The 57,671-nt window shown below is 71.1% G+C and carries 41 protein-coding genes and 1 tRNA gene (2 of these 42 running past the window's edge); 30 read left to right on the top strand and 12 right to left on the bottom strand.

The annotated features are described in order from the left end of the window. Both H343_RS0112060 and H343_RS35575 read left to right on the top strand, forming a co-directional pair. Positions 1 to 576 carry the final stretch of an alpha/beta hydrolase gene (locus H343_RS0112060; protein WP_028431353.1) on the top strand. It extends 1,101 nt beyond the left edge of the window, so 576 of the gene's 1,677 nt are visible here — the last part of the coding sequence; its start codon lies off the left edge, out of view; its stop codon occupies positions 574 to 576. Positions 577 to 798: 222 nt separating this feature from the next. After that, positions 799 to 3,867, top strand: coding sequence for a DEAD/DEAH box helicase family protein (locus H343_RS35575; RefSeq protein ID WP_051265040.1), 3,069 nt, complete (start codon positions 799 to 801; stop codon positions 3,865 to 3,867). A 49-nt stretch (positions 3,868 to 3,916) separates the two neighbouring features. On the opposite strand, the gene H343_RS30245 is transcribed toward H343_RS35575, so the two are convergent. Together H343_RS30245 and H343_RS0112045 are read right to left on the bottom strand one after the other, a co-directional pair. Further along, positions 3,917 to 5,182, bottom strand: coding sequence for an SWIM zinc finger family protein (locus H343_RS30245; RefSeq protein WP_486586879.1), 1,266 nt, complete (start codon positions 5,180 to 5,182; stop codon positions 3,917 to 3,919). 299 nt (positions 5,183 to 5,481) lie between these two features. After that, positions 5,482 to 8,400 (bottom strand): DEAD/DEAH box helicase, encoded by a 2,919-nt coding sequence (locus tag H343_RS0112045; protein ID WP_028431352.1) that lies wholly within the window; start codon positions 8,398 to 8,400, stop codon positions 5,482 to 5,484. A gap of 277 nt (positions 8,401 to 8,677) precedes the next feature. Here H343_RS0112045 and H343_RS0112040 point away from each other — a divergent pair, with 277 nt between their 5' ends. Then, the gene (locus H343_RS0112040; RefSeq protein ID WP_028431351.1) at positions 8,678 to 9,223 is read left to right on the top strand and encodes a hypothetical protein; all 546 of its coding nucleotides are present in this window, start codon (positions 8,678 to 8,680) and stop codon (positions 9,221 to 9,223) included. 305 nt (positions 9,224 to 9,528) lie between these two features. Here H343_RS0112040 and H343_RS30240 read toward each other — a convergent pair whose 3' ends face one another. The 4 genes from H343_RS30240 to H343_RS0112020 all read right to left on the bottom strand — a co-directional run bounded on the left by H343_RS30240 (position 9,529) and on the right by H343_RS0112020 (position 12,747). Further along, positions 9,529 to 10,347 (bottom strand): DUF4253 domain-containing protein, encoded by an 819-nt coding sequence (locus H343_RS30240; protein ID WP_486586887.1) that lies wholly within the window; start codon positions 10,345 to 10,347, stop codon positions 9,529 to 9,531. A gap of 224 nt (positions 10,348 to 10,571) precedes the next feature. After that, positions 10,572 to 10,949: a tetratricopeptide repeat protein gene (locus H343_RS0112030; protein ID WP_028431350.1), complete on the bottom strand. Its 378-nt coding sequence runs from the start codon at positions 10,947 to 10,949 to the stop codon at positions 10,572 to 10,574. Positions 10,950 to 11,118: 169 nt separating this feature from the next. Then, positions 11,119 to 11,736, bottom strand: coding sequence for a dephospho-CoA kinase (coaE, locus tag H343_RS0112025; RefSeq protein ID WP_028431349.1), 618 nt, complete (start codon positions 11,734 to 11,736; stop codon positions 11,119 to 11,121). A gap of 57 nt (positions 11,737 to 11,793) precedes the next feature. Continuing rightward, entirely contained in the window at positions 11,794 to 12,747 is a 954-nt protein-coding gene (locus H343_RS0112020) for a proteasome assembly chaperone family protein (protein ID WP_486586878.1), read from the bottom strand. Between the two features lie 324 nt (positions 12,748 to 13,071). Here H343_RS0112020 and H343_RS0112015 point away from each other — a divergent pair, with 324 nt between their 5' ends. The 9 genes from H343_RS0112015 (at position 13,072) to H343_RS0111955 (ending at position 25,168) form a co-directional block, all read left to right on the top strand. Next, positions 13,072 to 13,986 (top strand): ATP-binding cassette domain-containing protein, encoded by a 915-nt coding sequence (locus H343_RS0112015; RefSeq protein ID WP_028431347.1) that lies wholly within the window; start codon positions 13,072 to 13,074, stop codon positions 13,984 to 13,986. A gap of 2 nt (positions 13,987 to 13,988) precedes the next feature. Beyond that, complete coding sequence (locus H343_RS0112010; protein ID WP_028431346.1) at positions 13,989 to 14,762, top strand: ABC transporter permease; 774 nt, start codon at positions 13,989 to 13,991, stop codon at positions 14,760 to 14,762. A 665-nt stretch (positions 14,763 to 15,427) separates the two neighbouring features. Then, complete coding sequence (locus H343_RS35895; RefSeq protein ID WP_309238006.1) at positions 15,428 to 15,592, top strand: plantaricin C family lantibiotic; 165 nt, start codon at positions 15,428 to 15,430, stop codon at positions 15,590 to 15,592. A 29-nt stretch (positions 15,593 to 15,621) separates the two neighbouring features. Next, positions 15,622 to 15,774, top strand: coding sequence for a class II lanthipeptide, LchA2/BrtA2 family (locus H343_RS35570; protein ID WP_199778914.1), 153 nt, complete (start codon positions 15,622 to 15,624; stop codon positions 15,772 to 15,774). A gap of 132 nt (positions 15,775 to 15,906) precedes the next feature. Beyond that, on the top strand, positions 15,907 to 18,957 hold the full coding sequence (gene lanM / locus H343_RS0111995; RefSeq protein ID WP_028431343.1) for a type 2 lanthipeptide synthetase LanM: 3,051 nt from the start codon (positions 15,907 to 15,909) through the stop codon (positions 18,955 to 18,957). A 41-nt stretch (positions 18,958 to 18,998) separates the two neighbouring features. After that, entirely contained in the window at positions 18,999 to 21,146 is a 2,148-nt protein-coding gene (locus H343_RS30235) for a peptidase domain-containing ABC transporter (RefSeq protein WP_037903465.1), read from the top strand. Beyond that, a complete protein-coding gene (gene lanM / locus H343_RS33580) occupies positions 21,143 to 23,983 on the top strand; it encodes a type 2 lanthipeptide synthetase LanM (RefSeq protein ID WP_051265034.1) in 2,841 nt (946 codons plus the stop codon). Before H343_RS30235 ends, lanM (H343_RS33580) begins: the two co-directional genes overlap by 4 nt. Beyond that, positions 23,980 to 24,144, top strand: a complete 165-nt coding sequence (locus H343_RS35275; protein ID WP_158679553.1) for a hypothetical protein — start codon at positions 23,980 to 23,982, stop codon at positions 24,142 to 24,144. Before lanM (H343_RS33580) ends, H343_RS35275 begins: the two co-directional genes overlap by 4 nt. Positions 24,145 to 24,208: 64 nt before the next feature. Continuing rightward, complete coding sequence (locus tag H343_RS0111955) at positions 24,209 to 25,168, top strand: LLM class flavin-dependent oxidoreductase (RefSeq protein ID WP_028431338.1); 960 nt, start codon at positions 24,209 to 24,211, stop codon at positions 25,166 to 25,168. A 281-nt stretch (positions 25,169 to 25,449) separates the two neighbouring features. On the opposite strand, the gene rpsA is transcribed toward H343_RS0111955, so the two are convergent. Next, on the bottom strand, positions 25,450 to 26,988 hold the full coding sequence (gene rpsA, locus H343_RS0111950) for a 30S ribosomal protein S1 (RefSeq protein WP_028431337.1): 1,539 nt from the start codon (positions 26,986 to 26,988) through the stop codon (positions 25,450 to 25,452). 325 nt (positions 26,989 to 27,313) lie between these two features. Between rpsA and H343_RS30230 the strand changes: the two genes are divergently transcribed. Both H343_RS30230 and hrpB read left to right on the top strand, forming a co-directional pair. Beyond that, positions 27,314 to 28,282, top strand: coding sequence for a class I SAM-dependent methyltransferase (locus H343_RS30230; RefSeq protein WP_486586877.1), 969 nt, complete (start codon positions 27,314 to 27,316; stop codon positions 28,280 to 28,282). Next, a complete protein-coding gene (gene hrpB, locus H343_RS0111940) occupies positions 28,279 to 30,861 on the top strand; it encodes an ATP-dependent helicase HrpB (protein ID WP_028431336.1) in 2,583 nt (860 codons plus the stop codon). The genes H343_RS30230 and hrpB overlap by 4 nt, the downstream gene beginning before the upstream one ends. 36 nt (positions 30,862 to 30,897) lie before the next feature. On the opposite strand, the gene H343_RS0111935 is transcribed toward hrpB, so the two are convergent. After that, positions 30,898 to 32,649, bottom strand: a complete 1,752-nt coding sequence (locus H343_RS0111935) for a lytic transglycosylase domain-containing protein (protein WP_028431335.1) — start codon at positions 32,647 to 32,649, stop codon at positions 30,898 to 30,900. A gap of 262 nt (positions 32,650 to 32,911) precedes the next feature. Continuing rightward, positions 32,912 to 35,569, bottom strand: a complete 2,658-nt coding sequence (polA, locus tag H343_RS0111930; protein ID WP_078505453.1) for a DNA polymerase I — start codon at positions 35,567 to 35,569, stop codon at positions 32,912 to 32,914. A gap of 135 nt (positions 35,570 to 35,704) precedes the next feature. Between polA and H343_RS0111925 the strand changes: the two genes are divergently transcribed. From H343_RS0111925 to H343_RS0111895, 7 genes are all read left to right on the top strand, one after another. Continuing rightward, positions 35,705 to 37,975, top strand: coding sequence for an FdhF/YdeP family oxidoreductase (locus H343_RS0111925; RefSeq protein ID WP_106958829.1), 2,271 nt, complete (start codon positions 35,705 to 35,707; stop codon positions 37,973 to 37,975). A 72-nt stretch (positions 37,976 to 38,047) separates the two neighbouring features. Next, complete coding sequence (locus H343_RS0111920; protein WP_037903542.1) at positions 38,048 to 38,512, top strand: PaaI family thioesterase; 465 nt, start codon at positions 38,048 to 38,050, stop codon at positions 38,510 to 38,512. Between the two features lie 633 nt (positions 38,513 to 39,145). Then, complete coding sequence (locus tag H343_RS0111915; RefSeq protein WP_028431331.1) at positions 39,146 to 40,387, top strand: branched-chain amino acid ABC transporter substrate-binding protein; 1,242 nt, start codon at positions 39,146 to 39,148, stop codon at positions 40,385 to 40,387. Positions 40,388 to 40,488: 101 nt separating this feature from the next. After that, entirely contained in the window at positions 40,489 to 41,418 is a 930-nt protein-coding gene (locus H343_RS0111910) for a branched-chain amino acid ABC transporter permease (RefSeq protein WP_028431330.1), read from the top strand. A 5-nt stretch (positions 41,419 to 41,423) separates the two neighbouring features. After that, entirely contained in the window at positions 41,424 to 43,256 is a 1,833-nt protein-coding gene (locus tag H343_RS0111905; RefSeq protein WP_037903462.1) for an ABC transporter permease subunit, read from the top strand. Positions 43,257 to 43,261: 5 nt separating this feature from the next. After that, the gene (locus H343_RS0111900; RefSeq protein ID WP_028431328.1) at positions 43,262 to 44,170 is read left to right on the top strand and encodes an ABC transporter ATP-binding protein; all 909 of its coding nucleotides are present in this window, start codon (positions 43,262 to 43,264) and stop codon (positions 44,168 to 44,170) included. Beyond that, positions 44,167 to 44,883, top strand: a complete 717-nt coding sequence (locus tag H343_RS0111895) for an ABC transporter ATP-binding protein (protein WP_106958828.1) — start codon at positions 44,167 to 44,169, stop codon at positions 44,881 to 44,883. Before H343_RS0111900 ends, H343_RS0111895 begins: the two co-directional genes overlap by 4 nt. Positions 44,884 to 44,999: 116 nt before the next feature. Here H343_RS0111895 and H343_RS0111890 read toward each other — a convergent pair whose 3' ends face one another. Then, a complete protein-coding gene (locus H343_RS0111890) occupies positions 45,000 to 45,599 on the bottom strand; it encodes a response regulator (protein WP_078505521.1) in 600 nt (199 codons plus the stop codon). A 181-nt stretch (positions 45,600 to 45,780) separates the two neighbouring features. On the opposite strand from H343_RS0111890, the gene H343_RS0111885 reads away from it, so the two are divergent. The 8 genes from H343_RS0111885 (at position 45,781) to pyk (ending at position 55,811) form a co-directional block, all read left to right on the top strand. Next, positions 45,781 to 45,853, top strand: a tRNA-Leu gene (locus tag H343_RS0111885). Between the two features lie 110 nt (positions 45,854 to 45,963). Then, the gene (locus tag H343_RS0111880; protein ID WP_028431325.1) at positions 45,964 to 46,734 is read left to right on the top strand and encodes a helix-turn-helix domain-containing protein; all 771 of its coding nucleotides are present in this window, start codon (positions 45,964 to 45,966) and stop codon (positions 46,732 to 46,734) included. A 73-nt stretch (positions 46,735 to 46,807) separates the two neighbouring features. Further along, positions 46,808 to 49,351: an aminopeptidase N gene (pepN, locus tag H343_RS0111875; RefSeq protein WP_028431324.1), complete on the top strand. Its 2,544-nt coding sequence runs from the start codon at positions 46,808 to 46,810 to the stop codon at positions 49,349 to 49,351. Positions 49,352 to 49,587: 236 nt separating this feature from the next. Then, complete coding sequence (locus H343_RS0111870; RefSeq protein ID WP_028431323.1) at positions 49,588 to 51,117, top strand: pyridoxal-dependent decarboxylase; 1,530 nt, start codon at positions 49,588 to 49,590, stop codon at positions 51,115 to 51,117. Positions 51,118 to 51,207: 90 nt separating this feature from the next. Continuing rightward, complete coding sequence (locus H343_RS30225; RefSeq protein WP_486586876.1) at positions 51,208 to 52,893, top strand: lysine N(6)-hydroxylase/L-ornithine N(5)-oxygenase family protein; 1,686 nt, start codon at positions 51,208 to 51,210, stop codon at positions 52,891 to 52,893. Between the two features lie 189 nt (positions 52,894 to 53,082). After that, entirely contained in the window at positions 53,083 to 53,451 is a 369-nt protein-coding gene (locus tag H343_RS0111860; protein WP_028431322.1) for a VOC family protein, read from the top strand. 45 nt (positions 53,452 to 53,496) lie between these two features. Then, entirely contained in the window at positions 53,497 to 54,216 is a 720-nt protein-coding gene (locus H343_RS0111855; protein WP_028431321.1) for an SIMPL domain-containing protein, read from the top strand. Between the two features lie 158 nt (positions 54,217 to 54,374). Further along, positions 54,375 to 55,811, top strand: coding sequence for a pyruvate kinase (pyk, locus tag H343_RS0111850; RefSeq protein WP_028431320.1), 1,437 nt, complete (start codon positions 54,375 to 54,377; stop codon positions 55,809 to 55,811). 74 nt (positions 55,812 to 55,885) lie between these two features. On the opposite strand, the gene H343_RS0111845 is transcribed toward pyk, so the two are convergent. Beyond that, complete coding sequence (locus H343_RS0111845) at positions 55,886 to 56,269, bottom strand: chorismate mutase (RefSeq protein ID WP_486586875.1); 384 nt, start codon at positions 56,267 to 56,269, stop codon at positions 55,886 to 55,888. 147 nt (positions 56,270 to 56,416) lie between these two features. On the opposite strand from H343_RS0111845, the gene H343_RS0111840 reads away from it, so the two are divergent. Continuing rightward, positions 56,417 to 57,337: a hypothetical protein gene (locus H343_RS0111840; protein ID WP_028431318.1), complete on the top strand. Its 921-nt coding sequence runs from the start codon at positions 56,417 to 56,419 to the stop codon at positions 57,335 to 57,337. 43 nt (positions 57,338 to 57,380) lie between these two features. On the opposite strand, the gene H343_RS0111835 is transcribed toward H343_RS0111840, so the two are convergent. Continuing rightward, on the bottom strand, positions 57,381 to 57,671 hold the 3' portion of the coding sequence (locus H343_RS0111835) for a response regulator transcription factor (protein WP_037903460.1). Its footprint extends 363 nt past the window's final position; only the last 291 of its 654 coding nucleotides appear in the window; its start codon lies off the right edge, out of view; the stop codon is at positions 57,381 to 57,383.

Below are 57,671 nucleotides of genomic sequence, written 5' to 3'. Positions count from 1 at the left end.
GGCGACAACGGGTACTCCGTCTACACCGCGGTCGAGTGCCGCGACGCGTCCTGGCCGCGCGACTGGGGCACCTGGCACCGCGACATGTCGAAGGTGCACGCGAAGGCGCCGTTCATGACCTGGAACAACGCCTGGTACAACGCGCCTTGTGCGTTCTGGCCGGTCAAGTCCCAGAAGGCGCCGGACGTTTCGAACAAGAAGCTCCCGCCCGTGCTGCTCTTCCAGGCCACCGAGGACGCGGCCACACCGTACGAGGGCGCCGTGTCCGTCCACCGCAAGCTGCGCGGCTCCAGCCTGGTCGTCGAGGAGGGCGGGGGCAACCACGGCATCTCGCTCAGCGGCAACGAGTGCCTCGACGGCTATCTGGCCGACTACCTGGCCACGGGCGAGGTACCACGCGGCAAGTCGGCCGGCGAAGCGGACGCGGTCTGTGACGCGCTGCCGGACCCGGAGCCGCTGAGCCCGGAGACGGCACGGTCCGCGGTCCCCTCGCCGTTCGGTCCGGACAGCTCCGCCGACGGGCGCTCCGGTGACCGCGGTGCCGCCCTGCACGAACTGGTCCGCTTCCGCGAATAGTTCGCGAACAGCCGGCGCGAGGGGCAGGGTGCATCCGCCCGTCGAGGAGCGTCGTCCGGTGCGTGCGATCGCAAGGCGGCCGGAGTCCTGGTGGCGAAAGCGACCAGGACTCCGGCCTGCGCCGCGACGGGCGGGCCCCTCCCCGGGCGGGCACCGGCTCCCGGACGGTCCCGGGCCGGACCGGATGCCCGGGGCCGCCACCGCGCGGCCTACGGTACGCAGATGCCCTCATCCACCGAGGCGATGGAACGCCTCCGCCCGCCGTACCCGCTGCGCACTCACCAGCGGGACGCGCTGACGCGCCTCGCGCGGGCGGTCGCTCCCGGCGGCGACGCCCCGCCGGAGCGGAAGGAGCAACTGGAGCCGCGGGAGCAACGGCGTGGCCGGGCCTGGGTGGTGCTGCCACCGGGCACGGGCAAGACGCTGGTCGGTCTGGAAGCGGCGCGCCGCCTGGGTGACCCCGTCGTCGTACTCACGCCGAACACCGCCATTCAGGGCCAATGGCTGCGGGAATGGGGAGCGTTCACCTCCCGCGCGCCCTCCGGGTCCGGTGCGCTGCCGCGCCCGGACGTGCGCACGCCGGCACCGGACGTCCCCGCCGGCACGCGCCGCGATCTCAGCACCCCCGTCACCGTGCTCACCTACCAGTCCCTTGCCTCCTTCGACCCGGACGCCGAGGTCGACGAGGACGGAGCGCAGACGGCCCGTCCCGCGACCCGGCATCTGCACCGGCTACGGGCGCAGGGCCTGGAACTGGTCGAAGCACTGCGCCGTACCGGCAAGTTCACCCTCCTGCTGGACGAGTGCCATCATCTCCTCGACACCTGGGGCGAGTTGGTGGCCGAGTTGCTGCGTGAGCTTCCCCTGGCCACAGTCATCGGCCTGACCGCCACGCCCCCCGACCGCCTCACGCCGCCCCAGGCCGAACTGGTCGGGGAGCTGTTCGGGCCCGCGGTGCAGGGCCCGTCGATCCCCGCCGCCGTGCGGGAGGGGCACCTGGCCCCGTACGCGGAGCTGTGCTGGCTGACCACCCCGACGCCCGGGGAGACCGACTGGCTGGCGGGTGAGGCCGAACGCTTCACCGAGCTGACGACCGGCCTCCTCGACCCGGAGTTCGCCTCCCGGCCCTTCCTGTCCTGGCTGGACGAGCGCTTCGTCGTCCGCGAAGGCCCCGACGGCGCGCGGGTGCCGTGGACGCGTCTCGCACGTGACCGCCCCGAACTCGCCGACGCCGCCCTGCGGTTCCACCACGCGGAGCTGCTCGCGCTGCCCGAGGGGGCCCGTCCCCGCGAGGAGCACCGCCGCGCTCCCGGCGTCGAGGACTGGGTACGGCTGCTCGACGACTGGGTACGGCACTGTCTGCGCCGGAGCGGGTCCGATCGCGACGCCGGGGTGCTGGAGGCACTCAGGTCCGCGCTGCCGTCCGTCGGGCACCAGTTGACGGCCCGCGGCATTCGCGGCGGCCGCTCCCCGGTCGACCGGGTACTGGCCCGCAGCGCGGCGAAGCCGCACGCCGTGCGGGAGATACTCGCGGCGGAGGACGCGGCGCTCGGCGACGGGCTGCGCGCGGTGATCGTCTGCGACCACGAGCGGGCGACGGCGACGCTGCCCGCGCGGCTGACGGGCGTGCTGGAGGCACAGGCGGGCTCGGCGCGGCTGGTCCTGGAGGAGCTGGCGGCGGACGCCCGTACCGCGGCTCTCGATCCGCTGCTGGTGACGGGACGTACCGTGGCGGCGGCGCCGGGAACGGCGCGGCGCCTGATCGCCTACTGCGGGGAGGCAGCGCCCGAACTGGCTCTGGGAACCGAGCCGTTGAACGGTTGCACCCCGGCGGTCCCCGCGCAGGACGGGGAGGACGCGCAGGACGCGGAGGACGGGGAGGGGGACGGGAAGAAAGCGGTGACCGGCACGGAGACCGCCGAGACCACCCAGCCCCCCGAGACCCTCCAGACCTCCGCGGGTTCCCAAGTCGGACAGCGGCTCGTCGCGGTGACCGGCGGCCCGGGCTGGACCAGCAGGCGCTGGGTGGCGCTGGTCACGCGCTTCTTCGAAGAGGGCGGCACCCGGGCTCTGATCGGTACCCGCGGAATGCTCGGGGAGGGCTGGGACGCCCGCCGCGTCAACACCCTGGTCGACCTCACGGAAGCCACGACGGCCACCGCCGTCGTACAGACGCGCGGCCGGGCGCTGCGGCTGGACCCGGACCGTCCGCACAAGGTCGCCAACACCTGGTCGGTGGTGTGCGTCGCGGACGCGCACCCGCGCGGCGACGGCGACTGGAACCGCTTCGTACGCAAACACGACGGCTATCTCGGCCTCACGGACGCGGGCGAGGTCATGGTCGGTGTCTCCCACGTCCACCCCGAGCTGTCGCCCTACGCCCCGCCGCCCACCGCCGCCTTCGGCCGGCTCAACGCCACGATGCTCCAGCGGGCCGCCTCCCGCGACGAGGTGCGCGCGAGGTGGCGCATCGGCCTGCCCTACGAGGACGATCTGGTACACACCCTGCGCGTCACCCTCCCCCGCGGCCCGCACACCGCCGCCGGGGCGGCAGCGGCCCTCTCCGAGGACGACGGCCGGGAGCTGGAGGCCGTACCCGCCCCGCACGGAGTGCATCCCGCACGCCTTCCCTCCGGGCCCGTCATCTCCTCTGCGGCCGTCACAGGACTCCTCGCCACGGCCGCGGCGCCGCTCACAACACTCCCGTGGCCGCTCGCTGTCGCGTCGGGCGGCCTCGCCACGTGCGCGGCATGGGCCGCGACCCGCACCGGCGCGGCCCTGGGGCACCTGCGGCGCACGGAGCGGGCCCCGGTCCTCGTCCTCATCGCGCGGGCGACAGCGGACGCCCTGCACAGAGCGGGACTGGTTCCCCGCGGTGCTGCGGCAGTCTCCTTCGCACCGGACGAAACAGGCGCCTACCGCGTCGAGTTGGAGGGTGTGCCCGCTGAGGCGTCGGCGCTCTTCGCCGCCGCCGTCGACGAGGCGGTCTCACCGCTCGGCTCGCCGCGCTATGTGATTCCCCGCCATGTGCTGGCCCGGCCGACCGTGGGCGGGGCTTTCCGAGCGCTGTGCCGCAGACCCGCGCCGAACACCGTCGTCCACCACGCGGTGCCCTCGGCGCTGGCGGAGAACCGCCGCCTGGCCGGCATCTTCGCCAGCGCCTGGAACGCCCGAGTGAGCACCGGCGCCCCGCTGTACACACGCAGCCCGGAGGGCGCCGGCGTCCTCGCGGCGCAGGCGGGCGGCTCGCCGATGGAGGCCACGACGGCGATGCGCGTGACCTGGCGGTGAGGGAGGCCACGGACGGCGGGCGGTGAAGAAGCCGCCGGGCGCCCGCCCCTCACCACCCGTCCATCAGCGCCGTCAGCACCTGGACGGGGTCGGTGTCCGAGGGGCCCTCCGGCCACCAGTCGTCCGTGACGCCGCCTTCGCCGCCGCTCCTCGCGCCGCCCGTGCGCGCCTCGTTGCGGTACGGGTACCAGCGGCCGTCCCTGCCGTAGCGGAGCTGGTACGTGCGGGCGGGATCGGTGAGATGACTGCGGCTGACGGACATGCGGGGGAGACCGGCGGCGGCCAGCGCACCGCGTGCGCGGTCGAAGTGGCCGGCGGGCGGATCCCATGGCGCGTCCAGGACGGACAGCCCCTCCCCGCCCTGCCGCCGGGCGGCGGCGGCCCGTGCCAGTTCCACCGCCGTGTGGCCGCTGCCGCGTGCGAGCCGGGCGAAGCGCGCCGAGAGAGTGCCGCGGCCGGTGAGCCGGGGGTGGCCGGCCGCCAGACGGATCGCGTCGTGCCAAGCGCTGGTGGGCGTGAGGTCGGTGAGGCCGTCAGGATCGGTGAGGGCCTCGTGCGCACGGTTCGCGGTGTCGGTGATCAGGAAGGCGAGGTCCGAGGGGTCGGGGGCGCCGGGGAGTTCGGGCAGCAGCGGCGGTTCGCCCGGTGCGTCGGGCGGCGCGAGGGGGTCGGGCAGCGGCGGACGTACGGACGTGGCCAGCGCGTCCCGGGCCAGGACACCGGCCGCCCCACACCCGGTGTCCTGGCCCGGGACGACGGCGGAGTCCTGCCGGGCGGAGGCGTCCGCCGGGGCGGCGTCCCTGGAGAAGGCGCCCGTCCCGTGTGCGGCGGACGCGGCGTTGCGGCGTGCCAGTCCGTCGAGGATCTCCTCCTCGTCGCGCCCGCGCAGAAGCAGCAGTACGAAGGGGTCGGCGTCCAGGAACCGTGCCGTCCGGTAGCACAGGGCGGCGGCGTGCTTGCAGGGACGGCCGTCGTCCGGGCAGGAGCAGCCCGGGTCGATCTCGTCGGCGCCGGGCAGCAGTCGGACGCCCGCCGCACGGGCGGCCCCGACGAGGTCGTGCGGCATGTGCTTGTCCAGCAGGGCGGCGATATGGGCGGGCCGGTCCGCGACCGCGTCCAGGAAGGACGTCCACTCCCCGTCGGTGAGGACCCGCAGCCGGATCACCGTGCGGTACGGGCGGGGCCTGCTTCCCCGCACGGACGCAGCGATGCGGCCGGGACCGACCGTGATCGTCCCGACATGGCCGCCGCGCGCGTAGGTACGGCCGCGCGAGAGCCGTCCAGCGTCCAGGGACGACTCCTCCAGGGCCCCCACCCATGCCTGACCCCACCAGGATTCCGCGAGGGGCCCGCGGGTCCCCGGACGCGGGGGTACCGGCGGGAGGCTTCGTGCCGGCGTCCCGCCACGGGGCGATCCCCTGAGGCCCGACGCGGCCGGTCCGGTGCCGCCGGACCGCGCGCCGACGGGCCCCGCCTCATCGGGCACAGGCGCATCGGGCACAGGCGCATCGGGCACAGGCGCATCGGGCACAGTCCCATCGCGCACAGGCACATCGGGCCCCCCACCCCCTGCCCTTCTCCCGCGAGCGCTGCCGGCGTCACCGGCCCGTGGGCTCATTCCGTCCTCCTCAGCCGCACGAGGTCGGCCAGCGCCGTGTCGCTCATCTCCGTCAGGGCCGCCGCCTCGCCGCCGCCCAGCACCGCGTCCGCCAACTCCCGCTTGGAGTCGAGCAGAAGGGCGATGCGTTCCTCGACGGTGCCCTCGGTGATGATGCGGTGGACCTGCACGGGCTGTGTCTGCCCGATGCGGTAGGCGCGGTCGGTGGCCTGCTCCTCGACGGCGGGGTTCCACCAGCGGTCGTAGTGGACGACGTGTGCGGCGCGGGTCAGATTCAGGCCCGTGCCGGCCGCCTTCAGCGACAGCAGGAACACCGGTGACCGCCCGTCCTGGAAGTCGCGCACCATCTCCTCCCGCCGCGTGACCGGGGTGCCCCCGTGCAGCAACTGCGCCGGGACGCCGCGTTGCCGCAGGTGGCGTTCGATGATGCGGGCCATCGCCACGTACTGCGTGAAGACCAGCACGGCGCTGTCCTCCGCGAGGATCGTCTCCAGCAGTTCGTCCAGCAGCTCCAGCTTGCCCGAGCGGACCGGGCCCGCCGCGGCGACGGTGGCCGCGGCCTCGTTCAGATACTGCGCCGGATGGTTGCAGATCTGCTTGAGCGCGGTCAGGAGCTTCATCACCAGACCGCGGCGGGCGATGCCCTCGGACGCCTCGATCCGGGCGAGCGTCTCGCGTACGACGGCCGCGTACAGCCCGGCCTGTTCGCGGGTGAGCGCGACGGGATGGTCGGTCTCCGTCTTGGGCGGCAGCTCGGGGGCGATGCCCGGGTCGGACTTCCTGCGCCGCAGCAGGAACGGGCTCACCAGACGCGCCAGCCGCGCCGTCGCCTCCGGGTCCTCGCCGCCCTCGACGGCGCGGGCGTGCCTGGAGCGGAAGGCGGCGAGCGGGCCGAGCAGGCCGGGGGTCGTCCAGTCCAGGAGGGCCCACAGTTCGGAGAGGTTGTTCTCGACGGGGGTGCCGGTGAGGGCGATCCGCGCGGGGGCGGGCAGGGTGCGCAGGGCCTTCGCCGTGGCGGAGTGCGGGTTCTTCACGTGCTGCGCCTCGTCGGCGACGACCAGCCCCCAGCTCTGCGCGGCCAGTTCGGCGGCGCTGGAGCGCATCGTGCCGTAGGTGGTGAGGACGAAGCCGCCGCTCTCCGCGGGAGCGGTGAGGCTGCGGCCGGTGCCGTGGAAGCGGCGTACGTGCACGCCGGGCGCGAAGCGTTCGATCTCCCGCTGCCAGTTGCCCAGGAGCGAGGCGGGGCAGATGACGAGCGTGGGCGATGCGTGCGCGCGGTGCAGATGGAGGGCGATCAGCGTGACCGTCTTACCGAGTCCCATGTCGTCGGCGAGGCAGCCGCCCAGGCCGAGTGAGGTCATCCGGTCCAGCCAGGCGAGACCGCGCAGCTGGTAGTTCCGCAGGGTGGCGTCCAGCCCGTCGGGCTGGACGGGCAGCGGGAGTCGGGCGCCGAGGCGGTCGCGCAGGGCCTTCAGCGCACCGACCGGTACGGCCTCGACCTCTTCCCCCTCCACCCTGGCTGTTCCGGTGAGGGCCGCCGAGAGTGCGTCTCCCGCGTCCAGGAGGCCGAGATGGCGTTTGCGGGCCTTGCGCACGAGGGCGGGATCGACCAGCACCCACTGGCCGCGGAGCCGCACGACGGGCCGGTGCGTCTCGGCCAGCGCGTCCATCTCGGCCTCGGTCAGCGGCTCGCTGCCGAGGGCCAACTGCCAGCGGAACTCCAGAAGTCCGTCCGCGTCGAAGAAGCTGGAACCGTCCGTGGCGGAGCCCGGCGCCGGGCGGACGACGGCGGTGGCGGTCAGCTCCCGCGCCACCTCCCGCGGCCAGTGCACGGCGACACCCGCCGCTGCCAGCCGGCTCGCCGCCCGGCCGAGCAGGTCGCTCACCTCGTCATCCGCCAGGGGCAGTACGTCCGGCTCGGGCCGCTCCAGCAGCCGCCCGAGCGGCTCCCACACGCGGGCGGCGCGGCGCACCGCGAGCAGCGTGTCGATGCGGGCACGCGGGCCGAAGTGCTCGGCCCCGTGCCACAGTTGGACGGCGTCGGTGACGAGGGCCGGGTCGGCGAGGCTGTGCACCTGCACGACGGCGGCGGCGCCGCGGCCCCCCGGCTCACCGCCCGGCGCACCCGGATCGTCCGGACCGCCGGCGGCGCCCGCGTCGAAGACGTCGCAGGCCGCCAGGTCGAGCCGGAGCGAGATCCGTACGCCCGCGTCCATGCCCGCGGCGACCTCGGCGGACCACTCCCGCGCGCCCGGCAGCCGCTGGGGGGTGCGAGCGGCGAAGGGCTCGCCCGCCGCGTGCGGGGCGGCCGGGGTACGGGGAAGGGTGTCGGCCACCGCGTCGGTGAACGAGCGCAGCAGTCGCTCGGGGGCGGGAAGCCGCAGCGGCAGGCTCCCCGGCAGGGGCACTGCGTGGGCTTCGGCGGGCATGGCCGCGGCGATCGCGCGTAGCTGTGCGGCGTCCGCCTCGTCCAGAGGTCCGGCCCGCCACGCGTCGACGTCGCCGCTGCCGAGGCCCGGCAGCAGCCGGCCGCGGGCGAGCAGATGGAGAGCGTGCAGCGCCGCCGCTCCCCAGCAGCGCGCGGCCGGATGGGCGGCGGGATCATGCCGGGCGCGTATCAGCACCGGCAGCGCGCCGGCGACGGGCAGAAACAGCGCGGGAACCGTACGGGCGCGGGCGCCCCTGCCGTGCCGCCGGGCTACCGTCAGCGGACGCGGGCCCTCCTCCGCGGGGGGCGGAGCTGCCGCACCGGAGAAACCTGCCGCACCGGAGGGGGCGTGCGAGCCACCCGGGGCGTGCGCGGGCAGCGGCCCGCCGTCCGGGCGCCAGAAGGCGAGCCTGCCCTCCCGAGGCGGTTCCCCCGGCACGAACACCACCGCGCAGCGCGCGAGCCCGACCTCCGCAGGCCCTCCCATCCGCGCCACCGTCTTCCGCTCCTCGTGCTGCGCGCGGACCACGCCCGCAGCGGGCATACGGTCCGAATCCGGACCCGGCCGAGTCTAGGACGCACCGCTGACACCGCCCCGTCCACCTCCGCCGGCGTGCGGGACGCCGTCCGGCCGGCGGTCGGCTCCACCGCGCGGGGACGCCGTCCGTCGCCCGTCCCGCGGAGCGCGACGGCGGCCCCGCGCCGGTTGACGCCCCGGGCCGTCCCTCTCGTAACGGGCGGGAGCAGGAGGCATGATGAGGGCGATGCAGTCAACATCGCCCCTCCTCCTGCTCGATGTCGACGGTCCGCTGAATCCCTTCGCCGCGCGGTTGCGGCTGCGGCCGCGCGGCTTCACCACCCATCGCATCAAGCCCGCCGACTGGATCGCCCGGCACGCTCCCCTGCCGGAGGAGCAAGTGGCGCCCCTCCGGGTGTGGCTCAGGCCCGGGCACGGCCCGCAACTGGCCGCGCTGCCTTATGACTTGGTATGGGCGACCACGTGGATGCACGGCGCCAACAAGCACATCGGACCGGTACTGGGCCTGCCCGAACTGCCCGTCATCGAGTGGCGGGAACTGTTCACCCCCGGCCCCGACGGCGTGCACTGGAAGCTGCCGCAGATCGTCGAGTGGGCCCGGGGGCGGCCGTTCGCCTGGGTGGACGACGGCATCACGGACAGCGACCACCGGTACGTCTCCGTGCACCACGACGGACCGGCGCTGCTGCACTGGGTCAGCCCCCGGCGCGGACTGCGCGCCCGGGACTTCGCCGTGCTGCGGGACTGGGAGGCCGGAGTGCGCGCCGGGTAGTCGGTGCCCGGCCGGAGTCCGGCCCGCCAGGTTGTTTCGTTCGGATCATCTGAGCGCCGGTCCGGATGTGCCGTCAACTGACGTGCAGTGGGCGCGGATTGAGCCGTTGTGATCCCGTCCCGGCGGACCGGCTCCCGGCGGACCGGACCGGCAGGGCCACGGCTGCGCAGGGGCAGCCGTGCCGGAAGACCACACGGCGGCGCGGAATCGCCACCCGCCCCGGGAAGACCGCAACCGTCCACCGGGCCGGACCGCACCTCGCAAGCACTTTCGTGCGGCCGGCCCGGTGGTCCGAACGAAACGCGCTAGTCCCACCAGAAGGACCAGGTCTCCTCGCCCACGATGGAGTCGGCGTAACCCTCCAGGGTCTCCACCTCGGCCGTGCCCTGCCAGACGGCGTCGGGGCACAGGGAGAAGTGCTCGACGGCCACCCTCAGTGCCTGCTCCCGGTCGACGGGTACGCCGGCGACGCTCAGCGTCAGGGTGTCGCCGGAGATCCCCAACACCCGCGTGCCGAAACGGCGTTCCCAGTCGGCGAGGACCGCGGGGACCTCCTGGGCGCCGAAGCCGTGGTCCACCGGGGCGTTCCAGCCGAGGGCGTCCAGAGCCCGCGGGCCGGAGCCGGCCCGCACCAGGCCGAGACGGACCGACGGCGAACCCTCAAGCTCCCGGGCACAGCGGTCAGCCGTCGCGTCGGGGTCCCGGCCGGACACGGCAGCCGGGGCGAGGCCGGGCCAGACGGCTCCGTACGGCGCGGTCACGGCCAGTCGCTCCTCCGGGGGGAGGTGGTCGTCCGGCCCGGCATCGGTGCTCTGCCGCCAGCAGCGGGCCAGCAACGCCTCCACCTCGTGGACCGCGGGTGGTGCACCCCCCTGCACCGGCAGGTACGAACCCGCTTCCTCCCAGCGGCTGGGTCCGCCGACCTCGTGGTCCGGCATGGAGAGCAGCAGCGGCCACCAGCCGGTGTCGCGGTGCGCGGCACGGGCGAGCGCCCAGGTACCGGCCGGGGCCGCGCACCGCGCGACCCAGAGCACCGGCTCCCCGTCCTGGCCCGGGGCAGGCTGCCCGTCGAGTCCCCGGGCGTAGCCGCCCGGCGGGAGGTCGAAGGGCATCTCGGGCGGCATCTCCACGGTGTACTCCACGATTCGCGCCGGGCGGGGCCCGGTAAGCGGCTACGCGGAACCTGGGCCGTGTCGTTCGGATCTCCGCAGGCCCGCGACGCCGGCTCCGGCACCTCGCTGCGTTTTCGGAGTCATCCGGGTACGCCCAGTACGAGGACGATCCTCCGCCCTGCGACGCACCGCGTCCGACGCCTCGGGCCGATCAACGAAGATCCGGACGACACACCTTAGGTCGGCGGCCTGGGAGGGTCGAAATCCGCCGCCTCGACGAACTCCGGCCGCGGGTCCAGGGCGGCGGCCAGCCGGAAGTGACGCCGCGCCTCGTCCTTGCGGTTCGCGCGCTGCAGCGTACGGCCGAGCGCGAAGTGGGCGAAGGCGTTGTCGGGCTCGCGCTCCAGAACCGTCTGGAACTCCATCTCCGCCGGACGCAGTTGGGCGCCGAGGAAGAACGCGCGGGCACGCAGCAGCCGTGCCGCGGTGTTCTCCGGGTGCGCCGCGACGACCGTGTCGAGCAGCTTCAGCGCGCCACGCGGGTCGCGTGCGTCGAGAAGCTGCTCGGCAGCGCGGAACTCGATGACCAGGGTCTCCGGGGTGGCCTCGGACACGGTGGCTGCCTCCTCACCGGTGCCGGTGTGACAGTTACGGTGCTCGGGCGCGGGAACGCCCCGTACCCCCTACCTATTCCCAGACGCAACCGTGCGCACTCTGCTCCCACCGGAGCGGGCTACGGACACGGCCCGGGAGACGGGCCCGCGAAACAGCCCGGCAAAGGGGCTACGCCCGCCCGCGCAGCTCTTCCCACACCTCACGTACCCGTGCCTCCAGGTCCTCCAGCGGGCCGTCGTTCCCGATCACGATGTCGGCCACCGCGAGCCGCTGCGCACGTGTCGCCTGTGCCGCCATGCGGGAGGCGGCCTCGTTCTCCGCCATGCCGCGAAGGCGCACCAGACGGTCCAGACGGACCTCCGGTGAGGCGTCGACGACGACCACGAGGTCGTAGAGCGGCGCGAGCCCGTTCTCCGCCAGCAGGGGGACATCGTGGACGATCACCGCGCCGCCGGCCCCTCCGCCCGCCGCCTCCTCCTCCGCCCGGCGCTCCAGTTCGGCGGAGCGTTCACCGACGAGAGGGTGGACGATGGCGTTCAACGCGGCCAGACGCCCCGCGTCGGAGAAGACCAAGGAGCCGAGCCCGGCCCGGTCCAGGGTGCCGTCGGGGGCGAGGATCTCCTCCCCGAACTCGGCCACGACGGCGGCGAGCCCCGGCGTTCCGGGCTCCACGACCTCTCGGGCGATCTTGTCCGCGTCGACGATCACTGCCCCGTACGACTCGAGCAGCCGGGAGACCTCGCTCTTGCCCGATCCGATCCCGCCCGTCAGTCCGACCTTCAGCATGGCCGCAACGCTATACGCCGCGCCCCGGCGTTCCGGGCACAGGTCACCGCAGGCCCGTCACAGCGCGCCGCCGCCCCCGGCAGCGTCGCCGCCCTCGCCCTCCCGCTCGGCGAGGAAGCGCTCGAAGACCTCTCCGATCTCCTCTGCCGAGGGCAGTTCCGCCGGTTCGGCCACGAGGCTGCCGCGTGTCTCGGCGCCGGCGAGCGCGTCGTACTGCTGCTCCAGGCCGCGTACGACGGCGACGAGGTCCTCGTCGCCCTCGGCGAGCTGGCGCTCGATCTCGTCCTGCGTCTTGAGCGCCTCCGTGCGCAGCGACTGCGCCACGTCGGGCAGGACGAGGCCCGTCGCGGAGGTGATCGCCTCGACGATGACCAGCGCCGCGTCCGGGTAGGTGGAGCGCGCGATGTAGTGCGGTACGTGGGCGACCACGCCGAGCACGTCGTGACCGGACTCGGCGAGCCGCAGCTCGACCAGCCCGGCGGCGCTGCCCGGGACCTCGGCCTCCTCGAAGAGGGGGCGGTGTCCCGGCAGCAGGTCCGTGCGGGTGCCGTGCGGGGTGAGTCCGACGGGGCGGGTGTGCGGAACGCCCATCGGGATGCCGTGGAAGTTGACGGCGAGGCGCACCCCGAGGCGTTCGGTGATCTCGCCGACGGCCGCGGTGAACCTCTCCCACTGCACGTCGGGTTCGGGACCGGACAGCAGCAGGAAGGGGACGCCGGTGGCGTCCCGTACGAGCCGCAGTTCCAGACGCGGCGCCTCGTAGGAGACCCACTGGTCGCGGCGGAAGGTCATGGCGGGGCGGCGTGCCCGGTAGTCGACGAGACTGTCGGCGTCGAAGCGGGCGACGGTGACGTAGGGCTGCACCTCCTGGAGGCGGTCGACGATCTGCTCGCCCGCCTCGCCCGCGTCCATGAAGCCCTCGAAGTGATAGAGCATCACCAGCCCGGCCCCGTCGGGGTCGTCGATGATCGCGTCGACTGCTTCGAGTCCTCTCTCGTCCCACGTGTACACGCTCTGCCCACTGTGCGGTCCAAGCACTGACGGCGCCCCTTCTTGTCGCGTTCACCTCGCACAACGGCGGGCGTCCGGCTGACATTCCCCCGGCCGGGATGCCCGGCGGACGCCGCCTTCCCACAGGGGGCGGGCCTCAACCATCCGCCCGCGAAAGCGGCCCGCCGCCGGGGCAACCGTGCAAGGATGTCCGGCGCCACCGGCGGCGGCCCGGGCACCGCCCCCGCCGCCGCTCTTTCACCTGCCGCACGCCGCACCGGGCCGGGGACGCCGTTCCCCTCCCGGTGCGCGTTGTCATGGCTGACCACGAGGGGGAACGGGGTAATGATCGAGGTTCAGGAACTGACCAAACGCTACGGGGAGACCCTCGCCGTGGACTCTCTGTCCTTCCGGGTGGAGCCCGGACGGGTGACCGGCTTCCTCGGGCCCAACGGAGCCGGCAAGTCCACGACGATGCGCGCCATGGTCGGCCTGGACCGGCCGACGTCCGGCCGGGTCCTCATCGACGGACAGCCCTACGGCCGGCTGCCGCACCCGCTGCGCAAGGTCGGTGTGCTGCTGGAGGCCAAGGCGCTGCACGGCGGACGTACCGCCCGCGGGCATCTGCTGGGGCTGGCACGCAGCAATCGCATCCCCGACCAGCGCGTCACCGAGGTCCTGGAGATCGTCGGGCTGGCGGACACGGCCAGGAAGCGGGCCGGCGGCTTCTCGCTGGGTATGGCCCAGCGTCTGGGTGTCGCCGCGGCGCTCCTGGGGGATCCCGGGGTGCTGCTGTTCGACGAACCCGTCAACGGCCTTGATCCGGAGGGCATCCTGTGGATCCGCGGGCTGATGAAGAAGCTGGCCGGGGAGGGCCGTACGGTCTTCGTCTCCAGCCACCTGATGAGCGAGATGGCGCTCACGGCCGAGCATCTGATCGTGATCGGGAAGGGGCGTCTCCTCGCGGACACCTCCGTGGAGGACTTCATCGCCCGCAACTCCCGCTCGTACATCCACATCCGCACTCCGGAGCCGGAGAAGATGCGCGATGTTCTCGCCGCCGAGGGCGTCCACGTGGACGACGGGCCGGACGGAACGCTCGAAGCCGTCGGCACCAGCCTGGAGACGGTGGGCTCGCTGGCTTCGAAGAACCAGGTGACCGTCTACGAGATCAGCCCGCGCTCGGCCTCCCTCGAAGATGCCTTCATGCAGCTGACCGCGGACTCGGTGCAGTACCGGGCAGATCTGGAGGTGAAGTGACGATGGCGGACACCGGCGCGGCCGTGGCCTTCGAATGGGTCAAGATCCGCACACTCAGGTCCACGGTCTGGAGCCTGGCCCTCTTCTCGGTCATGAGCGTGGCCGTCGCCCTGATCTTCGGGTATGTCATGCGCGGCTCCTACGCGGACATGAGCGAGGCGGCCAGGGCGAACTTCGACCCCGTGGCATCCGGCTTCAGCGGCCTCAAGCTCGGCATGATCGCGCTCGTGGTCTTCGGAGTGCTGACCGTGAGCAGCGAGTACTCCACGGGGACGATCCGCAGTTCCCTGACGGCGGTGCCGCGGCGCGGCGTCTTCTACGCGGCGAAGATGCTCACCGGGACGGGGACCGCCCTGGTGGTCTCCGTCGTCGTCGTGGCCGTCAGCTTCCTCACCGCCCAGGCCGCCCTGGGCAGCCCGGCGAACGTCTCGCTCTCCGACGAGGGGGTGCCGCGCGCCCTCCTCGGGGCGGTGCTCTACATGACGCTGATCTGCGCGTTCTCCATGGGCCTGGCCACTGTGCTGCGCAGCTCCGCGCTGACCATGGGCATCCTGGTTCCCCTGTTCTTCATGATCTCCACGATCCTCAACAGCATTCCCGGTGTTCAGAAGGTCGCGCAGTTCCTCCCCGACCTGGCCGGCGGGCTCATGCTGCGGGGGAAGCCGCCGCAGGGCGAGACCGTGCTGACGGCGTGGAGCGGTATGGCCGTGCTGACGGCCTGGGCCGTGGTGTCCGTGACCGCCGGGTATCTGGCGGTGCGCAGCCGGGACGCCTGAGGTTCCGTCCCGGCGCGCCGGCTCACTGCGCGGCGCGGCGGACGCAGGTGTGAGCGGCCGGTGAGGCGGCCCCGGGTCTCCCCCGGGGCCGCCTCACCGCTTCGTGAGGGGCCCGGAGCGACTCCGGGCCCTTTCGCGGCACCGGACACAACACACGCTAACGGTTCCAATTCGCCGGATCACCCGGAATCGGTCAGCGCTCCCAAAAGAGGCACCACACGTGTTCACATACCGCCGGAGCAAAGCATTCCGGCGCCCCGCGGCGGGCTCGCCGGGGAATGCCGGACAGGGGGCGCAACCCACCCCCGATAACAATCGGAATCCCATGCTCCGTCTGTGACGGATTCCATGGGGAACGGGAAAGCAACTGGTCGGCACGGCCCGGACGGCCTACGGCGGCCGGACTCCGGCGGGCACCGCATCACCCGTCGGTAACATTCGGAATCGAGCAATTCCTCCGCGCTGCACACCGGCCGTCAACTGACTAATGTCATGTGATGTGGGTCACCCGCGTGAAGTCGTTGTGGCGAATCCATGGAGCAAATACTGTCTTGCTCGCCACCACTGGAGGAACGGGCCGTAGATATCTGAATTACACGGTCGGAGCGCCATGGTGTGCGCAAGAGCAATCCAGGTCTGCACTCGAAGAAGAATGGAGTTCCATCGTGTACAAGGGCGACGTTTCGCTGGTGGAAGAGATCGCGGAGCAGGACTTCGACGGTGTTGCGTACGGTGCTTGCACCACGAACACCTTCTCCCTCTCCGACGCCCTGACCAACACCGGCGGCTGGTGCACCCTGACCGTCGAGTGCCAGCCGAACTGCAACTGACCACAAAACAGAAAAGGAAGAGGTCCATCATGAGCGAGGACATTCTCGGTGGTTACGACGAGGCTGAGCTCGTCGAGCTGAGCGACGCCGACGCCTACGGCGGCACGGGCTGGGTCTGCGCCACCGTCACGCTGGCGACCGCAGCGATCTGCCCCACGACGAAGTGCACCAGCCAGTGCTGAATGTGTGACCTCACCGGTTTCGGTGGTCATCCTTAGCACCAAGCGGAATGGAGGCCCGTTGCGGGCCTCCATTCCGCGGCCTTTGACTTCGGCCAGTCTCCACGACAACTCGCGGAAAACGGGAGCAGCAGCGTGATTTCTCCAGCCAAGTACTATCCGGAGTTCGACAGCGCCGAGGTCGGAGAAACAATCGCCCCGCTGGCGCAGTTCGACGAGCAGTTCGTCGGGGTTCTCCGAAAGGGCGGGACCGCTCCGGACTCCTCGGAGCCTCCCCCTTCCGCGCCGGGTGAAACCACGCGTGCCACCGTCGAGGAATGGCTCGGAAGGCCGGAACAGTATCCCTTTCAGAGCGTCATCAAGCATGTGGCGGCGACCGTCGCCGATCCCGACCCCGTCGAGCCGTACGAGAAGCTCTTCCGCGATCCGCAGGAAATACTCAGGCAGCTCCTCGACCGCACCGAGGGCCGGCTCCGCGAGGTCTGCAGCAGACCGCTCGTCGCGGCCGTCAACCACGCGCGCGAGAGCGGGAAACTCGCCGGTGAGAGCCCCGAGGAGCGCTACCGGTACTTCGTGGACGAGTCGGTGCGTACGTCCTTCGAGGAAGTGAGCGGCCTCGACTTCCCCGTACTGCGCGACATCACGCGCGTCCTGCTGCGCAACGCGGCGGACGGCTTCGCGGAGCTGTGCGGCAGGCTCGTGGCCGACCGGGAGGCCGTCGCGAGCACCTTCGGCATCGAGGTGACCGACGCGATCGTCTCCTGCGGATTCGCCGAGGGCGACGCGCACAACCACGGCCGCAGCGTGTCGGTACTCGCGTTCGAGTCGGGGAAGCGGCTGGTCTACAAGCCCCGCGACGTCTCCTGTGAGGCCGCGTACGGCACCGTCGCACGTGAGCTCAACGGCCGCATCGGCACGTCCCTGGCCGCCGCGACCGTCCTGGAACGGGACCACTACGGCTACGTGGAGTACATCGAGGCCGACGACGTCTCCGACATCTCCGGGGACTTCATGCACGCCAGCGGTGAACTCGCCGCCGTGCTCTACCTCCTCAACGCGCGGGACATGCACTTCGAGAACATCCTGCCCACGCGCCGCGGCCCCGTCCCGATCGACCTCGAGACGATCCTGCACCCCGCGCGCATCCACGCCGGGCCGACCCCGGAGGCACCGGGCAACGCCTACGAGACGATCGGGCAGTCGATCTACGGCATCGGCATCCTGCCGCTGGTCATGGTCGGCAAGGGCCAGGACGCCGGCCACGTCGACCTCGGGTTCCTCGGCGACCAGGGCCGCGGCTCCTCGCCGTTCAAGACGATCTTCTTCGAGAATCCCTACACCGACCGGGTGAGCCTGGTGATCCGGGCGCAGGAGGCGCAGGGCCGCAGGACGGTCGTCAACGCCCTGTCCGAGGACGAGATCCATGTGCTGGGCACGCGGATGGCCGACGGTTTCACCCGGGTCTTCCGCGCGATGAAGGACGACCCGGAGGGCTGGGACGCCCTGCTGCGCGAGGCCGCGTCCGGTGTGCGCGTCCGCTACGTCCACAACCCGACGGCGCTGTACGCGCAGACCCTGCGGATGACGTCCAGCGCGGGCGCCCTGGACGGCTTCGACCCCTACCTGGCGCTGCTGAAGCGCATCGCCATCGCCAGCAAGACCTCCTCCCGGGACATCGTCCGGTCCGAGATCGGCCAGCTCGCCGAGCGGGACATCCCCTACTTCACCGTCGCGGCCTCGGGCGTCGCCCTGGAGGACGGCGACGGCAACGAGGTGGGAGCCCACTTCGAGGAGTCGCCGATCGAGCGGGCGCTGGCGAAGACGGCGCACATGACCGAGTCCGAGCTGCACGAACAGCTCCGGCTCATCTACTCCGCGTTCTCCTCCCGCTTCCCCGACAACCACCTGACCAGCTCCGGCAGTTCCCACAAGGGCGCAGCCGCCGCTCCGTCGGACCGGCGGCAGGAGGAGCGGTCCGAGTCCGGGGCGGAACTGACCGCGCTCGTCACCCGCCTCGCCGACGGCCTCGTCGCGACGTCACTGCCCGACAAGTTCGCACACCTGCCGCGGACCTGGATCGGCCCGCTCGCCTCCGCCTCGGCCAACAGGCCCTGGCCACCGGGCGTCCTCGGATACGACCTCTACACGGGGCGGGTCGGCCCCGCGCTGGCGCTGGCGGCGGCCGGACGCGCCCTGGACAACCGGTCCTACCGCGACCTGGCATCGCAGATCTTCTCCACGACGGCGGAGATCCTCGCGGGCCGCCGCTACGAGTCGCGCAGCATCCAGCAGGCGGGCTTCGCCGGCTTCACGGGCATGGCGGGCATCCTCTTCGCGCTCGCCACGACCGGCAGGCTGCTGGAGGAGCCGGAGTGGGTGGGCGCCGCGCAGGGAGCACTGCCCCTGGTGCTCGACCAGATGCGCGCCCTGCCTCCGTCCGAGCTGCCCCTGGACGTGGTCAGCGGCGTCGCCGGTGTCATGTCGTGCGTCACGGCGATCGGCGGCCCGCACGCCGACGGCGCCGTCGCGACGCTGGCTTCCCTCCTCACGGACGGCCTGCGCGAGGGCGGGCACGAGTCGCTGCTGGCCCAGTCGGGATTCGCACACGGCGTCAGCGGGCTCATCCACGCCCTGAGCACGGCGCATCCGCGGCTGTCCGGCGAGCAGCAGACGGTCGTCGAGGGAGCACTGGCGGACCTGACCGGACGGCTGCAGGGGTTCTACGACCAGAGCCAGGGCAACTGGTTCTCCAACGCGGCCACGCCGCAGTCCTTCTCGACCGGCTGGTGCCACGGCGCCACCGGGATCGCCCTCGCGCTGTCGGCCTACAGCTCCGTCTCACGCGACGACGTCGTGCTGCGGATGAGGGACGTGGCCGTCGGCAACCTCGTCCGCCACGGCTTCGGACGGAACCTGACGTGGTGCCACGGCGACCTGGGCAACCACGACGTCCTGAGCCGCCTGGCCTCGACGTGCGACTCCTCGCTGAGCGACGACGTCACCAGGATCGAACGCCGGTGGCTGCAGCCGGACGTCTTCATACGGAAGATCGAGGACAACCAGAGCCGGTACGCCCACACCAACAGCCTCATGGTCGGCACGTCCGGGATCGTCCTGCATCTCGTCAACCGCCTCGATCCGAGCGCCCACATCTCTCCCGTCACGCTTACGTTTGAGAGCCGGTAACCATGGGATTCGCAATCGGCGGCCGCGTGAGACCGCGCCGCATGCCGACGATCACTCAGGTCACGCAGACCGAGTGCGGACTGTGCTGTGTCGTCTCACTGCTGCGCTACTACGGCCGCGCCGAGGACCTCTCCAGCGTCCGCAACGCGATGGACGCGGGCCGGGACGGCCTGAGCGCGGGCCAGCTCGCCCGGTTCCTGCGCACACGCGGCATGGACGCGAAGCTCTTCCGCGCCAAGGACGTCTCCGCTCTGGAGAAGTTCTCGTCACCGACCATCATCTACTGGGAGGACTACCACTTCGTCGTCCTCGAGAAGTTCGACGGGCGCCGAGCCGTCGTGATGGACCCGGCCGTGGGCAGGCGCAGGCTCAGCCGCGAGGAGCTGGAGGCCGGCTTCAGCGGCATCGTGGTCTCCGCGGACGTGGGCCCGTCCTTCGAGCGGACGCGGGACAAGCCCCTGTCCGACTGGCGCAACATCCCACTGTTCGCGGAGGGTTCGCGCAAGCGGATCGCCCTGGTGGGCCTGCTCTCGTTCAGCGGGTACGGCGCGGTGCTGGGCATACCGATGCTCACGGAGTGGGCCGTCGACCGGCAGGCACAATGGCACGGGCTGGACGACCTGCTCCTGGTGATCACGATGGTGCTGGGCGTGGCCGCCGCCTACCTCGCGATCTACCTCGTCAGGGTGATCGTGCTGTCGTCGGTGGTGGCGCTGCTCGGCAAGCATCTGATGACGCACACGTTCACCAAGCTGCTCTCGCTGCCGTACAAGTTCTTCACCGTACGACAACCGGGCGAGCTGCTCTTCCGCCTCAACAGCGTCAACATGATCCGGGACCTGCTCTCCTCCCGGGTGGCGCAGGGAATCCTGGACGTCGGCACCCTGCTGTGCGTGACGGGCTACCTCTTCTGGGTGGAGTGGCGCCTGGGCCTCATCGCGGCGGTGCTGTTCCTGCTGAACGCGCTGTACATGATGAAGACGCGCCCGCGGCTGATGGAGTTCGTCGACGCGGAGATCAGCCAGCTCAGCAAGAGCCAGTCGACCCAGCTCGACGCGATCGTCTCCATCCCCACCATCAAGATGGGCGGCTACGCGGACGAGTTCGTCGAGTCCTGGAGCAAGATCTACGCCTCGTCGCTGGAGGCGATGAAGGCCCGCATGCGCATGCAGCAGGGCCGCATCGCGGGTGTGACGACCACGACCCAGATGTTCGGCCCGATGATCCTGCTGCTGACCAGCCTGTACTTCGTCAGCCACCAGTACATATCGCTGGGTGCCGCGATCGCGGTGCAGGCGGTCTCGGCGACCTACTTCGCGCTGTCGACGTCCGTGTTCCAGACCTACACCGAATTCACCGAGGCGTCCCGGTACATGGCGAGGCTGAACGACATCGCCAACACGCCCGCGGAGACCTCCGGCGGCTCCCTCAAGGAGCTTCCCTCGACCTCGATAGAGCTCGAGGACGTGAGCTTCCAGTACACCAAGCACAGCGATCTCGTCGTGCGCAACGTGTCGCTGAACATCGAGGCCGGCTCGCGGGTCGCGCTCGTGGGGGCCTCCGGCTCCGGCAAGAGCACGCTGGGACGGGTCATCTGCGGCCTCTACGAGCCGACCCGGGGTTCCGTCCGGTTCGGCGGCCGGGACATGAGCGAGTACGACAAGAACGCGCTGCGCCGCAAGATCGGATACATCCCGCAGGAGATCCACCTGCACAACCGCACGATCCTGGAGAACCTGACACTGGGCCAGGACATCCCCCAGGACAAGGTGCGCGAGTACTGCGACAGCGTCGGCATCCTCGACTTCCTCGAGGAACTGCCCATGGGCCTGAAGACGCTGGTCTCGGAGATGGGCGCGAACTTCTCCGGCGGTCAGCGACAGCGGCTGGCGATCGTGCGCGCGCTGCTGCAGCGTCCCCCGATCCTCGTGCTGGACGAGGCGACGGCCTCGCTCGACACCGTCAACGAGCGTCGCGTCGGAGAGATCATCGAGGACATCGGCGCCACCCAGGTGATCATCGCCCACCGCCTGGCGACCATCAAATCCGCCGACCACATCTATGTGCTCGATGGCGGGCGCGTGGTCGAGCAGGGCAGCCACAGTCAGCTGCTCGGCGGCGGCTCGGTCTACAGCGACCTCTACGCGGAGCGCCCGGCCGGCGCCCTGGCGGGAGGGGAGCCGGTATGAGAGAACCGGACGTCTCGATCCCCGCGTTCCGACCCTTCTATCTGCACCTCGCCTCCCGCAGCTGGGTGGAGACCGCCCTGCGCGAGAGCGCAGCCGCGGTCACCGGGCCCGAGCATCTCGAGGACGTACTGGCGGCATGCTGGGACGGGCTGGTCACGGCCGTCGAGGGCCAGACCTTCAGGACCCTGATCGGCGAGTTCCACGCCTTCCGGGAGAGCCAAGGGCTGCCCATGAGCGCGGACGGCGACGAGGCGCTGCGGCTCTTCACCCGCCATCTCGGGCAGGCAGCCGCGTGCGAGGAGATCCTGGGGAAGTACTCCGTGCTGCGGCGGCGGACGCGGACGATCCTGCACAACCAGCTCGACGCGTACGCCGACGTCTTCACCGCCTACGCCGAGGACCGGCAGATCCTCCGGGAGGCAGGGCTGGTGCCCCCCGAGGGAGAGGGCGACCGCCTGGAGAAGATCTTCCTGACCGGGTCTGACCCGCACAACGACAACCGGCAAGTGGTCCAGGTGCGGCTCTCCGGCGGAGGCAGGCTGGTCTTCAAGCCGCGTGCGCTGATCTCCGACGGCTTCGTGAAGGAGCTGTACGCCGCGGCGGACCCGTACCTCAAGCACTCCCTGCGGGACTGCATACCGCTCTCGGTCACGGCCGGCTCCCACGGCTGGCAGCAGTTCGTCGCCTCCGCGCCGATGGACTCACCGGACCAGCCGGCCCGGTACTTCTACCGGTTCGGTGCCCTGTGTGCCCTCTTCGGCTCGCTCGGGGCCTCCGACCTGCACGACGAGAATCTGCTCGCCTGCGGCGAGATTCCCAGCGTCATCGACACCGAGACGGTCATCCGCGCGGACGCAGGCGTGGAGAACGACTCGCTGCCGCACGTGCTGGTCAACCACATGAAGCTGTCGGTGGTCTCCACCATGCTCGTCCCGGTGGTGAATCCGACCTCCCCCATCGACGTCGTCATGGCGGGAGTGGGCGTCGCCGAGGACCAGAGCTCCAAGCTGACGAGGGCGGCCGTGCGCGACGGCGGCACGGACAGCATCTCCGTCACATGGGAGCCGGTGACCTACAAGCACCACGGCAACGTTCCCCGGCTCGGTGAGAGACGGCTCGCCGCCACGGATCACTTCGGCGAGATACTGGCGGGCTACAGCGACGCGATGGGATTCGTCCGCGGCGACGGCATCCGGAAGGTCATCGACGACTTCGCCGACATGCCCGTCCGCAGCCTGCTGCGCTCGACGATGGTCTACAGCCGCTTCCTCGACGCCGCCACCCACCCGAAGTACCTGAGCAGGCCCGAGGAGGAAGCCCGGCTGCTGAGACTTCTGGCGCGCATGCCGGACTACCTCTCCCCCGAGGCGGCCGACTACGTCGCCGAGGCGGAGCGCGAGTCTCTCGGGACGGGCAACGTTCCCTACTTCATGACGCGCAGCGGTTCGACGGAACTGGCCACCCTCACCTCGCACTTCCCCGAGGTGTACAAGACCTCGCCGGCCGACCTGGCCCGCCGGGGCATCGCCCTCAACGCCGAACGCGGGGACGACTACCACCACTTCCTGCTGGAGGAGTGCTTCAGCGAAGTGGTGGGCGAGGACAACCCGGCGGGGCTCTCCTCCAGGAGCCTGTTCGGGAAGGCACTGCTGAACCATCCCCGTCCGGGGACGTGGTGGCCGCAGATCGCCGGCCGGATCGCGTCCGTCGCTGTGCCTTTCGAGGGCACGGAGGGAACGGAGACGGGCTGGGTGTGCGGTATCGGTCCGGAGCGCAACGTCTCGACCGTCACCCCGGGCAACTTCGTCTCCTTCCACGACTGCGGCGGCATCGTCACCTTCCTGGAGAGAGCGGCGCAGCACGACAGCGACGCGCGTACCGCCCACGAAAGCGCCGACCGCGGCCTCACCGCTCTGCTGTCGCAGTACGGCGAGTCACTGATGGAGACGCCGGAGTCCGTCTTCACCGGGGCCTCCTCCCTGCTGCTGACCCGGCCCTCGGGCGTGGACCGGGAGTGGCTGGAGAGGATCTTCGCCGGGATCGGCGAACGGGCCGCCTCCGGAAAGCTGGAGACCGATCTCGCCAACGGTCCGGCCGGTCTGCTGATGGTCCTGCTGTCAGGCACCGGGACGGACGGGTCGGGCGCCGCCTGCAGCGAGGAAGAGCTCGGGCGGCTGCGCGACCTGACGCTCTCCCACGTCGACGTGTCCAGGACAGCAGAATGGTTCGACGTCGCCCACGGCGAACTGGGACTCAGGTGGGCGTGCTCACGCATGGGACGGATCCTCGGCGACGAGGAGCTGGTGCGGCGCACCGCGGACTGGCTGACCCTCAGGTCCGAGTCCGCACAGGAGACCCCCTTCGCGGGATGGTGCAACGGCGCAGCCGGACAGCTCCTCAGCTCGGCGGAGATCCTCACGGCGGCCGGCCGGCAGGAATGGCTTTCCGGGCCCCGGCTGAAATCTCTGGTCGACAAGGCGACGCAGCTCTACGCGGAACGTCCGCTGGATCTTTCCGTCTGTCACGGCACCAGCGGCGTGATCCAGTCGCTGATCGCCACCGGAAGAATTCTCGGGGAGGAATCGCTTTTTGCCCGCGCACAGGAGTACCAGGAACTCGTTCTTGGTAAGATCCGTGCGAACGGTTTCTACACGGGCGCTGGAGGCCGGACATCGCTGCTGGGTTACATGTTCGGATGGTCCGGAATCGGCGACACCGACGTCATGCTCCGGTCCGGCGTAATCAACCGCGGACCCGACGTTTTTGATTCCTGCATTCCGGCAGCACTCACCAGCGGTTCACACGGCCGACAGAAATCAGCAGGAGGTTCACAGTGAAGAAGACTCGCGGCACCTGGGGGGTCGTCGTCGCGATCGGCGGCGCCATCGCGGTCACCAGCGCGTACAGCGAGAACTACACGCTTGCCGTCGTGGTCGGCGTACTGACCGTGATCGTGGCGTTGGGGGTGTTCTTCAAGGTCGACCGCAAGCACACGTAAATCCCGTCCCCGGCCGGGGGAGAAATCGAGCGCGCGTACGTCACTATCGAAAGGATGGCTCGGGGTGCGGCTGTCGATACTTCTCCCCTTCGGCCCCGTCCGGCCGGAACAGATTGTTCCCTTCGCCAATCTGGTGAAATGGACCTGCGCGGACCGGCTGTGGCAGGGGCACGGAATGCTGCTGGACAGTCACCATCTCGCCAACTGGCTCGCCGGAATCGGCATCAGAGTTCCCTGTGGTTTCGGTGTTTCTCTGATGCCGCTCCGCTCCCCGTACCAGGCCGCCCTCGAAGCCCGCTCTCTGGCGCTCACCACCGGGCATTCCGTCGTCGCGGGATTCGGCCCCGGAGGAATCGCCGCCCAGCGCAGCTTCATGGGAAAGCCCTACGCCAGCCAGCTCGGTGCCAGCAGGGAGTACGTACAGCTCGTCCGCGGCCTGCTTTCCGGGCAGACCGTGGAAGCCTCCGGTGAGGACTACTCGGCCGTCGCGAGACTCGTCGATCACAAACCCGCCCCGGTGTCCGTAGGGCTGGGCGTGCTCCGCGAGCGGATGGCCGCCCTGGCTGGGGAGATCTCCGATGTGGCCATCACCTGGCTCGGCTCCGCCTCGTACGTCGAGGGGACGCTGATGCCCGCAATGGAGAAGGGCGCCCACCAGCGGAAGCTGGAGCAGCCCGCGAAGGTCACGGCCATCGTGCCGGTCGCCCTGTCCGGACCGAACCGCAACGTCACCGACCTCGCGATGGCCTCGTGCGGACAGCACATCCAGGCACCGCACTACAAGGACGCGCTGAGGAAGGCCGGAGTCGCGGTCACCGGCGACGGTGACCCCGGCGACGCCGCGAGACTCGTCGACGGCGGCGTCTTCCTGTACGGAACAGCCGAGGAGATCCACGAACGGCTCGCCGAGTACCGGGCCGCCGGCGTCGACGAAGTCGTCCTGAACGCCATGGGCGTCGGCGCTGTGGCCGGTCCCAGGGAGGCCGCCCAGGACCTCCTGGAGATCCTCGACACGGCACCCTGATCCCCGGCCGGTCGGTCGCGGAACGCCGCCTGCGCGTGGGCGGAGCGCCTCCTGGAACGGAGCGCTCCGCCCCCTTCGTTTGAGCCGACGCTGCTGTGAACGCGGCCGCCGGGCCACCGGCCAGGACCGCTCCCGTTCCGCCCGCTCTCCCCGCCCCTGCCGGTGCCGCACTCGTACAGGAACACCCGCGCACGACCGCCGGCACACACGAAAGCGGGGCCCGCTCCCGAAGGAGCAGGCCCCGCGTTCCGTACTGTCAGCTACCGCTCAGCGGTGAGCGCTCAGCTCTGGCCGCCCGCGAGCTTCTCGCGGAGTGCCGCCAGCGCCTCGTCCGAGGCGAGGGCGCCGGAGTCCTCGTTCGACTCCGAGGAGTACGAGCCGCCGCCGGCACCGCCGGACTGCCCGCCGCCGCTGTTGCCGCCCTGCTGGGGCTGGGCGCTGCCGCCGCCACCGCCGGCACCCTCGGCCGCGGCCTGCTCGTCCGCCTCGCGGGACTTGATGACCTGGGCCTGGTGCTGCTCGAAGCGGGTCTGCGCCTCCGCGTACTGGCGCTCCCACTCCTCGCGCTGCTTGTCGTACCCCTCCAGCCAGTCGTTGGCCTCGGGGTCGAAGCCCTCGGGGTAGATGTAGTTGCCCTGGTCGTCGTACGAGGCCGCCATGCCGTAGAGCGTGGGGTCGAAGTCGACGGCCGTCGGGTCGCCGCCGAAGGCTTCGTTGGCCTGCTTCAGCGAGAGGCTGATGCGGCGGCGCTCCAGGTCGATGTCGATGACCTTGACGAAGATCTCGTCGTTGACCTGGACGACCTGCTCCGGGATCTCCACGTGGCGCTCGGCCAGCTCGGAGATGTGGACCAGACCCTCGATGCCCTCGTCCACCCGGACGAACGCACCGAACGGCACCAGCTTCGTGACCTTGCCGGGCACGACCTGGCCGATCTGGTGCGTACGGGCGAACTGCTGCCACGGGTCTTCCTGGGTCGCCTTGAGCGACAGCGAGACGCGCTCGCGGTCCATGTCGACGTCGAGGACCTCGACCGTGACCTCCTGGCCGACCTCGACGACCTCGGAGGGGTGGTCGATGTGCTTCCAGGACAGCTCGGAGACGTGCACGAGTCCGTCCACGCCGCCCAGGTCGACGAAGGCGCCGAAGTTGACGATGGAGGAGACGACGCCGGAGCGCACCTGGCCCTTCTGGAGGGTGGTGAGGAAGGTCTGACGGACCTCGCTCTGGGTCTGCTCCAGCCATGCACGGCGGGAGAGAACCACGTTGTTGCGGTTCTTGTCGAGCTCGATGATCTTGGCTTCGAGCTCCTTGCCCACGTACGGCTGCAGGTCGCGGACGCGGCGCATCTCCACCAGGGAGGCGGGGAGGAAGCCGCGCAGGCCGATGTCGAGGATGAGGCCGCCCTTGACGACCTCGATGACGGTGCCGGTGACGATGCCGTCTTCTTCCTTGATCTTCTCGATCGTGCCCCAGGCGCGCTCGTACTGCGCACGCTTCTTGGAGAGGATCAGACGCCCTTCCTTGTCCTCCTTCTGGAGAACAAGGGCTTCGATCTCGTCACCGACGGCGACAACCTCGTTGGGGTCGACGTCGTGCTTGATCGACAGCTCTCGGGAAGGGATGACACCTTCGGTCTTGTATCCGATGTCGAGCAGGACCTCGTCCCGGTCGACCTTCACGATGACGCCGTCGACGATGTCGCCGTCGTTGAAGTACTTGATCGTCTCGTCGATCGCGGCGAGGAAGGCTTCCTCGGAACCGATGTCGTTTACCGCAACCTGCGGAGTGGTGGCGGTGGTCTCGGTGCTGCTCGTCATGTGTGAAAGGGTCTCCGGGTACGGACATGAAGTCGTAGGACTGCCACGCCGAGAGCCCGTTATCGCACCGCGCATGCAAGCCAGCCGGACACAGCCTTGAGAGCCACTAACCCGAGGGGATACACCACAGATGCGAGCGCGGCCTGCTCCGTCCGAGGCACGCAGGCCCGCAGCGCAACTTGTAGCATACGGGGGCCGCTGGGCATGGTCAATGCGCGAAAGAGCACAGCAGGGGTGGAACGTGCCATAACCGGCGCACCGAGTCCGCCATGCGCCACCCTCACGCGTTGAGCGGCGTTCCCGCAGCCCTCGCGGCCACAGGTACATGAGCGACAGTACGGCGGCTGGGGCGATGATTCAGGACAACTGCGGAGACGGCGCGAGCGCGGCCCGGACCGGAGGAGCCGTTCCGCAACCGGCGGGGCAGGGGCCCGGGAGCGGCGCGGCGGAGGAGGAGGCCGCAGCCGTACGGCGGCAGGCGGGCCCGGCCGAGAGCAGCCACGCCAACCGCGGCTGGTGGGACCGCAACGCCGACGAGTACCAGGACGACCACGGCGGCTTCCTGGGCGACGCCCGCTTCGTGTGGTGCCCGGAGGGCCTGGACGAGTCCGAGGCGGAACTGCTCGGTCCCACGCCGGCGTTGCGCGGCCGCCGGGTGCTGGAGATCGGTGCCGGAGCGGCCCAGTGCTCACGCTGGCTGGCGGCACAGGGCGCGCACCCCGTCGCACTCGACCTCTCCCACCGGCAGCTCCAGCACGCGCTGCGCATCTCCGACGGCCACGGCGGCTCAGGTTTCCCCCTGGTGGAGGCCGACGCCGCCGCGCTGCCGTTCACGGACGGCTCCTTCGACCTGGCCTGCTCCGCCTTCGGCGCGCTCCCCTTCGTCGCCGACCCCGTGCGCGTGCTGCGGGAGGTGCGGCGCGTGCTGCGGCCGCGGGGGCGGTTCGTCTTCTCGGTGACCCATCCCTTCCGCTGGGCGCTGCCCGACGAACCGGGGCCCGAAGGGCTGACGGTCACCTCCTCCTACTTCGACCGCACGCCCTACGTCGAGCAGGACGCCGCCGGGAGGGCGGTCTACGTCGAGCACCACCGCACGATGGGTGACCGGGTGCGGGACGTGGCGGGTGCCGGCTTCCGGCTGCTGGACGTTCTCGAACCGGAGTGGCCCGAGGGACACGAGCAGGAGTGGGGCGGCTGGTCACCGCTGCGTGGACGGCTGATCCCGGGCACCGCTGTCTTCGTGTGCGAACGCGACGACGGGCACGGCGGCCACGGCGGGCGGCCCCGGGCGTGAAGGGCGCGGTTCGCCGGGACGAGCTGGCGCGGCTGCCCGTCGCCGAGGCCCTGCCCGAGCTGCACACCGCCCTGGAGCGGCACGGGGCAGCCGTCCTGCACGCGCCGCCCGGCACTGGCAAGACCACGCTGGTGCCCCTCTCACTGGCGGGCCTGCTGGACGAGTCACCCGCACGGACTGTCGTGGTGGCCGAGCCACGCCGGATGGCCGCCCGGTCGGCCGCACGGCGGATGGCGTGGCTGATGGGTGAGGAGCCCGGCGGGACGGTGGGCTTCACGGTGCGCGGTGAGCGCAGGGTGAGCGCCCGTACCCGCGTGGAGGTCGTCACCACCGGAGTGCTGCTTCAACGGCTGCAGCGCGAGCAGGAGCTGCCGGGCGTGGATGTGGTGCTCGTCGACGAGTGCCACGAGCGTCATCTGGACGCCGACACGGCAGTGGCGTTCCTGCTGGACGTACGTGCCGCCCTGCGCCCCGGACTGCGGCTGGTCACGGCGTCCGCAACGCAGGACAGCGCCGCGTGGGCCGGGCTGCTGGCGACGCACGACGGCTCACCTCCCGCGCCGGTGGTGCACGGCAGAGGGGAGGCGTACCCGGTCCGGGTGCGGTACCGCCCGCCGCCCGCGGGCGTTCGGCCCGCGCACGGCACCCGGGTGGACCCCGCGCTGCTGAGGCATGTGGCGGCGACGGTGCGCGAGGCGCTGGCGGGCACGCCCGAGGGGGACGTGCTGTGCTTCCTGCCCGGCGTCGGAGAGATCGCACGGGTCGCGGGGCTGCTGCGCGAAGGGCCTCCGGTGGACGGGGAAGTGCTGCAGCTGCACGGACGGGCACCGTCCGGCACACAGGAATCGGTGCTGCGGGGCCGCGTTCCCGGCACCCGGACGCGCCGGGTGATCCTTTCGACGGCCGTCGCGGAGTCCAGCCTGACCGTTCCCGGCGTACGGGCCGTGGTGGACGCGGGGCTGGCGCGCGAGCCGCGGACGGATCACGCGCGGGGGCTGGGCTCGCTGACCACCGTGCGCGTCTCGCAGGCGGCGTCGGCACAGCGGACGGGCAGGGCCGGGCGTGAGGCACCGGGCGTCGCCTTCCGCTGCTGGGCGGAGGGCGAGGACGCGGCGCGCCCCCGGCAGCCCTCCCCCGAGATCGCCGTGGCGGATCTGACGGCGTTCGCCCTGCAGTCGGCCTGCTGGGGCGCACCCGATGCGCGCGGCCTGGCGCTGCTGGACGCACCGCCGCCCGGTGCCCTGGCGGCGGCACGGGACGTGCTGCGTGCGGTGGGCGCCGTGGACGCCTCGGGGCAGCCGACCGCGCGCGGCGTACGCATGGCGCGTATGGGGGTGCATCCACGGCTGGCGCGCGCCCTGCTGGACGGTGCGGCCGTCGTGGGCGGCGAACTGGCCTCCGAGGTGGTGGCGTTGCTCAGCGAGGAGCCGCCCCGGGAGTACGGGGACGACGTGGCGGAGGCGCTGCGGGCGGCGCGGCGCGGCCGTGACGCCTACGGGTCACGCTGGCGCGCGGAGACGAGGCGGCTGCGTGCTCTGTGCGGCGATCCGGAGCCCGCGGGCACCGGACGGGCGGCGGAGGGTCCTCCGGCGCACGGCGGAGAGGCTGACGGCGGCGCCGGGCTCGTCGTCGCACTCGCCCATCCGGAGCGGCTGGGCAGCGCACGGTCCGGCGCCTCGGGCTCGTACCTGATGGTCTCCGGGACACGCGCTGATCTCGCGGGCGCCTCCGCGCTGCGCGGCGCGCCGTGGCTGGCGGTCGCGGTCGCCGACCGGCCCGCCGGGGCGGCATCGGCGCGGGTGCGGCTGGCGGCCGTCGTGGACGAGGAGACCGCGCGGGAGGCGGCGGAGGCGCTGCGAACCGTGCGGGAGGAGGTGCACTGGGACGAGGGCCGCGGCGGTGTCGTCGCCCGGGAGGTCGTCTCGCTCGGCGCGGTGGAGCTGGAGGAACGGCCCCTGCGCTCACCGGGAGGGGAACGGGTGCGCGCCGCCGTGCTCGGCGCCCTGCGCGAGAGCGGCCTCGGGCTGCTGACATGGACGCGGAGCGCCGTGGCGCTGCGCCATCGGATCGCCTTCCTCCACCGTGCACTGGGCCCGCCCTGGCCGGACGTGTCGGACGAGGCCCTGCTGGAGCAGGCCGAGCGGTGGCTGGGCGGGGAATCGACACCGGCACAGCTCGCCCGCATCGACGCCGTGCAGATGCTGAACGGGCTGCTGCCGTGGGCCACGGGGGAGGCCGCTCGGCTGGAGGAGCTGGCACCGGAACGTGTCGAGGTGCCTTCCGGGTCGCGGGTGCGCATCGACTACACCGGCGAACAGCCCGTCCTGGCCGTGAAGTTGCAGGAACTCTTCGGCCGGCGGGAGGTGCCCCGGCTGGCCGGCGGACGTGTGCCGGTGCTCGTCCACCTGCTCTCCCCCGCCGGGCGGCCTGCCGCCGTCACCTCGGACCTTGCCTCCTTCTGGCGGGAGGGGTACCGCTCCGTGCGGGCCGAGCTGAGGGGCCGTTACCCCCGGCACCCCTGGCCGGAGGACCCCGCGACGGCCGAACCGACGCGGCACACCTCCCGGCGGCGGGGCTGACGCCCGGGAGGTGTGCCCTGCCGCTGTCCGCGGCGGCTACTTCTTCTGGACGGTCAACCCGATGTCGAGCGTCGGGCCGTCAGGGGTGGTGATGCGGAGGATGAAGGGGCCTTCCTCGTCGCCGGCCCGGAGTGCGGGCAGCGTCAGCATGCCCTTCTCGTCCAGCACCCCGTCACCGGACTCGGCGCTGTGGGCGCGCGGGTCGCCGAGGAGCGCGAAGTGGGGGCCCGCGGTGAGCGGCTTGCCCTCCTCGCTGAGCACGGTGGCCGTCACCGGCACGTCAGCGGCGAGACCGCCCTCGTAAGTGGCCTTGATCTCCAGCTCTTCGGCGAACTGCTCGCCCGGTGCCGCCTGCACGCTTCCCGCCGTACGGGCGAGCTTGTCGGCCCTGGGTTCGACGGTCGCGGTGAAGGAGGCGGCGGGCAGGTCGGTTCCGTCCGCCGTTGCCTCGATCTGGAACTGGCCTGCCTCGTCACCCGCGTTGAGGACGGGTGCGGTGGCCTTGCCCTCGTCGTCGGTGGGGACCGTGACGGTGGTCCTGCCTGCGAAGCGGGGGCCGGTCTCCTCCTCCAGGACGTTGTAGGTGACGTCGACGCCCTCGACGTCCTCACCGTCCTTGTCGGTGGCGTGTACGACGAGCCGCCGCTCGAAGTCCTCCCCGGCGCCCGCCACCAGCTTCTCCTCGCTCTCGACGGGCTTCAGCGCGACCGGCTCGGCGGGGCCGGGGCTGGGAGAGGGCGACTCGTCCCCGTCGCCGTCACCGCCGTCGTTGTCACCGCCGTCACCGCCGTCACCGTGGCCGCCGCCACCGCCGTTGCCGTCACCGTCGTCGCCACCGTCGCCGTCGTTGCCGCCGGGCTTGTCGGAACCGGAGCCGCCGCCCGGCCCCTTGCCCTTGCCGGGCTCGTCCGAGGAACCGCCCGCGCCGGGCGAAGTGGGAAGCGGACCGGCGCCGTCGGGCACCTCGTGTGTGCCCTCACGGTAGAACTCGTACCAGGCCAGCACGGTGCGCAGGTAGTCCTGGGAGTGGTTGTAGCTGAGCACCGCGCGGTCCAGGTCGGCCTTGACCGACAGATCGCGGGCTCCGGCACACAGGTACTCACCGGCGGCCAGAGCCGCGTCGTGGATGTTGTTGGGGTCGCGGGTGCCGTCATTGTTGCCGTCGGCTCCCCAGCGGGACCAGGTCGAGGGTATGAACTGCATGGGGCCCACGGCGCGGTCGAACTTCGTGTCGCCGTCGAAGCGTCCGCCGTCGGTGTCGGTGATACGGGCGAAGCCCGACCCGTTCAGCACGGGGCCCAGGATCGGCTTGAGCGTGGTGCCCTGTGCGTCGACGGCGCCGCCGCGTGCCTGACCGGACTCCACCTTGCCGATGGCGGCGAGCAGTTCCCAGCGCAGTCCGCAGCCGCGGTCTGTGCCTGCCAGCGTCCGCTCGGCCTTCTTGTAGGCGGCCAGTACGGTCGCGGGTATGCCGGAGTTGGAGCCTCCCCCGGGGCCACCCGGTGACGCCTTCGGCGGCGCCGGTGACTCCAGCGGCGGCAGCTCGGTGTGGTACGAGTCGTCGCCGGGTGTCCCGTCGGGCCGGGTGGCGTCGGTGCGGTCACGGGAGGTGGCGTCGCCCAGTCCCGGTTCGGCGCCGGGCGCCTGTGAGGCGGTCAGCGCCGCCATCGCCGCAGCCGCGAGGGCCGTCGTGGCAACTCCCTTGCGGAACTTGCCGCTTGCCCCGTCCCCCGCACCGCCTCCGGCGGTGTACTTGGCTGCTGAGTATCTGCCGCGGTAGCGCGCCATGTCTGTCAGACCCCGTCCTTCTCCCCTACCCGGACGCAACACGCTGACCATACGACAACTCCCCGCGTGCGTCTGCGGGTCCCGGCACTCCGCACAACCGGAGCACATACCCACCACCCGTCACCGGCACGGGACGGACAACTCATCGGGGGACCTGCCGGTACGCCCGGGCACGTGCCCCACAGCGCGCACTCGGCACGGTGGAGTGTCCCGGTGCGCAGCACGGTGGAGTGTCCCCGGTGCGCAGCACGGTGCGCGGCGCTCAGTGCGCGGCGGACTCCCAGTCGTCGCCCGCGCCCACCGACACATCGAGCGGTGCCCGCAGCCTGACCGCACCGGCCATCTCCCGCCGCACCAGCTCCTCCACGGCCCCGCGCTCGCCCGGAGCGATCTCCAGCACGATCTCGTCGTGGACCTGCAGCAGCATCCGCGAGGTCAGCTTCTCCTCGCGCAGCGCCCTGTCCACGCCCAGCATCGCGACCTTGACGATGTCCGCCGCGGTGCCCTGGATGGGGGCGTTGAGCGCCATCCGCTCGGCCATCTCCCGGCGTTGGCGGTTGTCGCTGTTGAGGTCGGGGAGGTAGCGGCGGCGGCCCATGATGGTCTGGGTGTAGCCGCTGGCGCGGGCCTCGGAGACGACCCGGTGAAGGTAGTCGCGTACGCCGCCGAACCGCTCGAAGTAATTGTCCATCAACTTCCGCGCCTCGTCCGGCGCGACGTCGAGCTGCTGGGAGAGCCCGAATGCCGACAGCCCGTACGCCAGGCCGTAGGACATGGCCTTGATCTTGCGCCTCATCTCCGCGTCGACCTCGTCCTCACCGACGGCGAAGACCTGGGAGGCGACGGTGGTGTGCAGATCCTCGCCCGAGGTGATGGCCTCGATCAGCTTCTCGTCCTCGGACAGGTGGGCCATCACGCGCAGTTCGATCTGGCTGTAGTCCGCGGTCATCAGCGTCTCGAAGCCCTCGCCGACGCGGAAGGCGCGGCGGATGGCGCGGCCCTCGTCCGTACGGACGGGCACGTTCTGCAAGTTGGGGTCGGTCGAGGACAGACGGCCCGTCGCCGCGACGGTCTGGCTGAAGCTGGTGTGGATGCGGCCGTCGGCCGCGACGGTCTTGATCAGGCCCTCGACCGTGGTGCGCAGCTTCTGCTGCTCCCGGTAACGCAGCATCAGCACGGGCAGCTCGTGCTCGGTCTGGGTGGCGAGCCAGGCCAGCGCGTCCGCGTCCGTCGTCCAGCCCGTCTTGGTCTTCTTCGTCCTGGGCAGACCCAGCTCCCCGAAGAGCACCTCCTGAAGCTGCTTGGGCGAGCCCAGGTTGAACTCGTGCCCCACCGAGGCGTGCGCCTCACGCACCGCCTGCTGCACGGCGTCCGCGAACTGCTGCTCCAGACCGGTCAGCCACTCGCGGTCGGCGCAGATACCGGCGCGCTCCATCCCGGCCAGCAGCGCGGACGTGGGCAGCTCCAGGTCGCGCAGCAGCTCGGCGGCGCCGACCTGCGCCAGCCTCGCCTCCAGCACCTCGCCCAGGTCGAGGATGGTGCGTGCCTTGACCATCAGCGCCTGTGCCTCGGCCTGTTCGTCCACACCGAAGGCGAGCTGACCGTCCCCGGCGGCGGCAGGCCCGAGTTCGCGGCCCAGGTACTCCACCGACAGCGCGTCCATCGCGAAGGAGCGCCTGCCGGGCTTGTCGAGATAGGCGCCCAGCGCGGTGTCCATCACAACACCCTCGACGCTCCAGCCGTGCTCCGCGAAGACCCTCATGATCGCCTTCGCGTCGTGGACCGCCTTGAGCCTTCCCCCGTCGGCGCTCCACGCGGCGAACGCCTTCTCGTCCGGCTCCTCCAGCTGCGCCGGGTCGAACCAGGCCGCCGGGCCGTCCGCCGCGGCCAGGGCGATCTCGCTGACACTGCCCGTGCCCATCTTCCACACATCGACGGTGGCCAGGCCGAGAGTGCCGCCCGCGTGCCGCTCCAGCCACGGCCCCAGCTCACCCGCCGCGAGCACGCTGCCGTCGACCTCGACGCCGGCGGCGGCCGGGGAGGTCTCCTCCTCGCCCGTGCCCGGGTCCACCGCGAACAGCCGGTCGCGGAAGTTCTGATGGCGGAACTCCAGGGCGTCCAGCACGACGCCCAGGGTGTCCCGGTCGTAGGCGACGCGCTCCAGATCCCCGGGGCGGCAGGACAGCTCGACGTCCCTGACCAGCTCCGTGAGGTGACGGTTGAGCGTGACCGCCTCCAGGTGCTCGCGGAGGTTCTCGCCGGCCTTGCCCTTCACCTCTCCGGCGCGCTCCGCGAGCTGCGCGAACGAACCGAACTGCCTGATCCACTTCGCTGCGGTCTTCTCGCCGACCCCCGGAATGCCGGGCAGGTTGTCGGACGGGTCGCCGCGCAGAGCCGCGAAGTCGGGGTACTGCGCCGGGGTCAGGCCGTACTTCTCCTCGACCTTCGCGGGGGTGAAGCGCGTCAGCTCCGAGACTCCCTTCGTCGGGTAGAGCACCGTGACGTCATCGCTGACCAGCTGGAGGGCGTCCCGGTCGCCGGTGACGACGGAGACCTTGAATCCCTCCGCCGTCGCCTGCGCGGTCAGCGTCGCGATGACGTCGTCCGCCTCGAAGCCCTCGACGGCGAAACGCCGCACGCGCATCGCGTCCAGCAGCTCCCCGATCAGCTCCACCTGCCCCTTGAACTCGTCGGGCGCCTTGGAACGGTTCGCCTTGTACTCCGCGAACCGCGCCGAGCGCCACGTCTTGCGCGAGACGTCGAAGGCGACCGCGAAGTGCGTGGGCTCCTCGTCACGCAGCGTGTTGGAGAGCATCGACGTGAAGCCGTAGATCGCGTTCGTCGTCTGGCCCGTGGAGGTGGAGAAATTCTCCGCGGGCAGCGCGTAGAACGCGCGGTAGGCGAGCGAATGCCCGTCCATGAGGAGCAGATGCGGTGCGGTGTCCTGGGATGCCTTCTTAGCCACGTCCCCGATCCTCCCACGGCCCACCGACAGCGCGGCGCGCGCGCACTCCACGCGGGCGGGCGCACATGAGGGCGTGGCACCATCACTGGTATGCGAAAGCCTCCCGCACACGACCCCGTCCAGGACGCGCCGCAGGTCTCCGCCCCCCAGGAGTCCGCCGCCGGCAAGACCGCGGTGGCACGGTCGTTGCGCACCGCGCAACAGCAGATGGGGGTGCGCAGGACCGCGCTGACCCTGCTGCGCGTCAACCAGAGGGACGGCTTCGACTGCCCCGGCTGCGCCTGGCCGGAGCCCGCGAAGCGGCACAAAGCCGAGTTCTGCGAGAACGGCGCGAAGGCCGTGGCCGAGGAGGCGACGCTGCGCCGCGTCACCCCCGACTTCTTCGCCGCGCACCCCGTCGCCGACCTGGCGACGCGCTCCGGCTACTGGCTGGGGCAGCAAGGCCGGCTGACCCAGCCGATGTATCTGGCCGAGGGGGCCGAGGCGTACGAACCGGTGCCCTGGGAGCGTGCCTTCGACATCGTCGCCGAGGAACTGGACGCGCTGGCCTCCCCCGACGAGTCGCTCTTCTACACCTCGGGCCGCACCAGCAACGAGGCCGCCTTCCTCTACCAGCTCTTCGCCCGCGAGTTCGGCACGAACAACCTGCCGGACTGCTCCAACATGTGCCACGAGTCCTCCGGAGAGGCACTGACGGAGACTCTCGGCGTCGGCAAGGGCAGCGTCCTCCTGGAGGACCTCCACCAGGCGGACCTGATCATCGTCGCCGGCCAGAACCCGGGCACCAACCACCCGCGGATGCTCTCCGCGCTGGAGCAGGCCAAGACGGGCGGCGCGAAGATCATCACGGTGAACCCGCTGCCCGAGGCCGGCATGACACGGTTCAAGAACCCCCAGACGACACGCGGCCTGGCCGGCGGCGGCACCGCCCTGACCGACCTGTTCCTGCAGATCCGCCTCGGCGGCGACCAGGCGCTCTTCCGGATGCTCAACCGCCTCGTCATCGAGGCCGACGGCGGGCTCGACGAGGAGTTCCTCGCCGCCCACACCCACGGGTACGAGGACTTCTCCCGCGAGGCCCGCGGCACCGGCTGGGAGGAGACCCTGACGGCGACGGGCCTGGAGCGCGCCGAGATCGAAGACGCCCTGCGGATGGTGCTCGCCTCGCGCCGCACCGTCGTGTGCTGGGCCATGGGCCTCACCCAGCACAAGCACTCGGTGCCCACCATCCGCGAGATCGTCAACTTCCTGCTGCTGCGCGGCATGGTGGGCCGCCCCGGCGCGGGCGTGTGCCCCGTACGCGGCCACAGCAACGTGCAGGGCGACCGCACCATGGGCATCAGCGAACGGCCGCAGCCCGCGTTCCTCGACGCGCTGGAGCGGGAGTTCGGCATCGCCGCGCCGCGCGCGCACGGCCTGGACGTCGTGGACGCCATCCGCGCCCTGCGTGACGGCCGGGCCAAGGTCTTCTTCGCCATGGGCGGCAACTTCGTCGCCGCCTCACCCGACACGGCCGTCACCGAGGACGCCATGCGGCGGGCCCGCCTGACGGTCCACGTCTCGACCAAGCTCAACCGCTCGCACTGCGTCACCGGCGCCCGTGCGCTGATCCTGCCCACGCTGGGCCGCACCGAGCGCGACCTGCAGGGAAGCGGGGAGCAGTTCGTGACCGTCGAGGACTCCATGGGCGTGGTGCACACCTCCCGCGGACGGCTGGAGCCCGCGAGTCCCCACCTGCTGTCCGAGCCGGCGATCGTCGCCCGGCTGGCCCGCCGCGTCCTGGGCACCGCGTCGCGCACACCCTGGGAGGACTTCGAGAAGGACTACGCCCTCGTGCGCGACCGCATCTCCCGCGTCGTCCCCGGCTTCGAGGACTTCAACCGGCGCCTGGAGCAGGAGGGGGAGTTCACCCTGCCGCACGCGCCGCGCGACGAGCGGCGCTTCCCCACCGCCACCGGCAGGGCCAACTTCACCGCGGCACCCGTCACCTGGCCCCGCGTGCCCGAGGGGCGGCTGCTGCTGCAGACCCTCCGCTCGCACGACCAGTACAACACCACCGTCTACGGCCTCGACGACCGCTACCGCGGCATCAGCAACGGCCGCCGCGTCGTCCTCGTCAATCCCGCCGACGCCGCGGCCCTCGGCCTCACCGACGGCGGCTACGCCGACCTGACCAGCGAATGGACGGACGGCACGGAACGCACCGCCCGCGGCTTCCGCGTCGTCCACTACCCCACCGCCCCCGGCTGCGCGGCGGCCTACTACCCCGAGACCAACGTCCTGGTGCCCCTCGACGCGACAGCCGAGGGCAGCAACACCCCCGCCAGCAAGTCCGTGGTGATCCGCATCACTTCGACCTGAGCGCACGCTCAGCCACCTGATAGGACGGTGGCGGACAACAGCAACCGGCAGGGTGATCGGAGCCACATGCCCATGGAGCAGACCGCGAGCATTTTTTCGCAGGAGATCCTCGACCAGTGGTCCGGCCTCGGACTCGACCTGCCGAGCCTCTTCTCCGCGGGACACCTCGGCGACCGCATGGGGCTGCAGATCCTCCACGCCTCACCCGAAGAGGTCATCGGCACCCTCCCCGTCGAGGGCAACACCCAGCCCTACGGACTGCTGCACGGCGGCGCCTCGGCGGTGCTCGCGGAGACCCTCGGCTCGGTCGGCGCGATGCTGCACGGAGGTCCGGGGAAGTACGCCGTCGGGGTCGACCTCAACTGCACCCACCACCGCGGCCTCCGCTCGGGCCTGGTCACCGGCACGGCGGCACCCCTGCACCGGGGACGCTCCACCGCCACGTACGAGACCGTCATCACCGGCGAGGACGGCAAGCGCGTGTGCACCGCGCGGCTGACGTGCCTGCTGCGCGACTCCGGACAGCCCGGCGCCTGAGCCCGCGACACGCACCACCCTTCCCGCGGGGCGACGAGGACCGGCGCGGACGTCCGCCGCGGCGCGAGCGGCGGCCTGTCCGCACCCCGCCCGCCCTCGCCCGGCGGCGTCCAGCCGTCGCCGGGCGAGGGGGCTGCCCGCGGCAAGGCGCACGTACAGCGGCGGTCACCAGCTGTGACGGACTCCCGTGCGCAGCCCTCCCGCCTCACTCCGACATCACCCTGTGTGATGAACGTACGAGCCGGAATCCCCGCATCGTCCCCGGTGAGCGCCATGCCCGCCTGGCCGCGCACGCATTCCGGACGCCCCGCTGACCCTCCGGCTCCGCGGGCGCGCACAATCCCCGAACCAACTGCTGCTTCGCCCGGCGGAAATGTGTCCGCTACTCCCCCGACACAGCGGTGATCTTCCGGGAGCCTTCACCACGGACACGACCCGGTCGGACATCAATAACAAGAACGTCACACCTTGGTCTGCCCCTCTGCCCCCCGCGATGCCTCGGCCATAGAGTCACGGCCAGTCACCGCGCCGCCGGGCGTGGAACAGCAAGCCCTGAACGACGAACCCTCAGGGAGCCCGGCGCGCGACACGGCCCTTCATCTCCGAAGGCCCGCCATGGGGAAAGGACTGATCGTGCGCCACCGTTCCTTGCTCATCATCACCACCGCGATAGCCGCGGGATCTCTCACGCTGACGGCGTGCGGTTCACGCGGGGACGACAGCGGAGGCGGCAGTGGTGGAGACACCAAGACCCTCACCATCGGTCTCGACGCCCCGCTCTCCGGTGACCTGTCCGCGCTCGGCCAGGGAATCAAGAACTCCGCCGACCTCGCGGTCAAGACCGCCAACAAGAACAAGACCGTCGAAGGCGTCACCTTCAAGCTCCAGGCACTCGACGACGCCGCACAGCCCTCCCAGGGCCAGCAGAACGCCACCAAGCTCGTGGCGAACCAGGACGTCGTCGGAGCCGTCGGCCCGCTGAACTCCAACGTCGGCCAGTCCATGCAGAAGGTCTTCGACAAGGCCGGCATGGTCGAGGTCTCCCCCGCCAACACCGCGCCCGAACTGACACAGGGCAACGACTGGCGCAGCGGCAAGAAGGAACGCCCCTTCGAGACGTACTTCCGCACCTCCACCACGGACGCCATCCAGGGCCCGTACGCGGCGCAGTACATGTACAACGAGAAGAAGTTCAAGAAGGTCTACGTCATCGACGACAAGAAGACCTACGGCAAGGGCCTCGCAGCCACCTTCAAGGCCGAGTTCGAGAAGCTGGGCGGCGAGGTCGTCGGCACCGACCACGTCGACCCCAAGGAGAAGGACTTCAACGCGGTCGTCAACAAGGTCGCCAGGGCCAAGCCCGACTTCGTCTACTACGGCGGCGAGTACCCCGCCGGCGCCCCCCTGTCCGACCAGGCCAAGCAGGCCGGACTCGAAGGACCCGTCGTCGGCGGCGACGCCCTCTTCAGCGCCGACTACATCAAGCTCGCCAAGAAGAACTCCGACGGCGACATCGCCTCCTCCGTCGGCGCGCCCCTGGAGACGCTCGACAGCGCCAAGGAGTTCATGAAGAACTACGAGGCCGCCGGCTACGAGGAGGCCTACGAGGCCTACGGCGGCTACGCCTACGACGCCACCTGGTCCATCATCCAGGCCGTCAAGGCAGTCGCCGAGGAGAACGACAACAAGCTGCCCGAGAACATGGACGAGACCCGCGAGAAGGTCGCCGAAGCCATGCAGGACGTCAAGTTCGACGGCGTCAGCGGCGAGGTCGGCTTCGACGAGTACGGCGACACCACCAACAAGCAGCTGTCGCTGTACGAGGTCAAGGACGGCGAGCACAAGCCCATCAAGACAGGCACCTTCGAAGACTGAACCGGGCAACCCGCACGGTTCCGCACGCCCATCACGCCGAGCGGGGGCGCAAAAAGCGCCCCCGCTCGGCCTGTATCCAGACACCACTCGGAGGCCCCGCGGTGAACGACCTGCCGCAGCAACTGGCCAGTGGACTCATCCTCGGCGCGATGTACGGCCTCATCGCGATCGGCTACACGATGGTCTACGGCATCGTTCAGCTCATCAACTTCGCCCACGGCGAGATCGTCATGTTCGGCGCCTTCGGCGGCCTGACAGCATGGCTGATGCTCCCCGAGGGCACGTCCCTCCTGCTCGCCCTGCCGCTCATGCTCGTCATGGCCGTCGGCGTGTCCGTACTCGTCGGCGTCGGAGCCGAACGCTTCGCCTACCGGCCGCTGCGAGGCGCCCCGCGGCTCGCACCGCTGATCACCGCCATCGGCCTCGCCATCATGCTGCAGCAGCTGATCTGGGGCTTCTACCCGGACGCGAAGAAGGCCCGCACCTTCCCCCGCTTCAGCGGCGACAGCCTCGAATTCCTCGGCGCCACCATCCAGCGCGGCGAACTCTTCCTGCTGATCGCCGCCCCCGTCTGCATGGCCGGCCTCGGAGTGTTCGTCGCCAAGACCCGCACCGGCCGCGCCATGCAGGCCACTTCGCAGGACCCCGACACCGCGAAGCTGATGGGCATCAACACCGACCGCATCATCGTCACCGCCTTCGCCATCGGCGCGGGCTTCGGCGGAGTCGCCGCCATCGCCTACGGCCTCAAGTACGGCCAGATCGACTTCAAGATCGGCTTCATCCTCGGCCTCAAAGCCTTCACCGCGGCCGTCCTCGGCGGCATCGGCAACATCTACGGCGCCATGGTCGGCGGCCTCGTCCTCGGCCTCGCCGAATCACTGGCGACCGCCTACATCGAACACATCCCCGGCATGGACCTCTTCGGCGGCGGCGCCTGGAAGAACGTATGGGCGTTCGTCCTGCTGATCCTCGTCCTGCTCATACGACCCCAGGGCCTGCTCGGCGAACGCATCGCGGACAGGGCGTGATAGCGATGGCAACCACCAACACCGACATGCACACCCCCGCACCCGCCGGGCCCGCCGAACCGCTCGACACCACCGGCGCCCCCGGCACCCTGCCGCTGCCGCCCGGGGCCGCCCGCATCCTCACCCTCGCCGGCAGCGTCACCACCTTCGCGAGCACCCTGCTCGCCTGGACCTGGACCAGAGAGTTCCCCGGCGACCTCACCTACTACGGCTCCCCCGTCGACCTGCAACTCCTCACCCTCGCCGGGTCACTGCTCACCCTCGCCATGCTGCTCTCCGGCAGCGGCGTACGCGGACTCCGCTGGCTCACCCCCGGCGGCCGAACCGCCCCCGTGATCCTGATGTCCCTCGGCACCCTCGGCGTCGCCTGGTTCAGCGCCGCGGCCATAGCCGTCGTCCTCGGCGGAGTCGTCAACTTCGAACCCGGCATGTGGGTCGCCGTGCTCGGCAGCCTCACCGCCGTCGTCGGCGCACTGGGCCTCCGCGCCGACGAACCCTTCGACCCCGCCGACCCGGCGCTGCGCGACCCGGGTGCCTGGCAGCGGTTCCGGCACTCCCTCAAGGCCCCCGCACCCGGCCCCGGCAAGCGACTGCCCGGCTGGGCCGAACTGCTCATCATCGCCGTCTCCTTCGGCGTCGGACTGTTCGTCTTCACCTACGGCATCGACACCCCCTACGGCGAACTGTTCATCGGCTTCCTCATCCTGGTCGGCACCGGCGCCGCCGCACTCGGACGAGCCGGACTGAGCCGCCGGCTGGCAGGAGTCACCGCCAAGCACCGCAACATCACCTTCACGGCGGCCTTCGTCGCCGCCGCGTGCTTCCCCTTCACCCAGAGCAGCGACCAGTACACCTCCGTCGCCGCGAACATCCTCATCTTCGCCACCGTCGCCCTCGGCCTGAACGTCGTCGTCGGCCTCGCCGGACTCCTCGACCTCGGCTACGTCGCCTTCCTCGGCGTCGGCGCCTACGCCGCGGCACTGGTCTCCGGCTCGGAAACCTCCGTACTGGGCGTGCAGTTCCCCTTCTGGGCCGCCGTCCTCACCGGCGCACTCGCCTCACTCGTCTTCGGCGTCGTCATCGGCGCCCCGACACTCCGGCTGCACGGCGACTACCTCGCCATCGTCACCCTCGGCTTCGGCGAGATCTTCCGCATCGGCATGGAGAACCTCGACGGCTCCTCCGGACCGTCCGTCACCAACGGCGCCAACGGCATCGCCAACATCCCCGACCTGGAGATCGCGGGATTCAACTTCGGCGAGGACCACACCGTCCTCGGCTTCGAACTCGGCCCGTTCGCCAACTACTACCTGCTGATGCTGCTGTTCACGATCGTCATCGTGACGATCTTCCAGCGCGCCGACCACTCCCGCATCGGCCGCGCCTGGGTGGCCGTCCGCGAGGACGAGACCGCGGCACGCGCCATGGGCATCAACGGCTTCCGCGTCAAACTCATCGCCTTCGCCCTCGGCGCCACCCTCGCCGGAATGGCCGGCACCGTACAGGCCCACGTCACCTCGTCCGTGACCCCCGAGCAGTACCAGTTCGTCGAGGTCGTACCGCCCAACTCCGCCTTCCTGCTGGCAGCCGTCATCCTCGGCGGCATGGGCACCGTCTCCGGACCGCTCATCGGCGCCTCACTGCTCTACCTCATCCCTGCCAAGCTCCAGTTCATGGCCGACTACCAACTCCTGCTCTTCGGCCTGGCGCTGGTGCTCCTGATGCGCTTCCGCCCCGAAGGCCTCGTCGCCGACCGGCGCAAGAAGCTCGAATTCCACGAAACCGGCCAGCTCGACGTCCCCGCAGGCGACCCCGGCCTCAGCAAGACGGAGGCATGAGGAAGATGACCACCACGACAGCGACCAGCACCCCCGGGACCACACCACCGCAGAAGCAGTCCGTCCTGCGGGCCTCCGGAGTGACCAAGCGCTTCGGCGGACTGACCGCCGTGCACAACGTCGATCTCGACGTCGACGCCGGTGAGATCGTCGGCCTCATCGGCCCCAACGGCGCAGGCAAGACCACCTTCTTCAACTGCCTGACCGGCCTGTACGTGCCGACCGAGGGCGAAGTGGCCTACAAGGGCAGGATCCTGCCGCACCGCTCCCACCTCGTCACCAAGGCAGGCATCGCCCGCACCTTCCAGAACATCCGGCTCTTCGCCAACATGACGGTCCTCGAAAACGTCCTCGTCGGCCGCCACACCCGCACCAAGGAAGGCCTCTTCTCCGCCCTCGTGCGCGGCCCCGGCTTCCGCAGGGCCGAACGCGGATCCGAGGAACGCGCCATGGAACTCCTCGAGTTCACCGGCCTCGCCGGCAAACGCGACCACCTCGCACGCAACCTCCCCTACGGAGAACAGCGCAAGCTGGAGATCGCCCGGGCCCTGGCCAGCGACCCCGGACTGCTGCTGCTCGACGAACCCACCGCCGGCATGACAGCCGGCGAGACCACCGCCACCCGCGACCTCGTCCTCGCCGTACGGGAGAAGGGCACAGCCGTACTCGTCATCGAGCACGACATGCGCTTCATCTTCAACCTCTGCGACCGCGTCGCCGTACTCGTCCAGGGCGAGAAACTCGTCGAAGGAACACCCGAACTCGTCCAGAGCGACGAACGCGTCGTCGCCGCCTACCTCGGCACGCCCTTCGAAGGGGAACCGGGCGAAGCAGAAGCCGAGGAAGTACGCCAGGCCGAACAGCACCGCGACGCCGAGAGCACCCACGAGACCCCGAAGGGAGGCAACGTCTGATGCCGCTGCTCGAAGTCGAGGACCTGCGCGTCGCCTACGGCAAGATCGAAGCCGTGAAGGGAATCTCCTTCACCGTCGAGGCCGGACAGGTGGTCACCCTCATCGGCACCAACGGCGCCGGCAAGACCACCACACTGCGCACCCTCTCCGGTCTGCTCAAACCCCTCACCGGCAAGATCACCTTCAACGGCGAAGTGATCAACGACATCGGCGCCCACAAGATCGTCGCCAGGGGACTCGCACACTCCCCCGAAGGCCGCCGCATCTTCCCCCGCCTCACCATCGCCCAGAACCTCCAGCTCGGCGCCTTCCTCCGCAAGGACACCGCCGGCATCCAGGAGGACATCGAAAAGGCCTACACCCTCTTCCCCATCCTCGGCGAACGCCGCGGACAAGCCGCCGGCACCCTCTCCGGCGGAGAACAGCAGATGCTCGCCATGGGCCGCGCCCTGATGTCACGGCCCAAGCTCCTCATGCTCGACGAACCCTCCATGGGGCTCTCTCCGATCATGATGCAGAAGATCATGGAGACCATCAGCGAACTCAAGTCCCAGGGCACGACGATCCTCCTCGTCGAGCAGAACGCCCAGGCAGCCCTCTCCCTCGCCGACCACGGACACGTCATGGAGATCGGCACCATCGCCCTCTCCGGCACCGGCCAGGAACTCATGCACGACGAATCCGTACGCAAGGCCTACCTCGGCGAGGACTGACGCGACACGAACGGGGACCGTCCCGGCACACCGACAGCACCGGGACGGCCCCCACTCACGCAGACGCAGTCACGCGCACGCGCACTCACGCGCACACTCACGCACGCGCAACAGCCCTACTGCTGCTGCCTCTTCTTCTCCTCGCCGTCGGCGATCACAGCCTCCGCGACCTGCTGCATCGACAACCGCCGGTCCATCGACGTCTTCTGGATCCAACGGAACGCCGCCGGCTCGGTCAGCCCGTACTGCGTCTGCAGCACACTCTTCGCCCGGTCCACCAGCTTGCGCGTCTCCAGCCGCTGGGAGAGATCCGCGACCTCCTCCTCCAGCGCCCGCAACTGCGTGAAACGCGAGACCGCCATCTCGATCGCCGGCACCACGTCGCTCTTGCTGAACGGCTTCACCAGATACGCCATCGCACCCGCGTCCCGCGCCCGCTCCACCAGCTCACGCTGCGAGAACGCCGTCAGCATCAGCACCGGCGCGATGCCCTCCTCCGCGACCCTCTCCGCGGCGGAGATCCCGTCCAGGACCGGCATCTTCACATCGAAGATGCACAGATCCGGACGGTGCTCCCGCGTCAGGTCCACCGCACTCTGGCCGTCCCCGGCCTCGCCGACGACGGAGTAGCCCTCCTCCTCGAGCATCTCCTTGAGGTCCATCCGGATCAGCGCCTCGTCCTCCGCGATCACCACGCGCGTGGTCAGCGGAGGCACATGGGCGCCACTCTGCTCCTCGGCCTGGACGGCCTCGGTCTCGGTACCGGAGTTGTTGGGCTCGGGGACGTCCGCGGTGCTCACTGGGCTCCTCGTTTCCGCACAGGTGGGAGGTACGAGGGTACCGGGGTCCTGTATGGTGGTGACACAGCAGGAGGGCCCGAACCTTCGAATTGCAGACGCCCCGGTAGCCCAACGGCAGAGGCCATGGATTCAAAACCCATACAGTGTCGGTTCGAATCCGACCCGGGGCACTTGGCCTACGATTCCAAAGTCGCAAGCGACTTCGAGGATCTTCGCCCGCACGAAGGAACACCCCTTCGTTGCTCTGCACGTCGCACACGAGCTCGCCAATATCGCGAGCATGTACGACATCACAGTCCGTAAACAGGCTCTCGCGCTTCTCGGCCAGGGCCGCAGCCTCAACTCCGTGAGCAAACAGACCGGTATCTCCCGTTCGGCACTCCGGTCCTGGCAGATGCGCCTATTGCCCTTGCAGCCCGGCCGGGCCACGTGCGCGAGATGCGCGCAGCCGCCGGAGCCTCCCCCCGACAAGGCCGCCTACGTCTACCTACTGGGCCTCTATCTCGGGGACGGCTGCGTCAGCCGCCTCGCCCGGACGTTCTCGCTGCGCATCGCCTGCGCCGACGCCTGGCCGGGGCTCATCGACGAATGCTCCCGGGCGATCAGGGCGGTCCGGCCCGGCTACAAAGTCATGCGGGTACAACGGCAGGGCTGCGTCAACGTCACTGCGTACAACGCCCATTGGCCCTGCCTCTTTCCCCAGCACGGACCGGGCAGAAAGCATGAGCGGCCCATCTCGCTCGAAGCCTGGCAGCAGGAACTCGTCGACTCACATCCCTGGGAGTTGGTGAAAGGGCTGATCCACTCCGACGGCTGCCGCATCACCAACTGGACGACGCGCGCGGTCCGCGGCGTACGAAAACGCTACGAGTACCCGCGCTACTTCTTCACCAACAGGTCCGACGACATCAGGAAACTCTTCACCGACACCCTGGACTCCCTCGGCGTCGAATGGACCACGCTCGCCCGCGGCAGCGATCCGCTCAACATCTCCGTCGCCCGGCGCGCGTCCGTGGCGCTGATGGACGCGCACGTCGGCCCGAAGTACTGAGCCCCACCGGGCCGCCGTGCACGGAAACTTACTCCGGTGCGCCGCGCGGCGGCCGTGCGGCAGCATGGCGCGCATGTCCGTACTGACGCGCGCTGAGGCGCAGACGCGAGCCCGGCTGATCGACGTGGAGCGGTACGCCGTCGATCTCGATGTGACGTGCGGTGAGGAGGTCTTCGCGTCGACGGCGGCCGTGCGGTTCTCGGTGCGGGAGGGTCAGGGCGGCGCGGAGACGTTCGCGGAGGTGCGGCCCACGGAGCTGGTGCGGGCGGAGCTGGACGGGGTGGCGCTGGAGCCGTCGGCGTTCGAGGACGGACGCCTGTGGCTGCGGGGTCTGGCCGAGGGGCCGCATGAGCTGCGCGTGGAGGCGCGGATGCCGTATTCGCGGGTCGGTGAGGGGATGCACCGGTTCACCGATCCGGCGGACGGGCGGGTGTATCTGTATTCGCAGTGTTTTCTGGCGGATGCGCCGAAGGTGTTCGCGTGTTTCGACCAGCCGGATCTGAAGGCGGTCTTCGAGGTTTCGGTGACGGCGCCGCAGGGGTGGACGGTGCTGGGGAACGGGGTGGCGCGCCGTACGGGCGGGGGCCGTTGGGTGTGTGCGGAGACGCCGCCGCTGAGTACGTATCTGGTGGCGGTGGTGGCGGGGCCTTACCACTCGGTGCACGCGGAGCATGCGGGGCTGCCGTTCGGTCTGCATGTGCGGCAGTCGCTGGCGGAGCATCTGGACGCGGACGCGGAGGAGTTGCTGGACATCACGCGCCGGTGTTTCGACCGTTATCACGAGGTGTTCGAGGAGCCGTATCCGTTCGACTCCTATGATCAGGCGTTCGTGCCGGAGTTCAACGCGGGGGCGATGGAGAATCCGGGGCTGGTCACGTTCAGGGACGAGTACGTGTTCCGGTCGGCGGTCACCGAGCTGGACCGGCGGACGCGCGGTGTCACGGTGGCGCACGAGATGGCGCACATGTGGTTCGGGGATCTGGTGACGCCGCTGTGGTGGGACGACATCTGGCTGAACGAGTCGTTCGCGGAGTTCATGGGGTATCAGACGCTGTTCGAGGCGACGCGTTTCTCGGGCATGTGGACGGATTTCGCCGTGCAGCGCAAGGGCTGGGGCTACGACGCGGATCAGCGCGCCTCGACACATCCGGTGGCTCCGGAGCCGGGGTCCGTGCCGGACACGGCTTCGGCTCTGCTGAACTTCGACGGGATCTCGTATGCGAAGGGGGCCTCGGCGCTGCGGCAGTTGGCCGTGTGGCTGGGTGAGAGGGATTTCCTGGCGGGCGTCAACAGGCATCTGACACGGCATCGTTTCGGGAATGCGGAGCTGTCGGACTTCCTGGACGCGCTCGCGGGTGTGTCGGGGCGCGATGTGCACGGCTGGGCGGAGCGGTGGCTGCGCACGACGGGCGTGGACACGTTCTCGCTGCGGGTGGCGGAGGGCAGCGGGCAGTGGTCGGTGGCGTTGGGGCACGAGGGGAGCCGCCCGCACCGGATGGCGCTTGGTCTCTACGATGTGGCGCCGGCCGATCCGGGGCGTCTGGTGCTGCGGGAGCGGCTGGAGCGTGAGGTGGGGGCGGACGAGGCGGAGCCGGTGGTGGTGGCCGGGGGGCCGCGTCCTGATCTGGTGCTGGTGAACGACGGGGACCTCACGTACGCGAAGGTGCGTCTGGACGAGGGGTCGTGGGGTGTGGTGCGGGCCGGGTTGTCGGGTCTGCCGGAGGCGATCTCGCGGGCTGTGGTGTGGAACGCGGCGCGGGAGACGGTGCGGGACGGCGGATTGGCGCCGGGTGAGTATCTGGAGGCCGTGCGGGCGCATGCTGGTCGGGAGCCGGATGTCGCGCTGCTGGAGAGTGTGCTGACGTTCGCTCGGGGGACGGTGGCGGAGCGTTTTCTGCCTGCCGGGCGGCGTGAGGGTGCGCTGGGGCTGCTGTCGGGGGTGTGCCGTGAGGTGCTGTCCGGGGCGGCCGCGGGCGCGGCGGTGGATGGTGGGGGTGCCGCGGATGTGGAGGGGCTGCGTCTGACGGCGGTGCGTCAGTTGATCGACTGTGCGGTGTCTTCGGAGGAGTTGTACGGCTGGTGGGTCGCGGGTTCGGCGCCGGGGGGTGTGGTGCTGGACGCGGAGTTGCGGTGGCGGTTGTTGCTGCGTCTGTCGGTGCTGGGTGCGGTGGGTGGTGCGGAGATCGATGCGGCGCTTGCGGCGGACCCGGGTGCGAAAGGTGAGGAGGGGGCGGCTCGTTGCCGGGCGGCGTTGCCCGACGCGGCGGCGAAGTCGGCGGCGTGGGAGGCGATGTTCGCTCATGACCGGTTGTCGAACTATGTGCTGCGGGCGACGGCGCAGGGGTTCTGGCAGCCGGAGCAGCGGGAGTTGCTGGAGGGGTATGTGGAGCGGTTCTTCGTGGATGCGGTGCCGGTGGCTGCTCGGCGTGGTGCCGCGGTGGCGGAGCTGGTGGGGCGGTTCGCGTTTCCTCGTCCGGTGGTCGAGGAGTGGGTGGTGCGGCGTGGGGAGGAGTGTGTGCGTGGGGAGGGTGTGACGCCGGCGCTGGGGCGGGAGTTGGCCGATCAGCTGGATGAGTTGCGGCGTGCTGTGCGGGTGCGGGCTCGGTGGGAGCCGTAGGGCTGCGGGGTCGTTCGGCGGGGCGGCGTGGGGTTTCCGGGGTGCTGCGGGGGGTGTGGAGGCTCGGCCGGAGGTGGTCACCCCTTCGGGCGAAAGGGGTGCGTATCGAGATCAATGGAACCCGTGCGCACGTAGGTTAGGGCCGCCTCACCATTTCTCCTGGGTCCGGCGGGCGCCTGCTGTGTGCGCGCCGGGCTGCGGAGTCGTGCGACCGCGCCACTGAAAGAGTCCCGCTCATGCCTGCGTACGCCGACGATCCCCGCCTCCTCGCGGGCGGCACCGAAGGGGCCGCCGCTCTGCGCCCGTTGACGGGTGTGGTGCTCGACGCTCTGGAGGAGGGGGCTGCGGCACGCTGTGGTCCGCTTCCCCGTGGCGGCCCGCTGCGGGTGGCGGAGGCGGTGCGCGCGGCGCTGGAGGACGGTCCGGGCGGCGGGGTGATTCCCGAGCGGGGTACGGGCGCGGCCGAGGCGTTGGGCTCGCTGGTGCGGATGACGGCCCAGGGGGCGGCTGATCCGGCCGATCCGCTGTGCGTCGCGCATCTGCACTGCCCGCCGCTGGCGGTGGCGGCGGCGGCCGATATGGCCGCCAGTGCGCTCAATCCGTCGCTGGATTCCTGGGACCAGGCGCCGGCTGCCTCGGAGTTGGAGGCGGCGACGTGTCGTGCGCTGGCGCGGCTGGTTCACGACGGGGACGGCGGCGGCAGCGTCGGTCCCTCCGGGGGTGTGCCGGACGCGCTGGTGACCACTGGCGGCACCGAGTCGAACCAGTTGGGTCTGCTGCTGGCACGTGAGCGGTTCGGCGCGGGGCTGCGTGTTGTCTGCGGCGCCAACGCCCATCACAGTGTGCACCGTTCGGCGTGGCTGCTGGGTTTGCCGGAGCCGGTGCGTGTGCCGGCTCCGCGTGGTGTGCTGGAGCCGGAGGCGCTGCGCGGGACGCTCGCCTCCCTCGGGGGTGGCGGCCCCCGGCCGGTGCTCGTGGTCGCGACGGCGGGCACGACGGATTCGGGGGCGATCGATCCGCTGTCCGAACTGGCCGATGTGGTCGGTGAGTACGGCCGGGGCGGTGCGGCCGGGCGGCGGGGCGTGCGGCTGCATGTGGACGCGGCGTACGGGGGGATGCTGCTCTTCAGTCACCGGCTGCGCGCACGGCTCGCGGGGCTGGAGCGGGCCGACAGCGTCACCCTGGATCTGCACAAGCTGGGCTGGCAGCCTGTCGCCGCGGGGGCGTTCGTCGTCCCCGACCGCCGTGCGCTTGCTCCGCTGGACCACAGTGCGGGCTATCTCAGCGCCGACGACGACACGGCTGCGGGGCTGCCGCCGCTGCTGGGCCGTTCGCTGCGTACGACGCGCCGGCCGGATGTGCTGAAGGTGGCCGTCACGCTGCGCGCCTTGGGGCGGGCGGGTCTGGCGTCGCTGGTGGAGCGGACGTGTGCTGTGGCGGTGCGGTTCTCCGAAACGGTCGCCGCCGACGGCAGGTTCGAGCTCTTCGGTGCGCCGGCGCTGTCGACGGTGCTGTTCCGGCCGGCGGGGGCGGACGCGGCCGAGGTCTCCCGCGTGCGGCGTCGTCTGCTGACCGACGGGCGTGCGGTGCTGGGCCGGGCCGAGATGCCCGGGGGCGGTGCGGGCGAGGCCGGCAGCGCGAACTGCGGTACGGGCGGGGGCGGCGGCTTGTGGCTGAAGGCCACCCTGCTCAATCCGCACACCCGCGTCAGTGATCTGGAGAGCCTGCTCAAGCTCGTGCACGACGCGAGGTCTTCGCCGCCCTGACGCCAGTGCCCTCTCCCGTACGCCCGTACGCCCGTCCGCCCGTCCGCCGAACCGTGCCCCCGTCTCCGTCCGAGCAAGGAGCCGCCGCCCATGACGACAGCCGACGACCCGCACATGTCTCCCTCCGGCCCCGCTCCCCTCCTCCCGCCGCACGGCGGGGCCGAATCCGCCTCGCCTGGCGCTGAGTTCGGTGGCACGCGGCACGGCCGGGAGGCGGCGGCGCCGCTCCCGTACGGGCTGCCCGGGCAGCGCACCACGCCGGACGGCGGCGGGGGGCGGGCGCGGCGTCCCGCCCCGCGCCGTCCCCTGCCCGCCGCGGCGCCCGAGCAGCGGCCGCTGGATCTGGCGGGCGTCGGGATCGGTCCGTGCAATCTGTCGCTGGCAGCCCTCGCCGACGGCATCCCCGGTCTGCGCACCGCGCACTACGAGCAGCGCTCCGGTTTCCACTGGCATCCGGGCATGCTCATCGAGGGCGCCACGCTGCAGGTCCCGTTCCTGGCGGATCTGGTCACGCTCGCCGATCCCGCGTCGCCCTGGTCGTTCCTGAACTACCTCAAGTCGCGGGACAGGCTCTTCCCGTTCTATTTCTCCGAGCGTTTCCACATCGAGCGTGCCGAGTACGACGCGTACTGCCGCTGGGTGAGCGAGGGGCTGGTGGCCGGTGACGAGGGGGAGAGTGGGGCGGCGGGCCCGGGGCTGCACTTCGGCCACCGTGTCGACGGCGTGCGCTGGCAGCCTGAACGCGGCCTGTTCGAGGTGGACTTCACGCGGCTCGACGCCGGGGAGGAGGGCGCACCGCCCGGTCGTTGCCTGGCGCGCAATCTCGTCATCGGTGTGGGCAGCGCGCCGTATGTTCCCGAGCCGTTGCGTGCGCTGGCGGCCTCGACCGGTGCGGGCGCTCCGGTGGTCCACTCGTCCGGGTATCTCGACCACCGGGAGCGGTTGCTGGCCGCGGGTCATGTCACGGTCGTGGGGTCTGGCCAGTCGGGTGCGGAGGTCTTCCTGGATCTGCTGCGGCACCGTCCCGCCGGGCGGGAGGGTCTGCACTGGCTGACCCGTAGCGGCGCGTTCGCGCCCATGGAGTACAGCAAGCTGGGCCTGGAGCACTTCACACCGGACTACACCCGCTACTTCCACGGGCTGCCGGAGCGTGTGCGGGACGAACTGGTCCCCCGGCAGTGGCAGTTGCACAAGGCCGTCGATCACGGCACTCTCGGTGCGATCCATGACGAGCTCTATCGCCGCACTCTGGACGGGGGCTGGCCGGATGTGGTGATCACGCCGGGGGTGGCCGTCCGTACGGCGGGACGTGTCGGGGCGACGCGGCTGGAGCTGCATCTGGAGCAGGCGGAGCAGGACGTACGCACGCGGCTGGCGACGGACGCGGTGGTCCTGGCGACGGGTTACCGGGAGCGTCCGCTGGACGGTGTGCTGGCCTCCCTCGAACCGTGGCTGCGGCGGGACGCCTCGGAGCGGGTGCGTGTGGATGACCGGTTCCGGCTGGTGATGGATCCGTCGGTCACGGGTGCGGTCCATGTGCAGAACGCCGAACGGCACACCCACGGTGTGGGGGCGCCGGATCTGGGGCTGGCGGCGCACCGCAGTGCGGTGATTCTCAACTCCCTGACGGGCGAGGAGCATTTCCGCATTCCCCGGCGCACGGCGTTCACGACGTTCGGACTGCGTCCGGAGGGGGCGCTCGCGGACGGCTCTCCCGGGGTTGCCGAGCGCGCGGACCGCGGGCACGCGGATTTCCGTCCTCTGCGCATGAGTTGATCAGGACGCGGGTCCGGTCCGGTCCCGTCGGGGCGCGGGTCCGGTCCCGTCAGGGCGCGGGTCCGGTCCCGTCAGGGCGCGCGGGGCGCTCTCTTCCGGCGGCGGCGCGGGACGGCCGCCGGAAGCGGTGGCCGTCCGCCTTCGGTGCGGGCCGGTGACAGGCGCGTCCCATGGTGAAAGACTGTTGGGATGTTCGATCACATTTCGATTCAGACGCAGGACCCCGCCGCAGCAGCGGCCTTCTACGACACCGTCCTGTCGCCCCTGGGAGCCGCACGGATTCTCGACTTCGGCGAGGTCATCGGCTACGGCAGCCGGGCTCCCGCCTTCTGGCTGGGCCCCGCCACCGGAGAGGGCCGGGCCCGCGAGGGGCACATCGCGTTCGCGGCACCCGACCGCGCCACCGTCGACGCCTTCCACGCCGCGGCCGTCGAGGCCGGGGCGGAAGTGCTGCACGCGCCCCGTCTCTGGCCCGAGTACCACGAGAGCTACTACGGGGCCTTCGTCCGCGACCCGGACGGCAACAACATCGAGGCCGTCTGCCACAGCCCCGGCTGACCGGAGGCGCGGCGGGCACCGTGACAGGTCTGCGAGAGTGACCGCATGACGAACACACCCGGTCACTCCGCAGCCCCCTCTCCCGTTCCCTACGGCACTCCCGACGAGCCGCGGGTGGCCGTGCACGGGGAGGCGAGCCTCGAGTTCGACCCGGAGATCGCCCGTATCGGGGTGCAGGTGGGCGCGCGGGGCACCGACCGGCGGGAGGCGCTGGAGGCGCTGACGCGGCGCAACTCCCAGGTCCTGGAGCTGCTCAAGGGCTACGGCGAGGCGGTCGAGAAGCTCTCGACCGGCGCCTTCTCCGTCTCCCCCGAACTGACGGAGAAGGGACGCCGTGAGCGCGTACGCACGTACCACGGCCGGGTGCAGATCACGGCGACCGTCAGCGACTTCACGGCACTGGGCGAGATGAGCACACAGCTCGCGGATCTGGAGATGACCCGGGTGGACGGCCCGTGGTGGGCGCTGCGCCCGGACTCCCCCGCCCACCGCGAGGCTCGGCAGCAGGCTGTGCGCGAGGCGGTGACACGGGCACGGGAGTACGCGGGGGCGCTGGGCGCGGAACTGGTGGCGCTGGTGGAGCTGGCCGATCCGGGAGCGGAGGGCAGCACGCCGTCCGCTCCCCCGCCTCCCGGGGCGCGGGCGGCCGGTTTCCGGGGCGCGCCGGCCGGTGAGGCGGCTCCGGCGCTGGACCTGGAGCCGCAGCGGCAGCGGGTGCAGGCGCGGGTGAACGCGCGTTTCCTGATGAGCCGTCCCTCCCTGTGAGGCGGTGCTCGCGGGGAGTGTCCGGAGCCACCGCGGAGTGCTCATCGGAGCGGGCGCTCGCCCACTTTTATTGGTTGTCAATGACCGGCCGGGCAGAGGTCGTTGGCGGGACGTCCGCGAGCCGTTCTCTACCCATGGGTAAGTCGTAGGCTCGTACCATGCGCCGCGCAAAGATCGTCAGCACACTGGGCCCCGCCACCAACTCGTACGAGCAGATCAAGGCACTCGTCGACGCCGGGATGGACGTGGCCCGGTTCAACATGAGCCATGGCTCGCACGCCGAGCACGAGGAGCGTTACCACCGGGTGCGCAAGGCGTCCGAGGAGGCCGGCCGCAGCGTCGGCGTCCTCGCTGATCTTCAAGGTCCGAAGATTCGGCTGGGGCGTTTCCGTGAAGGGCCGGTACTTCTTGAACGCGGCGACGAATTCTCCATCTCCGTGGAGGAGATGGAGGGCGACCGGTCCTGCTGCGGCACCACATACGCCGGGCTGGCGGCCGACGTGACGGCGGGAGAGCGCATCCTCGTCGACGACGGCCGCGTGACGCTGGAGGTCGTCGGCGTCGAGGGTCCGCTCGTTCGGACTCTCGTCGTCGAGGGCGGCATGGTCTCCGACCACAAGGGCCTCAACCTCCCCGGTGTCGCGGTCTCGGTGCCCGCCCTGTCCGAGAAGGACGTGGAGGACCTGCGGTGGGCGCTGCGCACGGGCGCGGACGTCATCGCCCTGTCCTTCGTGCGCAGCGGGCACGACGTGAAAGAGGTCCACCGGGTCATGGAGGAGGAGGGCCGCCGCCTCCCCGTCATCGCGAAGCTGGAGAAGCCGCAGGGTGTGACGAACCTGGAGTCCGTCGTCGACGCCTTCGACGGTGTGATGGTCGCCCGCGGCGACCTCGGAGTCGAGATGCCCCTGGAGTCGGTGCCGCTGGTGCAGAAGCGCGCGGTGAAGCTGTGCCGGCGCAACGCCAAGCCCGTCATCGTCGCCACCCAGATGCTGGACTCCATGATCGAGTCCTCCCGTCCGACGCGGGCAGAGGTCTCGGACGTGGCGAACGCCGTGATGGACGGCACGGACGCGGTGATGCTCTCGGGCGAGACGAGCGTCGGAAAGCACGCCGTCGAGACGGTGCAGACCATGGGGCGCATCGTGGAGGCGGCCGAGGCGGAGCTGCTCGCGAAGGGGCTGTCACCGCTGACTCAGACCAGCAAGCCGCGTACGCAGGGCGGTGCCGTCGCGCGGGCGGCCGCGGAGATGGGCGACTTCCTCGGTGCGAAGTTCCTGGTGGCCTTCACACAGTCCGGTGACACCGTGCGGAGGCTCTCGCGCTACCGCTCGCCGGTGCCGGTGCTCGCCTTCACCCCCGATCCCGCCACCCGCTCGCAGCTGAGCCTGACCTGGGGCGTGGAGGCATTCCTCGTCCCCACTGTGCAGAGCACGGACGAGATGGTCGATCAGGTCGACGAGCAGCTGATGAAGCTCGGACGCTGCGCGAAGGGCGACCTGGTCGTGATCACGGCCGGTTCGCCGCCCGGCGTCCCCGGCTCGACGAACCTCGTCCGCGTCCACCACATCGGGGAGGACGACACCCCCCGGCTTTGAGCAGGGGCGGCGCCGGCCCCCGGGGTCCGGCTCGGGGATCCCGCGTGGTGGGGCCCGGCCCCCGCCGCGCCGTCTCAGGCGCGGGCGATGGTCTCGTGGTGGCGGATCACCTCGGCGATGACGAAGTTGAGCAGCTTCTCCGCGAAGGCGGGGTCCAGCTTGGCGCTCTCCGCCAGCTCCCGCAGTCGTGCGATCTGCCTGGCCTCACGGGCGGGGTCGGCGGGCGGGAGGTGGTGGTCGGCCTTGAGACGGCCGACGCGCTGGGTGCATTTGAAGCGCTCGGCCAGCATGTGCACGACCGCGGCGTCGATGTTGTCGATGCTCGCGCGCAGCTCGGTCAGCTCCGCCCTGACCGCATCCGCCACCGGCTCCCGCACCGCGTCCTCCCCCACCGGCTCCTCGAGGCCGTCGGTCGTGCTCTCGCCGGTGGTGCGGGGGGTGCGGTGGTTCTCAGCCATGCTGCCGTTCCAGGTCGGTTCGGGTGGTGACGGGCGTCGAGCCTATGCCGTACGGGGAGCGGCGTCGTCACCGCCTCTCGGGGCCCCGAGGCTGCCGCACCCGTACAGTGACAGTGACCGACAGGACGAGTCCGGGGGTGGTCGTCGATGACGGCACACGGCACGGGGGGCGTACCGGCCGCGGAACCTGTCGAGCGCGGCTTCCCGCATCTGGCGACCGTGCGTGACGCGATCACGGCCCTCTACAGGGCCCTGTCCCCCGAAGGTGTCACCGGATTCGGGCACAGCGTCCTCCCCAGCGACGTGGCCTTCTCCGACGCCGAGGACCTCCACGAGGGCGCGCAGCGCGTCGCCCGCGTCATGGTGCAGCACCTCGGGCTGCCGGACGCCCGCGTGGTCGTCGGCTTCCGTGAGATGGAGGACGCCGCGCACGTCGAACTCGCCGCCGGCCCCGAGTACTTCGTCGAGCTGAACTCCCGCTTCACACGCCACCGCCGCGACATCGGGGCGGCCCTGGCGCACGAGGTCATGCACGTGCGTCTGCACCGCCTGGGCCTCGCCTTCCGCGGCACCCGCGACAACGAGATCCTCACCGACACCGCGACCACCTACCTGGGCGCGGGGTGGCTGCTGCTGGACGCCTTCCGGCAGGACCAGCTCTCCTCGCAGAAGCTGGGCTATCTCACGCCCGAGGAGTACGGCTACGTCCTGGCGAAGAGAGCCGCCCTCTTCGGCGAGGACCCGGCGGTGTGGTTCACCAGCCCGCAGGCGTACGAGGCCTACGTCGAGGGAGCCGCCGCGGCGCGCGCCGACGAGGCACGCGCGCCGCTGGCGGCGGCGGGCTGGGCGAGCCGCCGCCGGTACGCCCGCGACCGGCGCGACGCGCTGGCCCGGCCCGGCCTCGCCCCCCACCCCCGGCGGCCGGAGGGCTACGCCTTCGAGGGCACCGCTCCCCCGCGCGTCTCCTTCCCCTGCCCCACCTGTCACCAGCGCATCCGTGTCCCCGTGCGGGGCAGGATGCGGGCGCGCTGCGGGCTGTGCCGCACGGTGCTGGAGTGCGACACGTGAACAACTCGGCCTTTGAAGGGACCGGGCTTCGGCGGTGCGGGGCTCAGCCGTGGTGGCGGTCCGGGCCGAGGATGCGCCTGTCGTAGGCCGATGCCACCGCCGCCGCGCGGTCGTTGACGTCCAGCTTGGCGTAGATGTGCGTGAGATGGGTCTTGACCGTGGCCTCGCTGATGAACAGCAGCCGGGCGATCTCACGGTTGGAGGTGCCCTTGGCGACGAGGGCGAGCACCTCGGTCTCACGCGCGGAGAGCGCGCCGCCTGCGGGCGCGGGTGTCCGCACGGCCGAGACCAGGCGGGAGGCCACCGCCGGGGAGAGCACCGTACGGCCCTCCGC

This window comes from Streptomyces sp. TAA204 (assembly GCF_000424965.1).
The sequence above is the reverse complement of the archived record's forward strand: the minus strand, read 5'-3'. Positions and strand labels throughout refer to the sequence as shown.

Bases quoted from the DNA above. Each gene is read 5' to 3' on its own strand.
- H343_RS0111860 (WP_028431322.1), top strand. From the start codon at position 53,083: ATGTTCGATCACATTTCGATTCAGACGCAGGACCCCGCCGCAGCAGCG.
- H343_RS0111925 (WP_106958829.1), top strand. From the start codon at position 35,705: ATGCGAAAGCCTCCCGCACACGACCCCGTCCAGGACGCGCCGCAGGTC.
- H343_RS0111880 (WP_028431325.1), top strand. From the start codon at position 45,964: ATGTACGACATCACAGTCCGTAAACAGGCTCTCGCGCTTCTCGGCCAG.
- H343_RS35575 (WP_051265040.1), top strand. From the start codon at position 799: ATGCCCTCATCCACCGAGGCGATGGAACGCCTCCGCCCGCCGTACCCG.
- H343_RS30235 (WP_037903465.1), top strand. From the start codon at position 18,999: ATGCCGACGATCACTCAGGTCACGCAGACCGAGTGCGGACTGTGCTGT.
- rpsA (WP_028431337.1), bottom strand. From the start codon at position 26,988: ATGACGAGCAGCACCGAGACCACCGCCACCACTCCGCAGGTTGCGGTA.
- coaE (WP_028431349.1), bottom strand. From the start codon at position 11,736: ATGCTGAAGGTCGGACTGACGGGCGGGATCGGATCGGGCAAGAGCGAG.
- H343_RS0112040 (WP_028431351.1), top strand. From the start codon at position 8,678: ATGCAGTCAACATCGCCCCTCCTCCTGCTCGATGTCGACGGTCCGCTG.
- H343_RS0111920 (WP_037903542.1), top strand. From the start codon at position 38,048: ATGGAGCAGACCGCGAGCATTTTTTCGCAGGAGATCCTCGACCAGTGG.
- H343_RS35570 (WP_199778914.1), top strand. From the start codon at position 15,622: ATGAGCGAGGACATTCTCGGTGGTTACGACGAGGCTGAGCTCGTCGAG.
- H343_RS0112015 (WP_028431347.1), top strand. From the start codon at position 13,072: ATGATCGAGGTTCAGGAACTGACCAAACGCTACGGGGAGACCCTCGCC.
- H343_RS0111870 (WP_028431323.1), top strand. From the start codon at position 49,588: ATGCCTGCGTACGCCGACGATCCCCGCCTCCTCGCGGGCGGCACCGAA.
- H343_RS0112010 (WP_028431346.1), top strand. From the start codon at position 13,989: ATGGCGGACACCGGCGCGGCCGTGGCCTTCGAATGGGTCAAGATCCGC.
- H343_RS0111840 (WP_028431318.1), top strand. From the start codon at position 56,417: ATGACGGCACACGGCACGGGGGGCGTACCGGCCGCGGAACCTGTCGAG.
- H343_RS0111905 (WP_037903462.1), top strand. From the start codon at position 41,424: ATGGCAACCACCAACACCGACATGCACACCCCCGCACCCGCCGGGCCC.
- H343_RS30230 (WP_486586877.1), top strand. From the start codon at position 27,314: ATGAGCGACAGTACGGCGGCTGGGGCGATGATTCAGGACAACTGCGGA.
- lanM (WP_051265034.1), top strand. From the start codon at position 21,143: ATGAGAGAACCGGACGTCTCGATCCCCGCGTTCCGACCCTTCTATCTG.
- pyk (WP_028431320.1), top strand. From the start codon at position 54,375: ATGCGCCGCGCAAAGATCGTCAGCACACTGGGCCCCGCCACCAACTCG.
- H343_RS0111855 (WP_028431321.1), top strand. From the start codon at position 53,497: ATGACGAACACACCCGGTCACTCCGCAGCCCCCTCTCCCGTTCCCTAC.
- polA (WP_078505453.1), bottom strand. From the start codon at position 35,569: ATGGACGGGCATTCGCTCGCCTACCGCGCGTTCTACGCGCTGCCCGCG.
- H343_RS0111845 (WP_486586875.1), bottom strand. From the start codon at position 56,269: ATGGCTGAGAACCACCGCACCCCCCGCACCACCGGCGAGAGCACGACC.
- H343_RS0111900 (WP_028431328.1), top strand. From the start codon at position 43,262: ATGACCACCACGACAGCGACCAGCACCCCCGGGACCACACCACCGCAG.
- H343_RS0111935 (WP_028431335.1), bottom strand. From the start codon at position 32,649: ATGGCGCGCTACCGCGGCAGATACTCAGCAGCCAAGTACACCGCCGGA.
- H343_RS0112045 (WP_028431352.1), bottom strand. From the start codon at position 8,400: ATGGGAGGGCCTGCGGAGGTCGGGCTCGCGCGCTGCGCGGTGGTGTTC.
- H343_RS30240 (WP_486586887.1), bottom strand. From the start codon at position 10,347: ATGCCGCCCGAGATGCCCTTCGACCTCCCGCCGGGCGGCTACGCCCGG.
- H343_RS30225 (WP_486586876.1), top strand. From the start codon at position 51,208: ATGACGACAGCCGACGACCCGCACATGTCTCCCTCCGGCCCCGCTCCC.
- pepN (WP_028431324.1), top strand. From the start codon at position 46,808: ATGTCCGTACTGACGCGCGCTGAGGCGCAGACGCGAGCCCGGCTGATC.